We start from the raw sequence: 57,671 nt of genomic DNA on the forward strand, positions 1-57,671 counted from the left end.
GGCAACTAACTGAAGGTGAAGAAGCTTATAAAGCAGTGACTCATGCTTTAAAAGTTGGTTATACTCATATTGATACTGCTCAGATTTATGGTAATGAACATAGTGTTGGACGTGCTATAAGAGACAGTGGTTTGGCGCGAGAAAGTATCTTTTTGACAACTAAGATTTGGAATGACAAACATGACTATCATTTAGCCAAAGCTTCTATTGATGAATCTCTACAGAAATTAGGTGTTGATTATATTGATCTTCTTTTGATTCATTGGCCAAATCCAAAAGCTCTTCGTGAAAATGATGCGTGGAAGGCTGGGAATGCAGGCACTTGGAAAGCGATGGAAGAAGCTTATAAAGAAGGAAAGGTAAAAGCTATTGGTGTTTCGAATTTCATGAAACATCACTTAGAGGCTTTATTTGAAACCGCCGAAATAAAACCTATGGTTAATCAAATTATCCTAGCACCAGGTTGTGCTCAAGAAGATTTGGTTCGCTTCTGTAAAGGAAATGATATCTTATTAGAAGCTTACAGTCCATTTGGAACAGGTGCTATTTTTGAAAATGAATCTATAAAAGCTATTGCTGAAAAATATGGTAAATCAGTTGCACAAGTAGCTCTTCGCTGGTCACTTGATAATGGCTTTTTACCATTACCTAAGTCAGCGACTCCCAAAAATATTGAAGCAAACCTTGATATTTTTGATTTTCAATTAAACGAAGATGATATTACTACCTTAATACAACTAGATTCAGGTATTAAACCCAAAGATCCAGATAATGTCTCATTTTAATAAGAAAAGATGGAAATGTATTTCCATCTTTTTTATGTGGGATAGTTCCTTAAAGTTAAGAAAACCATTAAGACCTCCATTGACGAGGAGAATATATTAATGATAGTATTACTAGAAAAGTAGTAATAAAGGATGAATATGGTAAAATCCTTTACAATATATCATTATCGAAAGAGGTTATAACATCTAAATGAGACTTGATAAATTTTTAGTAGAATGCGGGCTTGGTTCACGTACTCAAGTCAAATTAATATTGAAAAAAAAGCAGATTAGTGTTAATGGTAATAGCGAGACATCTCCAAAAGTACAGGTAGATGAATATAGAGATGAGATTAAATATAATGGAACTCTAGTGTCATATGAAAAGTTTGTTTATTATATGCTTCATAAACCCAAAGGTGTTATATCAGCAACGGATGATCCTTCGCATAAAACCGTGTTAGATTTGCTAGACAAAACTGCTCGAGATAAAGCTGTTTTTCCAGTGGGGCGTTTAGATATTGATACAACAGGCCTTTTGTTAATAACTAATAATGGGGAATTAGCGCATAAAATGTTATCACCTAAAAAACACGTTGATAAATGCTATGAGGCAAAAATCTCAGGGATAATGACAGAAGACGATATTTTGGCATTTGATAAAGGGATTATTCTGAAAGATTTTACTTGTTTACCAGCATTATTAGAAATTGTGGAAGTAAATCAGGTGAAGAAGCAGAGTCTTGTTAAAATCACTATTAAGGAAGGAAAATTCCATCAAGTTAAACGTATGGTTGCTGCGTGTGGTAAGGAAGTCTTAGAGCTAAAGCGTCTAAGTATGGGGAATCTACAATTAGATAAACAGCTAGAAAGTGGACAATGGAGACGGCTAACAATAAAAGAAATAGAAAAATTAGAAAAATATATGCAATAATATAAAATAACAGTTAATATTTTAGCAATTTGATAACACTTAGATTATAATGTAAACGTATACTTTTTTAGATTGGAAGATCAAATGAAACGTAAATACTTTATTCTTAATACGGTGACGGTTTTAACGTTAGCTGCTGCAATGAATACTAGCAGTATCTATGCTAATAGTACTGAGACAAGTGCTTCAGTAGCTCCTACTACAAATACTATCGTTCAAACTAATGACAGTAATCCTACCGCAAAATTTTCATCAGAATCAGGACAATCTGTAATAGGTCAAGTAAAACCAGCTAATTCTGTGGCGCTTACAACAGTTGACACGCCTCATATTTCAGCTCCAGATGCTTTAAAAACAACTCAATCAAGTCCTGTCGTTGAGAGTCCTTCTACTAAGTTAACTGAAGAGACATACAAACAAAAAGATGGTCAAGATTTAGCCAACATGGTGAGAAGTGGTCAAGTTACTAGTGAGGAACTCGTCAATATGGCATACGATATTATTGCTAAAGAAAACCCATCTTTAAATGCAGTCATTACTACTAGACGCCAAGAAGCTATTGAAGAGGCTAGAAAACTTAAAGATACCAATCAGCCGTTTTTAGGTGTTCCCTTGTTAGTCAAGGGGTTAGGGCACAGTATTAAAGGTGGTGAAACCAATAATGGCTTGATCTATGCAGGTGGAAAAATTAGCACATTTGACAGTAGCTATGTCAAAAAATATAAAGATTTAGGATTTATTATTTTAGGACAAACGAACTTTCCAGAGTATGGATGGCGCAATATAACAGATTCTAAATTATACGGTCCAACGCATAACCCTTGGAATCTTGCTCATAATGCTGGTGGCTCTTCTGGTGGAAGTGCAGCAGTTATTGCTAGCGGGATGACGCCAATTGCTAGCGGTAGTGATGCTGGTGGTTCTATCCGTATTCCATCTTCTTGGACGGGCTTGGTAGGTTTAAAACCAACAAGAGGATTGGTGAGTAATGAAAAGCCAGATTCGTATAGTACAGCAGTTCATTTTCCATTAACTAAGTCATCTAGAGACGCAGAAACATTATTAACTTATCTAAAGAAAAGCGATCAAACGCTAGTATCAGTTAATGATTTAAAATCTTTACCAATTGCTTATACTTTGAAATCACCAATGGGAACAGAAGTTAGTCAAGATGCTAAAAATGCTATTATGGACAACGTCATATTCTTAAGAAAACAAGGATTCAAAGTGACAGAGATAGACTTACCAATTGATGGTAGAGCATTAATGCGTGATTATTCAACCTTGGCTATTGGTATGGGAGGAGCTTTTTCAACAATTGAAAAAGACTTAAAAAAACATGGTTTTACTAAAGAAGACGTTGATCCCATTACTTGGGCAGTTCATGTTATTTATCAAAATTCAGATAAGGCTGAACTTAAGAAATCTATTATGGAAGCCCAAAAACATATGGATGATTATCGTAAGGCAATGGAGAAGCTTCACAAGCAATTTCCTATTTTCTTATCGCCAACGACCGCAAGTTTAGCCCCTCTAAATACAGATCCATATGTAACAGAGGAAGATAAAAGAGCGATTTATAATATGGAAAACTTGAGCCAAGAAGAAAGAATTGCTCTCTTTAATCGCCAGTGGGAGCCTATGTTGCGTAGAACACCTTTTACACAAATTGCTAATATGACAGGACTCCCAGCTATCAGTATCCCGACTTACTTATCTGAGTCTGGTTTACCCATAGGGACGATGTTAATGGCAGGTGCAAACTATGATATGGTATTAATTAAATTTGCAACTTTCTTTGAAAAATATCATGGTTTTAATGTTAAATGGCAAAGAATAATAGATAAAGAAGTGAAACCATCTACTGGCCTAATACAGCCTACTAACTCCCTCTTTAAAGCTCATTCATCATTAGTAAATTTAGAAGAAAATTCACAAGTTACTCAAGTATCTATCTCTAAAAAATGGATGAAATCGTCTGTTAAAAATAAACCATCCGTAATGGCATATCAAAAAGCACTTCCTAAAACAGGTGATACAGAATCAAGTCTATCTCCAGTTTTAGTAGTACCCCTTTTATTAGCTTGTTTTAGCTTTGTAACAAAAAAGAATCAGAAAAGTTGATTGTAATGTAAAATAATTCCTATTTTTCACTTTTTAGTATCATATTTTCGATTTTTATGTTGTAATAAATTATAATGAAGGTGTAAGGAATTATAAAATAGGAAATAATATGAAAGTGAAAAATAAGATTTTAACGATGGTAGCACTTACTGTCTTAACATGTGCTACTTATTCATCAATCGGTTATGCTGATACAAGTGATAAGAATACTGACACGAGTGTCGTGACTACGACCTTATCTGAGGAGAAAAGATTAGATGAACTAGACCAGTCTAGTACTGGTTCTTCTTCTGAAAATGAATCGAGTTCATCAAGTGAACCAGAAACAAATCCCTCAACTAATCCACCTACAACAGAACCATCGCAACCCTCACCTAGTGAAGAGAACAAGCCTGATGGTAGCACGAAGACAGAAATTGGCAATAATAAGGATATTTCTAGTGGAACAAAAGTATTAATTTCAGAAGATAGTATTAAGAATTTTAGTAAAGCAAGTAGTGATCAAGAAGAAGTGGATCGCGATGAATCATCATCTTCAAAAGCAAATGATGAGAAAAAAGGCCACAGTAAGCCTAAAAAGGAACTTCCTAAAACAGGAGATAGCCACTCAGATACTGTAATAGCATCTACGGGAGGGATTATTCTGTTATCATTAAGTCTTTACAATAAGAAAATGAAACTTTATTAAATATAAAAAAGGAGGACTAACCTCCTTTTTATATTTAAATAGCCCATTCGCCATTTCTAAAGATTGGGACAGCAGTTCCATCTGCACGAATACCATCAATATCCATTTGTTCTGAACCAATCATAAAATCAACATGTGTTGAAGAACGATTTAAACCAGCTTCATCCAATTCTTGACTTGTCATTTCTGTTCCTCCTTCTACATTGAAGGCATATGCAGATCCAATAGCGAGGTGATTAGAGGCATTTTCATCGAATAAAGTATTAAAGAAAATTAGTCCAGACAGTGAAATTGGTGTTTTATGTGGGACAAGTGCAACTTCCCCAAGCGATCTTGCCCCATCATTTTCCTCGATTAAGCGTTGGATTGTTTCTTGCCCTTTTTCTGCAGTGACATTGATAATTTTACCGTCTTTAAAAGTAAACATCATATTTTCGATAATAACGCCAGCATAACTGAGAGGTTTTGTACTTGTCACATACCCATCTGCACGACGGTAATCAGGTGCTGAAAAGATTTCTTCAGTAGGCATATTAGCGATAAAAGTCTCTCCCTGAGCGTTGAGACTACCGGCTGCCTCCCAAATATGATTTTTAGGCATACCAAGCGTTAAATCTGTACCTGGTGCGGTATAATGAAGAGCATCAAATTGTTCTTGATTTAGTCTAGTAGCTTTTTCTAATAATTTAGCTTCATGTGCGTCCCAAGCAGCAATAGGATCATCTTCATAAATACGATTTAATTTGAAAATGGTATCCCAAAGAGCATCAACTTGTTGGTCGCTTGTTTTTAATTCTGGGAAGACAAGTGCAGCCCATTCTCTACCAGCAGCTGCAGCCACGTTCCAAGATACTTTATTAGCTTGTATTGCTCTACTTTGTTCCTCTAAGGCAATAGCGGTTGCTCTAGTTGTTTCAGATAAACGTTTAGGATCAACAGTAGCGAAAGCGTTAGGGTTAGAAGATTTCACAACTAATCGACTAGCTTTCTTATTTAATAGCGCTAAAGATTTATCAACGGTATACTGTGGAACATTCGTGAGAACTTCGTCTGAAGCATGAAGTAGTCGCTGGCGCGTGATAAAATCATCTGTATAATCAACAATAACTTCACTTGCTCCCTTTTCATAAGCGGCTTCAGTTAAAAGCCTTGCTAAGTGGACTTGTTCCACATCGATTGTTAAAGCGAGAGTATGCCCTTTTTGGACATTTAAACCTTGAGAAATAATTAATTGGGCATATTTTTTTAAAAGGTTGTCGAAATCTTGTAAAACCATACTAGCTCCTTTAAATTTACTATTTTTTATAATTTATCATAAACTCTTATAAAGCACAAGGAAATATGGAAGCGATTTAATAAAGATATATTTAAGCTAACGGTTTGTAGTTTGCGAAATAAGACGTTTCGTGTTAATATAGACTTAACTATATATTCAGTAAATGAGGTGACATGAGTGGCTTTTGGAGATAACGGACAACGAAAAAAAACTGGGTTTGAAAAACTAACTCTTTTTGTTGTTATTTTGATGGTACTAGTAACAGTTGGTGGTTTGGTATTTGGTGCTATTAGTGCAATCATGTAATGAGAAACGCTGTAAAGCGTTTTTTTATACTGAATAGAATAAAGAATAGGAATTTTAGAAATGAGTATGTTTTTAGATACTGCCAAAATTAGTGTTAAGGCAGGTCGCGGTGGTGATGGCATGGTTGCTTTTCGCCGTGAGAAATATGTCCCCAATGGAGGCCCGTGGGGCGGTGATGGCGGTAAAGGCGGATCGGTCATTTTTAAAGTAAACGAAGGTTTACGAACTTTGATGGATTTTCGATATAACCGTAATTTTAAAGCAAAAGCTGGTGAAAAAGGGATGACTAAAGGTATGCACGGTCGAGGTGCAGAAGACCTTATTGTGTCATTACCACCTGGAACAACTGTTCGTGATGCTACTACAGGTAAGGTTATTACCGACCTTGTGGAGCATGATCAGGAATTCGTTGTAGCCAGAGGTGGCCGGGGTGGTCGTGGAAATATTCGCTTTGCAACCCCACGTAATCCAGCTCCTGAAATTGCTGAAAATGGGGAGCCTGGCGAAGAGCGTGAATTACAATTAGAATTAAAAATTTTGGCTGATGTTGGTCTCGTTGGTTTCCCATCGGTTGGGAAGTCGACGCTACTTAGTGTTGTTTCAGCAGCAAAGCCTAAAATTGGTGCCTATCATTTTACGACAATTGTCCCTAATTTAGGGATGGTTCGTACAAAATCAGGTGATAGCTTTGCAATGGCTGATCTCCCTGGTTTGATTGAAGGGGCTAGTCAAGGTGTCGGATTAGGAACTCAGTTTCTTAGACATATTGAGCGTACACGTGTTATTCTACATGTTATTGATATGTCGGCAAGTGAAGGACGAGACCCTTACGATGACTATGTTTCAATTAATAATGAGTTGGAAACTTACAATCTTCGATTGATGGAACGTCCGCAAATTATTGTTGCCAATAAAATGGACATGCCTGATTCAGAAGAGAATTTGGCAGCATTCAAAGAAAAATTAGCTGCAAACTATGATGAGTTTGATGACATGCCTATGATTTTTCCAATTTCAAGTTTAGCACATCAAGGACTAGAGAACCTTATGGATGCGACGGCTGAATTATTAGCCAATACAGAAGAGTTTCTTCTTTATGACGAAACTGACATGCAAGAAGATGAAGCATACTATGGATTTAACGAAGATGAACGTCCATTTGAGATTACACGTGATGATGATGCAACGTGGGTATTGTATGGTGATAAGCTAGAAAAACTCTTTGTTATGACAAATATGGAACGCGATGAATCAATAATGAAATTTGCTCGTCAGTTACGTGGTATGGGCGTTGATGAAGCCCTTCGAGAGCGCGGAGCTAAGGATGGAGATATTGTTCGTATAGGTAACTTCGAATTTGAATTTGTAGATTAATGCAGTACTTGATTGGAGGTTTTTTATGGGAGATAAACCGATATCATTTCGTGATAAAGATGGGAACTTTGTTTCAGCGGCCGATGTCTGGAATGCTGAAAAATTAGAAGAACTCTTTAACACATTAAATCCTAATCGTAAACTTCGTTTAGAACGCGAAAAATTAGCAAAAGGAAAAAGGATAGTTAAGTAACTATCCTTTTTAGTTATTTTAGGTATGAAAAAAGACTCTAAAACATAATTGATAGAGTGTTAAGGTACAGATTACTTTATTATTTTAAACGTTTTTGAGCTTTTTGATATACTGAAGAGCATTTTTTACAATGGTTGGAGTATAAGTAATAAATTTATAAGCAAAATTAAAAGCACAAACTAAAGTTATAAAAAATAGTAAGTAAATAATAGGGTTTTGCGTTAAGAATCCTTGAAAAAGAAGTACAAGGTTAAGAATTACGGTAGAGATACTTAAGATAAAAATAACTAGATAAGCAATAATAGTTGTCCAAAACCTTAAATGGATGTTACTCACCTTTTCCCATTTAATATCTAAAAAGTCATCTATAAAGTTGACATGATAAGTCATATGTTCTTTAATAAAGTGCAATATTCTGTTAATATAGTCTTTCATACTGCTATATTATCATACTGAAAGCCCTTGTGCAACATTATTCAAACATTCTAGCTGATGTTTTGCTAATTTTAGAAGAAAACTTATCCTATTATAATTTGTTTGTGATTAGGAAATAAAAAAAGATGACACGAAGTCATCTTTTTTATTAAACGTTTAAAACTTTATTAAGGAAGTCTTGGAGACGTGGGTGTTGAGGTGTATCAAAGATTTGCTCAGGTGTCCCATCTTCGAGGAAACGACCACCATCTGTAAAGATAACACGATTGGCAACTTGACGAGCAAATCCCATTTCGTGTGTCACAATTAACATAGTCATACCTTGTTCAGCTAAATCTTTCATAACATTGAGAACATCTCCAACCATTTCTGGATCAAGTGCAGAAGTTGGTTCGTCAAAAAGTAAGATATCTGGATTCATCGCTAAGCTTCTTGCGATAGCTACACGTTGTTTTTGTCCTCCAGATAAACTATCTGGTTTGGCATTAGCTTTATCGGCTAAACCAACTTTTTCAAGTAATTCCATCCCATGCTTTTCAGCTGCTTCTTTAGATTCTTTACCAAGTTCAATAGGAGCAAAAGTGATGTTTTCAAGAACTGACATATGTGGGAAAAGATTGAAGTGTTGAAATACCATTCCGATATTTTCACGTGCTTTGTCTATGTCTGTTTTTGGATTTGATAACTCAAAGCCGTCCACAACAACTTTTCCACTTGTGATTGATTCAAGTAAGTTCAATGTGCGAAGGAAAGTTGATTTTCCTGAACCAGAAGGTCCAATAATACAGACAACATCACCTTCATAAAATTTAGCATCAATACCTTTTAAAACTTCATTTTGCCCATACGACTTGTGTAAATCTTGGACATCAATTTTTAATTCTGCCATTATTTAAGCCTCTTTTCTAAACGTTTTGCTAGACGGGTGAGAAGGGTAATGATTACAAGATACATAATTGCAAGAATAGCATACATACGGAATGATTGATAGTTACGTGCAATTATGATTTTACCAGTTTGGAAGAGTTCCACAAGTCCGATTGCTGATACAATTGTTGTATCCTTTAATGAGATGACAAATTGGTTGATAAAGTTTGGTAACATAAGGCGTACTGCTTGAGGCAAGATAACCTTTTGCATAGTTTTGCCGTAAGAAATACCTAAACTACGACTTGCTTCCATTTGACCAGAAGGAACAGCTTCAATACCACCACGTACAATTTCAGCAATGTACGCACCACCATTTAAAGAAAGAGCGATAGTAGCAGCAACGAAGTCATTAATTGGACTTTGGTGACCTGTGATGCTTTCGATTAAATTAGGAATACCCCAGAAAATAAAAGCGGCCACAATCATGAGTGGAATACCACGGACAACATCAACAAAAATCATTGAAATTGTGCGGAGAGTATTACTTGGTGATACGCTCATCATACCAAAGATAATACCAATAACCATAGCAATCGCAAATGAGATAAGAGTTAAACTTAAAGTAGTTCCAATACCAGATAGCAATTGTTTGTAGTTATTAGAAATTAACCCTAAAATAGTTGATTCATCTACAGGTTTAGCAGCTTTATCGTTTGAAGAAGTGCTGGCTGTGGAAAGGTATTTTTTAACAAGTTTATCGTACTCACCTGATTTTTTGAGTGAAGCAAGACCGTTGTTAAACATTTTAATTAATTCTGGATTTGCCCCTTTTTTCACTGCAAATCCGATATCGCCTGATTTTTCACCTTTGATAGGTGTTTCAAATTTACGACCTTGATTAATAGCGTAAGCAAGAACTGCTTCGTCATCCATTAGAGCATCAATTGAACCTGAGTTCATACTATCATACATTGTAGATGCTTCATCAAATGCTTTAACATGATAGTTGTACTTATCTGCGTGGTCTGATAACCAAGTATATGAGGCAGTACCATTTTTAGCACCAACTGTTTTTCCTTTTAAATCTTGGTATGATTTGACATTGCTTCCTTTTTTTACCGCTAAGATAACGCTAGATGTGTAATAAGGGTCAGAAAAATCAAAGATTTTTTGGCGTGCTTCTGTGATTGTGGCTCCTGCAATAACACCGTCAGCTTGTCCAGATTGGACAGCATTTAAAGCGGCATCAAAACCTGGATTTGAGATATCAAGTTTAAAACCTTGCTGTTTAGCAATTTTCTTGATTAATTCCATATCAAAACCAGTATATTTCCCTTTACCGTTTTGATATTCGAATGGTGCGAATGAAGAATCAGAAACAATTTTATAACTTGGCTTTACAGGAGTTGCTTTTTCATTGGCATTACCTGTTGCTTTGCCGCTTGTTTTTGTAGCGTCTTTCCCAAGCCATTTATCCATGATGTCATTATAAGTGCCATCTGATTTCATTTGTGCAAAAGCTGTGTTAAATTCTTTAATTAGGTTATCGTGTCCACTACCTTTTTTGACAGCAAATGCAAAGCTACCAACTGCCTCGCCTTCCATGTTAATGGCGTAAGCTTTTCCTTGATTTATCGCAAATTGCACAACTGGTTGATCGTCCATAGCGGCGTAAATAGAACCAGAATCAAGGCTGTTATTCATTAGGTCACTTGTATCAAATGTTTTAACTTTATAGCCGTATTTAGATTTATTTTCCTCTAAGAAGCTTTGAGCAGCTGTTCCATTTTTTACACCGACTACTTTTCCTTTTAGTTGTTTGTAGTTTGTGACTTTATTATTATTTTTAGTATAAAGAATAACGGAAGTATCGTAATAAGTATCTGAGAAATTAAAGACTTTTTTACGTGCTTCAGTAACAGTAGTTCCGGCCATTAGCGCGTCTGCCTGTCCAGATTGAACAGCGTTAACTGCGGCATCAAAACCTGGGTACGTCATGTTAACATTCCAGCCAGCACGCTTAGCGACTTCGTTAACGATGTCAACATCGATTCCTTTATAAGTTTGATCAGAATCTTTAAATTCGAATGGAGCGTATGCTGTATCAGAAACAATATTCACAGTCTCTGCACTGACCTTTCCACCAAACACAAAGAATATTGAGAGTAAAGCAAGCGTAAAAGCTTTTAACTTGTGCTTCATGTAAATCTCCTTTTTATAAATATGTGTTTTATTATATCAAAATAAATAAGATAGAGCAACAAAATGTCATTTCTATGTTAGAAAACGTAACATGTATGTTATGTTAATTTTATATATATCTTTAGTTAGTATTATGATATAATCGTTCTAGTGTTATCACACAAAAAGGATTTAGGATTATTATGAATAAAAGGATTTTAAATAGTCAGTTCGCTGTCTATAAAAACTGGCCGTCATGGCTATTATTGTTATTTGCTTGTTTTATGGTATACCTATTTTTTTTCGTTGGTCTAACTCTAGGTGGTGTGGGAATTGTTCTAGTGTCTTCTGTACTCTATAAGTTTTCTTCCTATACTTTTTTGAGTTTATTAATTTATTTAATAATATCTATGGAGAATTAGGAACCTTTAGTTTTTCAGCATTCCTTTTGCTTATCTGGGTAAAATTCGTAGAAAAAAGACCTTTTTCAGAATTGGGGTTTTCTACAAAGTTTAAAAGAACTCTGTGGTCACTTATAAAAGGTTGGAGTATAGGTTTTATTCTATTTTCAATTTCTGTCATCACTGCTTATATATTGGGAGGACTTGACTTTCATAGCTATGATGTTTCTAAGGCAACGATTTTCTATGTTGTAACTCTCCTTCCTTTTTGGCTTATTCAAAGCGGTACGGAAGAATTGCTAACACGAGGGTGGCTTCTTCCTCTAATTAATCATCGTTTTCATTTAGCTGTTGCCATAGGGGTCTCATCCACTTTATTTGGCATTTTGCACTTGGTAAATGCCCATGTCACTTTTCTTTCTATTGTAAGTATTATATGTTCGGGAGTTTTAATGTCCTTGTATATGATTAAAAGTGGTAATATTTGGAGTGTTGCAGCCTTACATGGAGCTTGGAATTTTAGCCAAGGTAATCTCTATGGTATTGCCGTAAGTGGTCAGAAAGCAGGAGCATCTCTTTTGCATTTTACCGTTAAAGAAAACGCACCGGACTGGATATCAGGTGGTGCATTCGGAATAGAAGGAAGTTTGATTTCTATTTTTGTTCTCTTAGCAGCAATTATATACCTTCTATGGCTAATTAAGACTGAAGAAACAGATTGAGTGTTGCAGCTCAGTCTTTTTCTTTTTTCTATGTTAAAATAAAGTAATCGAGGTAAAGAAATGATAGATAGAAAAGATACTAACCGATTTAAATTAGTTTCCAAATATAGCCCTTCGGGAGATCAACCTCAAGCTATTGAAACGTTGGTTGACAATATTGAAGGAGGAGAAAAAGCTCAGATTTTAAAAGGTGCTACTGGTACTGGTAAAACCTACACAATGAGCCAAGTTATCGCCCAAGTTAACAAGCCAACCTTGGTGATTGCACATAATAAAACCTTAGCAGGTCAACTTTATGGAGAGTTTAAAGAATTTTTTCCTGACAATGCCGTAGAGTACTTTGTTTCATATTATGATTATTATCAACCAGAAGCTTATGTGCCTTCTTCGGATACTTATATTGAAAAAGATAGTTCAGTCAATGACGAAATTGACAAATTACGTCACTCAGCGACTTCTTCGTTATTAGAAAGAAATGACGTTATTGTTGTAGCATCTGTTTCTTGTATTTACGGTTTAGGTTCTCCTAAAGAGTATGCAGACAGTGTTGTTAGCCTTAGGCCAGGTCAAGAAATTTCACGTGATCAGTTATTGAACAATCTCGTTGATATTCAATTTGAGCGTAACGATATTGATTTTCAACGTGGAAAATTTCGCGTTCGTGGCGATGTTGTAGAAGTTTTTCCTGCGAGTCGTGATGAGCATGCCTTTCGAATTGAATTTTTTGGTGATGAAATTGATCGTATAAGAGAAATAGAATCGTTAACAGGGCGTGTGCTAGGAGAAGTGGAACATTTAGCTATTTTCCCAGCAACACACTTTATGACAAATGATGAACATATGGAAGAAGCTATTTCAAAAATACAAGCTGAAATGGAAAATCAAGTAGAACTTTTTGGAAAAGAAGGGAAATTGATTGAAGCGCAACGTATTCGACAAAGGACAGAATATGATATTGAAATGCTTCGTGAAATGGGATATACAAATGGTGTTGAGAACTACTCACGTCACATGGATGGTAGAAGTGAAGGTGAGCCACCTTTTACTTTGTTAGATTTCTTCCCAGAAGATTTTTTGATTATGATTGATGAGAGTCACATGACAATGGGGCAAATCAAAGGGATGTATAATGGAGACCGTTCGCGTAAAGAAATGTTGGTTAATTACGGTTTTCGTTTACCATCTGCCTTAGATAACCGTCCACTTCGTCGTGAAGAATTCGAAAGCCATGTCCATCAAATTGTCTATGTATCTGCAACGCCAGGAGACTATGAAATGGGGCAAACAGATACGGTTGTTGAGCAAATTATCCGGCCAACAGGACTTCTTGATCCAGAAGTTGAAGTTAGACCAAGTATGGGGCAGATGGATGACTTGCTTGGTGAAATCAATTTGAGGACTGAAAAAGGTGAGCGTACCTTTATTACAACATTGACAAAGCGCATGGCAGAAGACTTAACAGATTATCTCAAAGAAATGGGAGTTAAAGTTAAGTATATGCACAGCGATATTAAAACCTTAGAACGTACAGAGATTATTCGTGATTTACGACTTGGTGTGTTTGATGTTTTAATTGGTATTAATCTCTTACGTGAAGGAATAGATGTTCCTGAGGTTTCCCTTGTTGCAATCTTAGATGCTGATAAGGAAGGTTTCCTTCGTAATGAGCGTGGTCTTATCCAAACAATCGGACGTGCAGCACGTAACAGTAATGGTCATGTTATTATGTATGCTGATAAAATAACAGATTCTATGCAAAGAGCTATGGATGAAACCGCTCGCCGTCGTCGTTTACAAATGGATTATAATGAAAAGCATGGAATTGTGCCACAAACAATTAAAAAAGAAATCCGTGATTTAATTGCTATTACTAAAAGTAATGACAGCGATAAACCTGAAAAAGTTGTCGATTACAGTAGTTTATCTAAGAAAGAAAGGCAAGCTGAAATTAAAGCTCTTCAAAAGCAAATGCAAGAAGCAGCTGAATTATTGGACTTTGAGCTAGCTGCACAAATCCGAGATGTTATCTTAAAACTAAAAGCAATCGATTAATACGATGAACAGAATTAATAAAACGACTAGAGTAGTTAATGAAGTGCTCTAGTCGTTTTATTAATAATTGAAATCAAAAGAATACAGTAGGTGGATGTTATATTTTATCAAAGATTTTTCGATATTTTTCTTCTTTAATATTAGAAATAATAGTTTGGATATTACTGATTTGAGAGGGTGTATCGTTGTAATCAATATGAGCGACTAAACTATTTGTAGCTAATTCCTTTGTGACATATGGAACTAGTTTTTGATCGGTAATGATTAAATCAGGTTTTAGAGTTGATACTTGACTAACATTATCTCTTAATAAGTAATAGGAATGAAAGTTTATTTTCTCTAAGGAAAGAGATTGTAATAGATAGTCTTTGAAGATTTGATTATTAATGAAATCAGTTGTTAACAACACAACTCTTATAGGAGGCATATTATTTTTTATCACCCTTTCCAGATGAGCACAGAATAAGAAAAAGTGCTGTTTTTTTAAAGTTGATTCCCCAATTTCAGTTAGCCAATGTGTGACTATTGGTTCGATAATGGGTATTAGTTTAGGATTTCCAGGATAGAATGTTGAAGGAAAACTAATTGTTTCAGGAATTAATTGATTCAGACCAACTATGAAGTTTCGAGAAAAGTAAATAGTGACTTTCACTAGCTCATCGTAGTAGGTGTCAGAGTATGGAAGAGCTTCTTTCAAAGGTTGTAGTAGCATTTGGAATTTAGGAAGACTTTTAAAAATAGCTAACACTTCATCGACATGTGTTTCAGTCCACTTTTGAGCAGCAAAAGAGTTAGCGCTTGTAAGATAGATAAGAAAAATATAATCCATGTCTTCTGAATTAAAAATAACATTGAAGTAAGGTTGAACGATACTTTTTACACATGTATTCAGCTCCTCATAAATAAAGATTTTTTTAAGAGAAGAGAAAAGTTTGGAGTTTGGAATTTTAACTTTATGATGGTGACGTTTCCAGGTTAAAATGAAAAGCGTATCAAAAAAATAAAGATATCAGAAAGGTGCGTAGTAGGTCTTATATTAGTACCACTCTCAAATAAAAATTGTCGAATAATCTTAATATCTAGAGCAGACAGATCGTAAATTTTAATACCAAATTTAGTAGTGAGGTATGCGATGAGATATCTAATGCGATATTCGTCACCTACAATGGTATTTTTAGATAAAGATAATCCTAAATCTTTAATTAAAGGAATTAAATTTTCTCGCAGACGATAGACAGAAGAACGAGATAAGAAGAGATCATTTCCAAAAGCTACTAGAGATTTTTTATCAGACGAGTCATCAATTAAAAATTTAAGAAGTTGTAAAGCGTTTGACTCATTATAAACTATTTTTAAGGCATCTTCCTGAGTAAGTTTATTTAGCTTACATAAAATCCGTTCTTTTTGGATATGGATAGAAAGTTTATGACCAAATAAAACATTTAATTTATGACAATAGTTTTTAAGCTCAACTGGTGATAAGTGGAGTCGGTTACAGGCGGTATCTAAGGATAGTGAGGGGGTATCATAACATAAAGTAAGTAATTTAACTTTATTAAGAATATTTTTTTCTAAAAAATTTTCTATCATATTACACAACTCCTTTCACTCATTAATACTATAATAAGGAATAATATAAAATGTTTCAAATATTTTAACCTTATAAAATAATAATTCTCAAAAAACAAATATTTTAAATACCTTTTTGGGAAAATGAGTTATAAAAGTATATTTATTTTAGTCATAATTAGTGATAACCTCGTAAAGGTTTATTAAGCACCAGTTGAGATTCTTATGAAATCATACTAAAAATCAATTGTAAGGTTTATATCTGTATAAAAATGATGTGTCTACGTGCTTAACGGTATCATTATTTTTGTGTTTAATAAGATAGATTTCTAATCACTTAATTTTACTGTTATGTTTTTAAACCAAAACAAAATATAAAAAAATACTTAAATATGGAGGAAACATGTCCAAAAAGACTTTTGGCAAGCAGTTAACAGTTGTAGGTTCTAAGAGTAGAGTCAAGATGCATAAATCAGGAAAAAACTGGGTAAGAACAATAATGTCGCATTTTAATCTATTTAAAGCGATTAAAGGGAGAGCAACTGTTGAAGCAGATGTGTGTGTTCAAAATATTGAAAAAGAAGACCGACTATCTTCAGGAAATTTGACCTATCTCAAAGGATTACTAGCTGCTGGAGCTCTGCTAGGTGGAGCGAGTTTAACCAGTCGTGTTTATGCAGATGAGACTCCAGTTGTTCAAGAACAATCGAGTTCTGTACCAACACTTGCAGAACAAACGGAAGTGACTGTTAAAACAACTGCTGTTCAAAATTATCAAGATGGGACAGTATCGAAAAACATCATCGACTCCAATAGTGTATCTATGTCAGAGTCAGCCTCAATAAGTGTTAGTGAATCTATCAGTATGTCTATGTCAGGGTCAATATCAACAAGTGTAAGTGAATCTGTAAGTACATCTACCTCAGAAAGTACTCTATCAAGTCTTTCAGAATCAGCTTCAACAAGTGCTTTAAAATCTACAAGTGTAAGTGAGGCTTCAAATATTCTTGAAACTCAGGCTTCTTTAACTGATAAAGGAAGAGAGTCGTTTTCGGCAAACCAGATAGTAACAGAAAGTAGCTTAGTTACTGATGCTGGTAAAAATGCTTCAGTATCTAGCCTAATTGAAATTACAAAACCAAAATCGGAGTTACAGACTTCCAAAATGTCAAATGAGTCGCTTATAACTCCAGAGAAACCCCAAGTAATGATTGCAAGCGATAAAACTGGGAATGAGACTCTAACTCCGACAATTAGATTAAAATCAGTTATTCAGCCAAGGAGTATGAACTTGATAGCTTTGAGCTCGGAGATGGACTTGATACCACTAGAAGAAGTGTCTGATACTGAAATGTTAGGTAAAGACGTATCAAGTGAGTTTCAGAAAGTTAATATTGCGTTAAAAGATAACACTCTTAGTGAGCCTGGAACAGTTAAATTAGATAAATCAGAAAACCTTGTTTTGAACTTTGACTTTTCAATCGCTTCTGTTAACGAGGGAGATTTCTTTACTGTAAAGCTTTCTGATAATCTTGATACACAAGGGGTTGGTACTACTCTAAAAGTTCAAGATATAATAGATACAAGTGGTCAGTTATTAGCAACGGGATCATATAGTCCTTTAACACATAATATTACATACATCTGGACAAAATATGCTTCTACATTGAATAATATTAATGCTCAAGTCAAGCTGCCAGTTTGGCCTGATCAGAGAAAAGTTTCCAAAACGACTTCAGATAAGCAGCGCTTTACTGCAACATTGAACAATCAAGTTGCTTCAATTGAGGAACGTGTTCAGTATAATAGTCCTTCAGTGACAGAACATACTAATGTTAAGACAAATGTAAGATCTCGGATCATGAAGATTGATGATGAAAAACAGACAGAAACTTATATTACTCAAATTAATCCTGAAGGTAAGGAAATGTATTTCGCATCAGGACTTGGGAATCTATATACTATTATCGGTTCAGATGGAACATCAGGTTCACCAGTTAATTTATTAAATGCGGAAGTAAAGATTCTAAAAACTAATTCAAAAAATCTTACAGATAGTATGGATCAAAATTATGATTCGACTGAGTTTGAAGATGTGACTTCCCAGTATAGTTATACTAACGATGGTTCTAAAATTACCATAGATTGGAAAACAAATTCTATTTCTTCCTCTACATCTTATGTTGTTTTAGTCAAAATACCTAAACAAAGTGGTGTATTGTATTCGACTGTTTCTGATATAAATCAAACAAATGGTTCTAAATATTTTTACGGATATACTCAAGTAGATGGAGAATCAGATGCGAATGCTGAAAAAAAATTTTTATCCGAAAGTGCTTCTACGTCAGCTAGTACCAGTGCTTCAACTTCGGCAAGCGCTAGCGCTTCCACGTCAGCAAGTATTAGCGCTTCCACAAGTGCAAGTATTAGCGCCTCAACGAGTGCCTCCACGTCAGCCAGCACAAGCGCTTCCACAAGTGCAAGTATGAGCACCTCAACGAGTGTATCCACGTCAGCAAGTACTAGCGCTTCAATGAGTGCATCGACATCAGCAAGTACCAGTGCTTCCACAAGTGCAAGTACGAGTGCCTCCACGTCAGCCAGCACAAGCGCCTCAACCAGTGCTTCAACCAGTGCATCCACGTCAGCAAGTACTAGCGCCTCAATGAGTGCGTCGATGTCAGCTAGCACCAGCGTCTCAACCAGTGCTTCAACCAGTGCTTCAACCAGTGCTTCCACATCAGCCAGCACTAGCGCCTCAATGAGTGCGTCGATGTCAGCCAGCACCAGTGCTTCAATGAGTGCGTCGACGTCAGCCAGCACAAGCGCCTCAATGAGTGCATCCACGTCAGCAAGTACTAGCGCCTCAACCAGTGCCAGTACCAGTGCTTCCACCTCAGCAAGTATGAGCGCCTCCACAAGTGCAAGTACTAGCGCCTCAATGAGTGCATCCACGTCAGCAAGTACTAGCGCCTCAACCAGTGCCAGTACCAGTGCCTCGACGTCAACAAGTACTAGCGCATCCACGTCAGCAAGTATGAGCGCATCCACGTCAGCAAGTACCAGTGCATCCACGTCAGCAAGTATGAGCGCCTCCACAAGTGCAAGTATCAGTGCCTCCACGTCAGCAAGTATGAGCGCATCCACGTCAGCAAGTACCAGTGCCTCCACGTCAGCAAGTACTAGCGCCTCAATGAGTGCATCGACGTCAGCCAGCACCAGTGCTTCCACAAGTGCAAGTACTAGCGCCTCAATGAGTGCATCGACATCAGCAAGTACCAGCGCTTCAACAAGTGCAAGTACGAGTGCCTCCACGTCAGCAAGTACTAGCGCCTCAACATCGGCAAGTACAAGTTCTTCCACAAGTGCAAGTACCAGTGCATCGACATCAGCCAGCACTAGCGCCTCAACGAGTGCGTCAATGTCAGCCAGCACAAGTTCTTCAACAAGTGCCTCGATGTCAGCCAGCACTAGCGCTTCAATGAGTGCATCGACGTCAGCTAGCACTAGCGCCTCAACGAGTGCGTCAATGTCAGCCAGCACAAGTGCTTCAACAAGTGCCTCGATGTCAGCCAGCACTAGCGCTTCAATGAGTGCGTCGACGTCAGCCAGCACCAGCGCTTCAACGAGTGCGTCAATGTCAGCCAGCACAAGTGCTTCAACAAGTGCCTCGATGTCAGCCAGCACTAGCGCTTCAACGAGTGCGTCAATGTCAGCCAGCACAAGTTCTTCAACAAGTGCCTCGATGTCAGCCAGCACTAGCGCTTCAATGAGTGCCACGACGTCAGCCAGCACCAGCGTCTCAACGAGTGCATCGACATCAGCAAGTACCAGCGCTTCCACAAGTTCTTCAAGCTCAGTGACTTCTAATTCATCAAAAGAGAAGGTGTATTCTGCCTTACCTTCTACGGGTGACCAAGATTATTCTGTAACTGCTACTGCCTTAGGTTTAGGTTTAATGACTGGTGCAACCCTTTTGGGACGAAAAAAATCTAAAAAAGATAAAGACTAAACCTACTTTGAATTCTTAAAGTACTAAATGACATGGTAAAAGGCATATCTCTTAATATTTTTAGAGAGATATGCCTTTTTGTTGTAGAAGTTTGTAAAAAGCCTTGTAAATCTATATTTATCAAGTGACAAGCAATGTTTTTCTGCTAAAATATGATAAAATTAAGAAGTGGAATTTATTTCTGAAAATAAGTTTATCAATTACGATAAACTCAAAAATAATGTAAAAAAGCTTTGGATCATTTTAGTACAATGAGTGTTAATAAAACTATTATTTAACTGGTATGATATGGTCTGGATAAGAGAGAGTTTTAAAGAGAGATTAACTAAAATGCGAGTACATATTACAAGTATATATGGGCAGTCACCGCGTAGCATTGCCCTTATATCACAAAAACTAGTTAAGGATGTCGGACGTCAACTTGGTTATGATGAAATGGGAATCTACTTTTATAATGATCATGCTGAAACGCATGGTGAAAGAAGTACTAGGATGGATGGTATCATTGCGGGATTAGGCAGAGGGGATATTGTTGTTTTTCAAGTACCTACATGGAATTCAACAGAATTTGATGAACTTTTTCTAGATAAATTACAGGCATACGGTGCTAGAATTATAACTTTTGTACATGATATTGTTCCCTTAATATTTGAGTCTAATTTTTATTTATTAGATAGAGTAATTGACATGTATAATCGTTCGGATGTTGTTATTCTACCTACAAAAGCGATGCATGATTATCTAATTGAAAAAGGGATGACTACCTCTAAAGTTCTTTATCAAGAAGTATGGGATCATCCAGTTAATATAGACCTCCCTCGTCCAGAATGTCAAAAAGTCCTTAGTTTTGCAGGCGATATTCAACGCTTTCCCTTTGTCAATGACTGGAAGGAAAATATCCCGCTCATCTATTATGGAGACGGAAGCAGACTCAATTCTGAGGCAAATGTTCATGCTCAGGGATGGAAAGATGATGTAGAATTGATGCTAAGTCTTTCTAAGCGGGGAGGATTTGGCCTGTGTTGGAGTGAAGATAGAGAGGAGTTAGTCGAGCGTCGTTATTCGAGGATGAATGCCTCGTATAAATTATCTACTTTCTTGGCTGCTGGACTTCCAATTATTGCTAACCATGATATTTCAAGTAGAGACTTTATCAAACAACACGGATTAGGATTTACAGTTGAAACGCTAGAAGAAGCTGTTGAAAAAATTAATAATATGGAAAAAGAGACTTATGACAGCTATGTGGAAAATGTTGAGAAGATAGCAACTCTCTTGCGAAATGGTTATATCACTAAAAAATTGTTGATAGATGCTGTGCATATGCTTTATAGATAGGGGTAGCGATGAAGAAAACAATTGTTTTAGGTGCAGATTTCCAATATCGTGATCAAGTTATGACAACTATAAAATCTATTGTTAGTCATAATCAACATTTAACTATTTATATCATTAACACAGATTTTCCCGTAGAATGGTTTAATATCCTTAACCATTCTTTAGAACAGTTTGACTGTAGAGTAAAAAATATTCCCATAAGTTCAGATGTCTTTGAGGGGATACCTACCCTGAGCCATATCAGTGTGGCGGGATTTTTCAGATGGTTTATTCCAATTCACCTTGAAGAAGAGATAGTTTTATATTTAGATAGTGATGTAATAGTTAGGGGTTCTTTGGATCCTCTATTTGACATAAACCTTGAAGAGAATTTATTAGGAGCTGTAGCAGATCATTTTTCAACGCTTTACTATGGAGATACAGCACCAGTTAGTTTTAATTCAGGTGTTATGCTAATCAATAATTCATTATGGAAAAAAGAAGAAATTTATAATAGCCTTATGAGGATTGCTGATAAGGGTTCTGCTGTTGGGGTAGGAGATCAAGAATACCTTAATATTTTGACTCAGAATCGTTGGATAGATATCGGTAAACAATATAATGTTCAGATTGGTCAAGATGTCAATATTAATGCATATGGGCGACCAGATTTGTATCATTTTTATGATGATTGCGAACCTGTTATTGTTCATTATAATAGTCAAGATAAACCGTGGAATAAATATAGTCAATCGCGATACCGTTCAGAATGGTGGTATTATTTTGGTTTAGAATGGTCAGTTATTTATGCTCAACAACAAAAAAATTTGAACAGGTTAACAGGTAAAACACTGAATTTATTTACATTAACAGCCTCAGATACATTAGAACATATTGAAGTACTTGCAAAAGCTCTACCAGATTATCAGTTTCATATTGCAGCACGTAGTGATATTTCAGAGAAATTAGCTAATCTAGAAACTTATAGCAATATTAAAGTTTATAAATTAGTTATCAACCCTATCTTGGAAGAGCTTATACGTAACTGTGATGTGTACTTGGATATTAATCATTCTTACGAAGTAGAAGGTATTCTAGATAAAATAAAAGAAGAGAATAAACCGATTTTAGCCTTTGATTCTACAGCACATACGACAAAAAATATAGAAGTTATCTCAGAAACAATGCCTGAATTGATGGTTAAAAGAATAAGGGAAGTAGGTCCTCTTAGATGAAAAATAGAAAAGCTATCGCGTTAGCGGCAGATTTTGGCTATCAAGAGCAAGTTAAGACTATAATTAAATCAATATGCTTTCATAATCAATTTATTGATTTTTATATCTTAAATGACGATTTTCCAGTTGAATGGTTTCAAATGATGGAATATCATTTATCTAAAATGGATTGCACAATATCTAACACTAAAATTTTTAATGAAGAAATTAAACATTTTAAATTTCAAAAACCGATGCCCTATCCTACTTACTTTCGATACTTTATACCTGAAGTTATTCATGAAGATAAGGTACTATATTTAGACTGTGATATGATTATCACCAGTGATTTAACATCGATATTTACTCTTGATATTTCAAAATATGGTGTAGCGGCTGTTCGAGATGATTTGCTCGAAGAATATGATGGTAAAGAAGATTATTTTAATTCAGGTTTGCTATTAATTAATAATATTTTTTGGCGAGAACAAGGGTTTAGTCAGCGACTGTTAGATTATACTAGAGAAAACCAAGGGGCTCTTCAATATCATGACCAGGATGTTTTGAATGATGTACTGTGCGATAATTGGCTAGAACTTGATGAAACTTATAACTATCATACAGGAGCAGATATGTTATATAACCTATTCCAACAGTCTGAACGTCAATTAAATCGCAGGAAAGATTTACCTAAAGTTATTCATTATACAGCGACAAAACCATGGAAATACCTTGAAACATCTGTTCGTTGGCGCGATATATGGTGGGAATATAATAGACTTGAATGGCGCGATATTTTTACAAGATGGCAAGTCAATGATGGTGTAGATGTTTCATTGAAGAAAGTGTTACAACCTATCCATCGAGCTTTCATTTTTACTTACTCAGATTCAATTGAAGGAATTGAGAGGTTGGCTAAGGATTTACCAAACTGGCAATTTCATATTGCTGCCTATACTCAAATTTCAGAAAAATTGAAACAATTGGAAATGCATTCAAATATAAAACTTTATCCACTTGTTTATCGTTTCAAATTAAATGAGCTAGTTGAAAATTCAGATATTTACCTTGATATTAATCATGGTGATGCAGATACTCAGGTTCTGGAGCAAGTGAAGAAATTAGGTAAAGATATTTTATCCCTTTCTACAACTTATCATGGTCAAGGCAAACAATTTGAGAGAGTTACGGATATTATTGATTATTTAAAGAATGAACGATTTAAAGAACATATTAGAAAGGAATATTGTGAAAAATAACGTTATTTGTTTGGCAGGTGATAATAAATCTTTAAATCAGATCCAAACAGTTATAAAATCGATTTTATGTCACAATGATAGAGTAAGTATTTATATTTTAAATCAAGATATAGCTTCAGAATGGTTTAGAAATATTCAAAGACGTTTATTAAATAGTCATAGTTGTATTTTTGATATAAAACTCTTTGATGATACTTTTAAGGAATTTAAAACGCCCCGTGCCCATATTACCTATATGGCTTATGCAAGGTACTACATTCCGCAACTGATTGATGCAGAGAAAGTTCTTTATTTAGATATTGATACTTTGGTTGTTGATAACTTAGATAAGTTGTTTGAGATAGAATTAGGGGACTACCCGATAGCAGCTATCTTAGATGGAGACGGTATTCATTTTAACTCAGGTGTTATGCTAATAAACTCGCTTTACTGGATGAGATATCGAGTAACAGAAAAACTTATGGAAATAACAGAACGAGAATTGGATAATGGAATTTTTGGAGACCAAGGGGTTCTCAATCTTCTTTTTGATAATAATTGGCTTAAGTTAGAAGATAAGTATAATGCTCAAGTTGGAAATGATTTAGGTGCCTTTTATGAAAATTGGCAAGGGTATTTTGATCGTAACTTTGAATCGCCTACTATTATCCATTACTGTACTCATGATAAACCATGGAATACTTTTTCTTCTTCAAGGTTTAGGGAGACATGGTGGCAATATGAGCAACTAGATTGGAATGAGGTGTTTAATTTTGAAACGTATCTGTTACCTGAGCCAACATTTGAAAAACACTTCTTTACTTTCACAACGTCCGTGGATTTGCTTTATATTGAAGAATTGGTTGAACTATTCCCCAATAGTTGCTTCCATATAGCTGCTTGGACCTCTTTTGGCCCAAGCTTACTTAAGTTAGCCACAAACTCTAACGTTCGTCTGTATCCTTCAATAACCAGCCCACTTTTTGAACAACTAATGACTAAAGCAAATTATTACCTTGATATCTCAACTTCTTGGAAGGAAATACAATTTTGTCAAAAAGCTATTGAGAAATCAATTCCGATATTGAGTTTTAATGAAGCAGTGACATTTGAATATAGGGAGTTAAGTCATTGCTTTATTAATTTGGAGGATATGCGACAGTTTTTATGTAAAAATGGAGGCAATAGTGACTGATAAATTAGTTTCTGTTATTATTCCAGTCTATAATGCAGCACCATATTTAGAGGGGTGTGTAAATACCATTTTAGGACAAACATACCAAGTTTTTGAAATTCTACTGATAGATGACGGTTCTACAGATACATCTGCTAGTATCTGCGATCAATTATCTCTAAGAGATAACCGTATTAGAGTTTTCCATATCGAAAATGGCGGTGCTTCTAAAGCTAGAAACTTTGGATTAGCACGAATTAGTTCAGAGAGCCAATTTGTTACGTTTGTTGATTCGGACGATTGGGTAAAGGAAAATTATTTGGAAGTACTGTTAGCTCAGCAAGAAAAATATAATGCTGATATTGTTATCAGTAATTACTATATCTACAGAGAAACAGAAGATATTTTTGGTTACTACATCACTGACAAAGATTTTGTTATCGAAGAAATCTCTGCTCAAACAGCTATTGATAGACAAGTGCATTGGCATTTAAATAGTTCAGTATTCATCGTTATTTGGGGGAAATTATATCGAAGAGAACTATTTGATACCATCACCTTCCCAATAGATAAAGTATTTGAAGATGAGTTGGTAAGTGTTTTACTTTTTATAAAAAGTAAAAAAACAATTTTAGTTAATGGAAGCTATTATGGCTATAGAATTCGTCCAAATAGCATTATGACATCGGCGTTTTCATCCAAAAGAGCAGAAGATCTTATTTATATTTTTGATAGTAAATTGTCGGAGATTATACTGTCAGGATTGGATTCAACTGCAACTGTAGAGAGATATTTTTGGTTAATGCGTGACTATAAACAGCGCTTAGAACAAGAAAATTTACAGAAAACAATAATATATAAAGTGATATCAAATCGGTTATCAAGGTAACAGTAAATACCATTTTATTTGTCATAATCTTGCAAAGAGAGTTGAAAAGAACTAATAGTTATGAGAGTTATTAAAGTAAAAACAATTTCGGAAACTTTAGATTATATTTCTAAACATACTGCTTCGGTAGCGCGTTTTGGTGATGGAGAAATTGATATTATTGCGGGGAATTCTATTCCTTACCAGGTTTATGATTCTGAACTTGCTAAGCGATTAAAACGTTTATTAAATCGACAAAGTAATGAGAAGCTAGTTATCTGTGTAAGTGATGTTTTTGATAATTTAGGTAGATACAACGATTTTTCACAACAATTTTGGAGGGGGCATCTATATCAGTATAATGATTTGTACCAAAAAAATTGTCAGGCTGAATGGTATGGTTCAACTTTTATTTCTAGACCCTATATGGATTTACTAGATAAGAGTTTGTCAGTAACGTACTTTGAACAGCTAAAAGCATTATGGAAAAATAAAGATATTTTAATTGTCGAGGGTGAGACTTCTCGTTCAGGCGTTGGCAATGACTTATTTAATGATGCCAATACTATTTCGCGTATCATTTGTCCTTCGAAAGATGCATTTTCATCTTTTTATGAAATCAAGGAAACTATACTTGAACATAGTAGAGGTAAGCTAATTTTACTTATGCTTGGTCCAACTGCAAAGCTATTAGCTGAAGATTTATCGCAGCTAGGACATCAAGCTATTGATTTAGGTCATATCGATTCAGAATATGAGTGGTTTAAGATGGGAGCAGTTTCTAAGGTGAAACTTTCTCATAAACATACGGCAGAACATAATTTTGACGAAGATATTACTTTAATAGAAGACAATAGTTACGAAAATCAAATTGTATCAAAAATTGGTACATCAGATAGACAGTACGCTTTGACAGTGACATTAACAGATGATATATGGGAGCTAGAACATTTATTACAAAGATGTCCTAATACTGATTTTCATATTGCTGCCCCAGTTTATTGTTCGGATAGACTTAAGCAGTTAGTAGGTTATCCAAATTATTACCTACATGAAGCTATTACTGAAGAGCAATTCGAAGTACTCCTATTAAATAGCGATATATATTTAGATATTAATCATGGTGAAGAAGTTTGGAATGTTGTTGATAGATGTATAACTGAGGGTAAAACTATATATGGAATCAGACGGGCAAGAAAAGATAATCAATATATTTCTTTTGAGCGAACCATGGATGATTTTGAATATTTGTGTGACACTATTAAACAAAATAGATAGTCAAGAAGAGTAATGGTTACTTGAATATTGAAATCAATTTTCTTGATTTTAAAATTAACGAAGTTGACGATATAAAGTTACTTATCTTGAAGAGAACAAATTGATAGAGAAAGAGAAATTCCATTGAAATTACTATATATTTTTGGAAAAAATATTATTCTTCGTAAAATATTGATAACATTTTCATTAATAATCATTTTTTTACTTGGTCGCTATGTTCCAATACCTGGTGTCTTGATTTCTGCTTATAAGGGACAAGACAATAACTTTGCGACGCTTTATTCAACAGTAACTGGTGGTAATTTGTCTCAGGTTGGGGTCTTTTCATTGGGTATTGGTCCTATGATGACCACAATGATTTTACTAAGACTATTTACGATTGGTAAATACTCTAGTGGAGTATCTCAAAAAGTTCAACAGTTTCGCCAAAATGTGGTGATGCTTGTCATAGCAATTATTCAAGGGCTAGCCATAGCCATATCTTTTCAATATCATAATGGTTTTTCTCTGACCAAATTATTACTCGCGACAATGATACTTGTGACTGGTGCATATATTATTTCCTGGATTGGTAATCTAAATGCGGAATACGGGTTTGGTGGAATGACTATTTTAGTGGTGGTAGGTATGCTTGTTGGGCAATTTAATAATATTCCTCTTATTTTTGAATTATTCCAAGATGGTTATCAACTTGCTATCATCTTATTTCTTTTGTGGACACTAGTAGCAATGTACTTAATGATAACTTTTGAACGTTCAGAATATCGTATACCAGTAATGCGTACTTCAATCCATAATCGTCTCGTTGATGATGCCTACATGCCAATAAAAGTAAATGCTTCGGGGGGGATGGCATTTATGTATGTTTATACCTTACTAATGTTCCCCCAGTATATTATTATTTTACTAAGAAGTATTTTCCCAACTAATCCAGATATCACATCATACAATGACTATTTTAGTTTATCTTCTATTCAGGGAGTGGTTATTTATATGATTTTAATGCTTGTTTTATCAGTTGCATTTACTTTTGTGAATATCGATCCGACTAAAATTTCTGAGGCAATGCGAGAAAGTGGTGATTTTATTCCTAATTATAGACCTGGTAAAGAAACACAAAGTTATTTATCGAAAATCTGTTATTTATTTGGAACTTTTAGTGGTTTTTTCATGGCTTTCTTAGGAGGGGTACCATTATTATTTGCTCTTGGAAATGATAATCTTAGGACAGTTTCATCTATGACAGGGATTTTTATGATGATCACAGGGATGTCATTTATGATATTGGATGAATTCCAAGTTATTCGTATTCGTAAACAATACACTTCTGTATTTGAAAATGAGGAGAATTAATGTTTCATTTTATTCCATCTTGGTATAATGAAAATCGTACCTGGTATGATAATAATTACTTGTGGTATTTCAAGCCGACTAATGTCGGTTTTGATGATACTATCAACCAAATGAAGATGTTTGATTATGCTGGAAAAGAGAGTAGATTAGTTGTCTTAAACTATATGCCCAATTTACGTTATTATTTACATCGCTATGACTTGTTAGAATCAGGTTATTATTCAGTTTTTGATGATATTCAAGAAATCGGGAATGTAAGACAGCAAATGATTGACTTCCGACAACTCAATTGGCCTGAAGGGGTGGACTTTACCTATACTCCGTTTATAGTTTTGGTAAAAAAGTCAGGAGATTTAATTGCTAAGGTTCAATTTGGTGAAGAAGGAAATTTAACGCATATTGATTATTTTGCAAATGAACAAATAGCTAAGAAATACCTCTTTGATGATAGAGGATTTCTATCTAGTATTCTCTATTATGATAATGGTGGTGAAGCCTATCAAGATTATTTAGCATCATCAGGGGAAAGGATTATGAGAGAATACCTAAGAGAAGGTGACCACCATGTTGAAATTAATCCTAAGAAAGCTATTCATTTTTTAAAGTTATCTTACTCCGACATTGAAGAGTTGATTAGAGAGAAATATCTGACCTATCTCCATAAAGAAGTTAGTAAATCAGATACTATCATTGCTAGCTTTAATCAAGTTCATAACGCATTTATTGTTGGGAACACTAGTAAAGGAAATTTAATATTATCTGTTTTTTCAGAGAGGAATAATGCTCACAATGTATTGGAGGATTACTCTTCCTTATCTCGAGCAGACGCTATTATTTGTGATAGACTAGATATTGCTGCACAATTGAAAGAAAAAATAGATAAACCAGTTGTTCATGTTTCTCCCTTTGATACGCGTTTAGCTTTGGGAAAAAGTAATCAAGTTAGAGATTTAGAAATATATTTTGTCATAGATAGACTTTCCCATAAAGAATTGCAAAAGTCTTTAACGTCCTTATATAAGGTTATGCTCAAAAATAATGATATAAAAGTAACATTTGTCAGCTACGAACGAGAATTTGAAAGTCGGCAATTGACGTATGACTACCTTAAAGAAGCAACAAAAGTTTTTGATCAGAAATTCTTTAGTTTATCAGACGATGATGCCAATCAAGTTCTTATGCAATCTGATGAAGTAGAAAAGGAAAAAACACGCCTTTCTTTTACCCATCCTTTGTCAGAAACAGATATCATAAACCGGTTAGAGTATGTCCGTTTGATTATTGATATCTCGAAAATACCAGACTTATACACACAAATTGCAGGGATAAGTTCAGGTATCCCTCAGATAAATACAATATTAACAGAATTTGTTGAACACAGGAAAAACGGTTACGTTATTGAAGAGATCCAAGAATTGGAAAAGGCAATTCCTTATTATTGTGAACAATTAACTAATTGGAACCGTTCTTTAATTTATTCTGTTGATAAAATCAATGACTATACAGGTGGTCAATTGGTAGAAAGAATTATAAATAGTTATTAAATAAATATGTCAAAAATAAAACTTACAATTCTTCAAGTTGGTGAAGAGAACTGGGCAACTAAAGAGAATATCCCTAATGATATGGAATGGCTCTTTATTAAACCAGATCAAATTTCTGACTTTGTAACTACAGAAAATAATTATCTTACATCGTCAAAGTTATTACAAAAACTACCTCGAAAAATATCTGCTCTTTTGTTGACAGAGCAAACTTATGGACCAGAGTTATCTAGTTTATCGTCATTCTTTGAGGTTTATGAAGTATTTTATCCTAAAGATAAACATGCTACGGGGATAACAGAAGAGTTTTTACGCTCGAAAATGGCCCAACGATATGATAGTAGCTCTCCAGCTCAGCTAATTCGTCAATTTTATAAAGGGCTTTTTATAGGACAATACGGAGAGAAACTTCAAGTTTCACAAATACAAATTAGAAATGATTTTGAAGGTGTAGTAAACTATCAGGGAAATAACTATCTTGAATTAGAAGGGCAATTTGGTGAGGACTATAGTTTTTTACTTAATTTTGCTTACAATATTCCATTTTCATCGGATTTTTATAATGAGTTATTTTTAGAACACATTATAGAGGGTGATATAGATATTCGATTGGTTATCTCGTTGATTGTTGATGGTTCTGTTGATGATATTGCTAAAGAGTGGTACTTTGAGAAGGAAGACCTAAATCAACTTATTTCTTTAGAGTCCGATATTAGTGGTAGCCTTGCAGTTAAACTTTTTGCTAAGGGAAAGGGTATCATTAAGTTAGGTCCATTGCACCGTCGTAATGGTAGAGGAGGATTGGGCACATTTCTACTAGGAGGAGAACGTCACATAGATGCTATAGGTCATGAATTTATGACTTATTTTGATCCAGTAGATTTCAAACCACCTCTAACTGTTTATTTTTCGGGATTTCGTTCAGCTGAAGGCTTTGAGGGATTCTGGATGATGAAGAGTATGAAGACTCCATTCATGTTAATTTGTGATCCACGATTACAAGGTGGTGCCTTTTATATAGGAAGCAAAGAATATGAACAAAAAATAGTTGATGCTATTCAAGAAAAACTGGCCTTTTTAAATTTTAGTTCTGATCAGTTAATTTTATCCGGACTTTCAATGGGGACTTATGGTGCTACTTACCATGGTGCTAAGCTAAATCCTCATGCTATTATTATTGGTAAACCAATATTTAATTTAGGAACAGTTGCTCAACGTGAAAGATTAGAGAGACCAGATGGATTTGCTACTTCATTAGATATTCAACTACTCAATCAAGGTGACTTGACCAGTTCCTCTTCTGAGAAGTTAAATAACCTTTTTTGGAAATCTATAGAAGAAGGAGATTTTTCAAATACGACTTTTGCCTTAGCCTATATGAAAAACGATGACTATGATGCGACTGCCTTTTCTGATTTATTGCAATATTTTAGAGGAAAGAAGCATAAGATATTAGGCAGAGGTTGGGATGGCCGACATGGTGATTGTTCTGCAGAAGTTGGTGCATGGTTTACAAGTCAGTATAGGCGAATGCTATCTAATGATTTTGGAAGGAAAGAAGAATGAGTACGATAAGCTATATTTATTGGGATGATTTTTCAAGGTTTTCTTATAATTTTGGAACAAAATTACAATTTTTGGGGAAATCAGTATGCTTTGAAAATCCATTAGCTCCTTCTAGCACAAACTTGTATACATGGAGCTCCCAGACTAATTATCAGTCAAAAAGAATTTCTCCTAACTTACCTTTATTAAGAAAGGGAACTCGTTATAGCTTGTCATTAAATGCAGAACTCGATTTAGTTGGCTCTCTTTTTGTTCGCATTGAATTTTACAATCGCTTTAATGAGTCTATTGGTTTTGAACTGTTAAAAAAAGATAGTATTATTTTTATCTATCCTAAAGAGGCTTATACCTATACCATTAGCTTGATTAATGCAGGTTGTAGCGATTTTACTTTTCATTATTTGAAACTTGAGGAAGTTACAGATAGCGTTATTCAGGAGAAAAATCTATCGACAGAGTTTACTATTGAAGAACATCAAGACGTTTTTAATCTTCTTTTGGTCGAGAAAAAAGATAGTGTGTATATTAATAAAATAGAAAGCATTTCTCAATTGCAACAGAAAGTCGAGCTGGTCAGCAATCCCTCATTAAATTCTGATAGTTTGATATTACCTGAGTTGGAAAAGGGGTTAGAAGATGCATTAAAAGTTTTTCCTAACATTAAGATTAATGTCATTGCATATGGAACACAAGGTAATTTTGCTGCTTTATATTATGCTAAAAAATTTCCCAGAATAACTGCCTATATTAATGATTGTTTTGCTCCTTTCGGAATTTTACTTAAATCCTTACCACACTTGACTGCCAAACAACAAATATTTCTTAGAGAAGTCTGGGATACGAGAGAGACGTCTCCAAATGTAAAGCACTATGGATTGGTTTCAGAAAATTCCTCTTTAAATTTAGTATCAATGATCTTATCTGGTAATGAACATCTACCTTACCTCACACTTTTAAAAAAGCAGGACGACAATTATGACAGCCTTTAATAGTTTATTTTCGTTAGATAAGAAACGTTTAAAAAAACTTCAGCGTACTTTAAATACTATCAATAGTTTAAAGGACCAAATGGCAACACTATCAAATGAGGAGTTGCAAGCTAAGACAACTGAATTTAGAAAACGTTTAGTTAATGGGGAAACACTAGATGATATTTGCGCTGAAGCTTTTGCTGTTGTTAGGGAAGCTGATAAGCGCGTATTAGGTCTATTTCCGTATGATGTACAGGTAATCGGTGGTCTTGTTCTGCACCAAGGAAATACTGCTGAGATGAAAACTGGTGAAGGAAAAACATTAACTGCCACTATGCCTTTGTATCTCAATGCTTTAGAAGGGAAGGGGGCAATGTTGCTGACTAATAATTCCTACCTTGCTATTCGAGATGCGGAAGAAATGGGAAAAGTATATCGTTTTTTAGGATTGAGTGTCGGTGTGGGAGTTTCTGATAATGAGGAAGAGGATAGAGATGCTGCGACTAAGCGAGCTGTTTATAGTTCGGATATTGTCTATAGTACAAGTAGTGCACTAGGCTTTGATTATTTAATTGATAACCTAGCTTCATCTAAATCTCAAAAATATATGCCCAAGTTACATTATGCTATTGTAGATGAAGCTGACGCAGTTCTTTTAGATATGGCCCAGACTCCTTTGGTTATTTCAGGTTCACCCCGAGTACAATCTAATCTCTATAAAATAGCAGATGAATTAATTCTTAGTTTTGAAGAACAAGTTGATTATTATTTTGACAAAGAGCGTCAGGAAGTGTGGATAAAAAACCAGGGTGTTCGTGAAGCTGAGAGATATTTTAGAATCCCTCATTTTTATAAACAGTCTAATCGAGAACTTGTGCGACATTTGAACTTATCTTTAAAAGCACATAAATTATTTGAACGAGGAAAAGATTATGTGGTTGACGATGGTGAAATCAAGTTGTTAGATGCGACTAATGGCCGTGTTTTAGAAGGTACTAAACTTCAAGGAGGTGTTCATCAAGCTATTGAGCAAAAAGAGCATCTTAATGTCACACCAGAGTCTCGAGCAATGGCTTCCATTACCTATCAAAATCTTTTTAGAATGTTTACTAAGTTAGCTGGAATGACAGGAACTGGAAAAACTGCTGAAAAAGAGTTTATTGAGGTCTATGATATGGAAGTGGTTAGAATTCCAACTAATTCTCCTGTTAGACGAATTGACTATCCTGATAAGATTTATACAACCTTACCAGAGAAAATCTATGCAACGATTGAATTTGTTAAACAGGTTCATGATACAGGACAACCAATCCTACTAGTTGCCGGTTCTGTGAGAATGTCAGAGCTATTCTCAGAATTATTATTACTAAGTGGTATCCCTCATAGCCTGTTAAATGCTCAAAGTGCGGTTAAGGAAGCGCAGATGATTGCAGAAGCAGGGCAAAAAGGAGCGGTCACTGTTGCAACGAATATGGCTGGTCGTGGTACAGATATTAAGTTAGGTAAGGGAGTATCAGAATTAGGTGGTCTTGCGGTTATTGGAACGGAGAGAATGAAGAGTCAAAGAATGGACTTACAATTAAGGGGACGTTCGGGTCGACAAGGGGATATTGGTTTTAGTCAATTTTTTGTATCATTTGAAGATGATCTAATGATAGAATCAGGTCCTAAATGGGCGCAAGCTTACTTTAGGAAAAATCGTGACAAAGTTAATCCAGAAAAACCTAAAGCCTTAGGTCAGAGAAGATTCCAGAAGTTATTCCAGCAAACTCAGGAAGCTAGTGACGGTAAGGGAGAGTCTGCACGTAGTCAAACGATAGAGTTTGATTCGAGTGTACAGCTTCAGCGAGAGTATGTTTATCGTGAGAGAAATGCTTTGATCAATGGAGAAAGTGGACATTTTAGTCCAAGACAGATTATTGATACAGTGATTTCTTCCTTCATTGCTTATTTAGATGGTGAAGTAGAAAAAGAAGAACTCATTTTTGAAGTAAATCGTTTTATATTTGATAATATGTCTTACAATCTTCAAGGGATTTCTAAAGAGATGTCACTTGAAGAAATTAAAAACTATTTATTCAAAATAGCCGATGAGATTCTTCGAGAAAAGCATAATTTGCTTGGTGATAGTTTTGGTGACTTTGAACGTACTGCTGCTTTAAAAGCGATTGATGAAGCTTGGATTGAAGAAGTAGATTATCTACAACAATTACGTACTGTGGCAACAGCTCGTCAAACGGCACAGCGTAACCCGGTTTTCGAATATCATAAAGAAGCATATAAATCCTACAATATCATGAAAAAAGAAATTCGTGAACAAACTTTTAGAAATCTACTTTTGAGTGAAGTATCCTTCAATGAGAATGGAGATCTTCAAATTTATTTTATATAAGAGATGAAAGATAATGACAGTTTATAATATAAACCATGGAATTGGTTGGGCAAGTAGCGGTGTTGAGTACGCTCAAGCATACCGAGGTTCTGTTTTGAGAAAACTTGGAATTGATGCTAAGTTTATTTTTACAGATTTTTTTTCAGCTGATAATATTATTAGCCTCACGCGAAATATAGGTTTTCAGGATAAAGAAATTATTTGGTTATATAATTTCTTTTCAGATATTGAGCTTGCACCGACAACTTTTAGTATAGAAGATTTGCAAAAACAATATCTTGGAAAACTTGTTCGAAAAGAAGATAGAGGTCGGGTAATCAAGTTTTTCTACGAAGATGAAAATATCTATTTAACAGTTTACCTTGATAACTTTAACAAGGATAAAGTGCATCGTGTAGAAATCGTTTCAAATAACAACCTTATCAGAAAAGATTATTATAGTTATACACGTACTTTCTCAGAGTATTACTATCCTAAAGATGGTGTAGCTCACCTTTATCAACGTAGATTCTACAATGAAGATGAAAGTACAGCCTTTTTGGAGATGGTAGAAAATAGCTCAAGTCGTTTTATTATCAATGGCAGACTTTTACCATCCAAAGTAGCTTTTTTTGATTATTTTTTGGAATCAATGACTTTCACTTCAAAAGATATTATTCTTTTGGATAGAGGAACTGATACCGCTCAGAGTCTTTTGCGCCATGGTAAACCCGCTAAGCTAGGGACTGTTGTTCATGCGGAACATTTTAGTGAGAATGCTGTGACTGCTGACACTATTTTATGGAATAACTATTACGATTATCAGTTTACTAACGCTAATAGATTTGATTTTTTTATTACCTCCACTGATAAACAAACAGAACTTTTGGAACAACAATTTAAACAATTTACAAATCATAATCCTAGAATTATAACTATCCCGGTAGGCTCAATTGACAATCTTAAAATGCCAATGGATAATCGCCGTCCGTACTCTATTTTGACAGCTTCACGTCTAGCTAGTGAAAAACATGTAGATTGGTTAGTACGTGCAGTTATTAGGATAAGAGAAATTCTTCCTGAAGTGACATTTGATATCTATGGATCAGGTGGAGAAGAAGAAAAAATTAGAAATATTATAAATGCAGCCAATACAACGGAATACATTCGATTGATGGGACATAGAAATCTCTCGAATGTTTATCAAAATTATGAGTTATATTTGACAGCTTCTAAAAGTGAGGGGTTTGGCTTAACTTTACTTGAAGCTATTGGCGCAGGACTTCCTTTGATTGGGTTTGATGTTCGTTATGGTAATCAAACTTTTATCAAAGACGGAGAAAATGGTTATCTAATTCCTCGATTTGATATGGATGATGAGGAAGCTATTGTAGAAGCTTTTAAAGAGAAAGTGTTACAATTATTCCAACAGGATCAAAAGGCTTTACGAGAAGCTTCTTACGCCATTGCCGAAGGATTCTTAACAAGTGAAGTAGAAGGAAAATGGTATAACTTAGTTAAGGAGTTGGTACAAGATGATTAACTTATTTGATAGTTACACTCAATCAAGTTGGGATTTACATTTTTCCTTGATAAAATCAGGTTATATTAACCCTACTATAGCTTTGAATGATGATGGTTTTTTACCAGACGACGTAACATCACCCTATTTATATTACACTGGTTTTGCAAAGATAGGTGCTGGCCGCCCACTTTACTACAATGAACTTAGAGTTCCTGATACATGGGAAATTATTGGTTTTAGTAGTGGTGCTGATATTGTTGACTTAGGTGTCAAAAAGGGCAGAATTATTTATGCAAACCCAAATCATAGGCGTCTAATAAAAGAGGTAGACTGGTTTGATGAGCAAGGTAGAGTCATTTTAAAAGATCGCTTTAATAAGTTTGGGTTCTGTTTTGCACAAACCTTTTATAACGTGGATGGTCAAGCGATTCAGACGTCATATTATAATAAGGATGGGCAAGAGGTTATATCAGAGAACCATATGACAGGGGATTATATTTTAAATGATAATAATCAGTTTAAGGTTTTTAAATCTAAAGTTGAATTTGTCATAAATTATCTTCAAGAAGCAAAATTTAACTTAGATAGGATCTTCTATAATTCTCTGTCAACACCATTTTTAGTAAGCTTTTACCTTAATCGTCTAGAGAGTAAAGATGTTCTCTTTTGGCAGGAGCCTCTCGTAGATGATATTCCAGGAAATATGCGCTTATTATTGAACAATCCTTCCCCAAACACTAAAATTGTAATTCAAAGTTATGAAGCTTATGCTAATGCTATGAGGTTATTAACTGACGAAGAACAAAAACAAGTTAGCTTTTTAGGATTTATGTATCCTCTTAAAGAGACAGAAAAATTACATAACCAAGCTCTTATTTTGACGAATTCTGATCAAATCGAAGCATTAGAAAGTTTAGTGACTTCTCTTCCTAATTTGACTTTTAACATAGGTGCTTTGACCGAGATGTCTAGTGAACTCATGAATTTTGGCAAATATGATAATGTTGTACTCTACCCAAATATCACAACAAATCAAATACAATATTTATCAAATATTTGTGCTTTTTATCTTGATATTAATCATCATAATGAGATATTATCAGCAGTTCGCTCTGCTTTTGAACATCAACAGTTAATTTTTGCTTTCGAAGAGACTAGTCATCAAATTCGTTTTGTATCACCTAAAAATATTTTTCCCAAAAAAGATATTTTTACATTTATTTCGCACTTGCAGCCACTAATTGGCAATAAATGTAATATAGAAAAAGCATTAAAACAGCAGCTTGAAGATTGTCATGTTTCAAGCTCTACTCAGTATCAATCTGTAATTAATTAAGGGGAAAATTTTGGAAAAAAAGAATTTACTTCAGGAGAGTATTAATAAACGTCTATCTGAAGAGCGATATCAAATTCCTAAAGAAAAAAGAGAGAAAAAACGATTTGACATGCAGCTTATTCTGATTATTTCTATTTTAATAGGGTTAATCATGTCTATTATCGGAATTATTCGATTTTTCTTAACTTACAGTAGTTAAGTTACTATCCTTTATTTTGTAGAAAAATTGATAAATAAATGGTATCGTAACTCTATCACTAAATTTATATACTAGAGGAAATAATGTCACGCAGTCAAAAAGTTATTTTAACTAATATGTGTCTTATTGAAGATAATAAAGGACGTATTGTGATGCAAATCCGTGATCCTAAACGTTATTCTTGGTCAGGAGCTGCTTTACCAGGCGGCCATATTGAAGAAGGAGAAAGCTTGTATGATGCTCTCGTTCGAGAAGTTCGCGAGGAGACAGGTTTAACAATAAGTAATCCCAAATTAGTTGGTATGAAGCATTGGTACACAGATGAAGGCATCCGTTATTTGGTATTCCTTTATAAAACATATGATTTTTCAGGTGAATTACAATCGTCAGATGAAGGTGATGTTATATGGATTGAACGTTCACAACTTGATAAGATTGAACTAGCATATGATATGCTTAACCTTTTGAGAGTATTTGATGAAGATGACATCTCAGAGATGTTTTATAGTAAGCGACTTGAAGATGGTTTTATAAGAAAATTTTATTAAACAAAAAAGAACTAGGTTACATTCCTAGTTCTTTTTAGATGTCTTTATTTAACTCCAGACATTAGTTTTTCAATGCGTGGAACATAAAATAAGAGGATAAATCCAAATACAACTGTTATACCACCAACAACACCATAATAAAGAATTTGAGTATCAGGTGTGTACAATTTAACGATTTGAGCGTTAATAGCTTGTGCTGCAGCATTACTTAAGAACCAGATGCTCATCATTTGAGCTTGGAATGCTTTAGGTGCGAGCTTACTAGTTGCTGATAATCCAACTGGTGAGATTAGCATTTCCCCAACGATGACAATAGCCCAACTCATTGTTAACCAAAGAGGGCTTACTTTAGCGTTAACTCCAAAGAGTAAACCTGGTAGCATCATCCATAAGAATGAAGCTCCAGCAAAGAAAAGTCCATACGCAAATTTTTTAGGTGATGAAGGTTGCTTACTTCCCCATTTAGCCCATAACCAAGCAAAGAATGGTACATAGAGCATAATGAAGAGAGGGTTCATGCTTTGGAAATAACTTGATGGGAAATTAATATGATGCCCAAAGAAGTTAAGGTAAAGTTTTGTTTGTTCATCTGCGAATAAGGCTAAGACAACTGAACCTTGTTCTTCAATTGACCAAAATAGAATTGAGGCGATAAAGAGAGGGATATATGCCCATACTCGAGAACGCTCAACAGAAGAAATCTTTTTACTACTTAAAATCTTGATAAAATAAATAATTGGAATGGCGATTGCAATAATACTAAAAATATCGATAATTACTTCAATTGTTAGCATATGCATCAAGTGAAGAAGAATAAGTACAATAACAATACCAATAAGGATAAGCCCAACTTTTTTATATAGAGAGGACTTTTCTTCAGGACTTAAAGGATCGTTTGGTCTGAGACTCTCTTCAGTCAAATATTTTTTTCCATCTAAGGTATATTGGAGGAGACCAAAGAACATACCAATAGCAGCAAGTGAGAAACCAAGATGGAAATTTACTTCTTGTCCGAGGTACCCCACTACAATGGGTGAAATAAAAGCACCAAGGTTAATACCAAAAACAAAGATACTAAAACCAGCATCACGACGAGAATCATTTTCTCCGTATAAATTACCAACCATCTCTGATACATTTGGTTTTAATAGTCCAGTACCAAGGATAATTAGAGCAATCGAAATGAATAGAGCTGTTTGACCAAATGGCGTAGCTAGAGCAATATGACCTAGCATGATTAGAATACCACCATACAGAACAGTTTTACGACTACCTAGAATACGGTCGCTGACAAAACCACCAATTACTGATGAGAGATAAACCAGTGAACCATAGACAGCCATGATTGATGCAGCGACAGTCTTGTCCATACCAAGGCCACCTTGAGAAACACTATAGTACATATAGTACAGCAAAATAGCACGCATACCATAGTATGAGAACCTTTCCCACATTTCAGTAAAGAAAAGAGTGGACAATCCACGAGGATGTCCAAAGAATGATTTTGTTTTTTCCATGAAAAACGCTCCTTTTGTAGATAACACTATTAATAATATAGTAAATAGAAGCAACTGTCAAATTACTTAGCACTATCAAGTTATTTTTTTGTAGAGGTTAACACCCTTGGTAAACCAAGTTTTTTAACTATCTAGCCTAGAAAAAGGCTTGAATTCAATAGAACTCAAGCCTTTTTTAGAAAAGAAACCACAGTGAAATAAAAATATCGTGTCTTTAAATTATCTGAAGATTATTTTACAGACCCACCTGTAATACCTTCAACATAGTATTTTTGCATGAACATGAAAAGTATTGTGATTGGAATTGCAATAATAACAGATCCTGCTGTGAATGACATGAACCACTGGTTGATGGTATCTTGTTGCAACATTGAAAAGAGACCAATAGCGACTGTGTACTTGCTCGTAGCATCACCTAAAATAACTTTTGCAAAGATGAAGTCCATCCAAGGCCCCATAAAAGCGATTAATGCAGTATAAACGATAATGGGTTTTGACAATGGTAGGGTGATTTTAAGGAAAATATCCAAACGGGTCGCCCCATCAATCATAGCAGACTCATCCAAAGAGTATGGAATAGTATCAAAGAAACCTTTTGCGATGTAGAAGGTTAATGCTGCTCCTGCAGAATAGACAAATATTAAAGCGGTTAATGTTTGGTCTAGATTTAGAGCTTTTAGGATGTAGTAAACTGCAATCATTGACATGAACCCAGGAAACATATTCAAGACTAAAGCTAGTTTTAGGAAACCATTACGGTGTTTGAATTTGATTCTGCTGAGAGAATAAGCCATTGCTACAGTGATTAAAGTTGATAGTATACAAGTACATGTAGCAACAAATAATGTATTTAAGAACCATTGACCAAATGGGAATGTGTTTTGGGTGAAGAGTTTAGCGTAGTTGTCTAATGTCCAAGTTTTAGGAATAAAGTAGTTGACAAAGGCACTTCCTTCACCACGGAAGCTTGTGAGAACGACCCAAACAATGGGAAAGAGCCACATAATTGATAGTACTATCAATAAAATATAAACAAAAGTAAGGTTAAGACGTTTTTTCTTATTCATTATTTAGCTGCCCCTTCCTTGTAAGAATTTGTTCTTGTGTAAGCTAGTAAACTAAATACTGCTGAAAGAATAAAGATTAAGATACCAACAACAGATGCTAAGTTATAATCTGCAGCAGTTACTGTCAAATTGTATAGCCAAGTGACAAGTAAATCGGTGCTACCTGCTTGGTAGTATGTTGAGTTTGTTGGTCCACCTTGAGTGAGTAGGTAGATAACGTTGAAGTTGTTAATATTTCCGATAAATTGTTGAATTAAAGTAGGAGTCATAATCAACAAAATTTGTGGGAAAGTAATTGATTGAAAGACTTGGAACTTATTCGCCCCATCAATTTCAGCAGCTTCAATTTGTTCTGCAGGTAAATTCATGATGATACCAGTAGCAACAAGCATTGTTACAGGAATACCAACCCACATATTAACAAAGATGATTGAGAATTTCGCCCAGACCGGATCAGAAAGGAATGGAAGGGGATGTGCTGAAGAAATAAGTCCCCATTTTATTAACAAGGCGTTAACCGGTCCAGCGTCACTTAAGAGGTTTCTCATGATTAAGAGAGAGATAAATTGAGGGACAGCCATGGTAATAACAAAAATAGTACGCCACATCTTTTTGAATTTCAAACCTTTTGTATTAATTAGTAAGGCAAGAATAATACCAAAGAAGAAATTCGTTACAGTAGCGAAAACAGCCCAAATTAATGTCCAAGATAGAACAGGGAAGAAAGTACTGGCCATACGCCCGCTAAAGATATTACCGAAGTTAGCAAAACCAACCCAGTCAAATAAACTTTTTGGTGGTAAGTGGTTATGATCATAGTTAGTAAATGCCAAACAAATCATATAAACTAACGGAAGGATTGTAAATAGAAGCACCCCTATTAAAGGAATAGACATTAAAGTCATATGGAAGCGTCCATCTGTCAAGCTTTTAATATCTTTTTTGAAGGATGGAATTTCTCTTCCTTCTTCTTTCAAGGTCAATAAATGTGCTGCGCTTTTAATGTTTGACCAGTAAATATAGGCAAATACGCAACAGAAGATAAGTGAAGCTAATCCAAAAATTAGCATTAACATAGAGTTATCACCTTGTGTCGCAACTTGGATTTTAATACCATCCACAGTTTTAGTTGTCATACCTTGTTCTTGGGTCCCTAAGGAAATAAGACCTTTTACAGCTGGGATAACTTGGTAAACAAAGGTAATTAAAAACAGAATTTCACTGATTAAAAATAAAAGTCCCTTGACAATTTGTTTATTTTTGAGGTTAGCAAGTCCCATAATTAAGAATGATAGTTTAGTTGCTAAATCACCTTTTTGAAAGACCTCTTTTAGGGACATACCATCAAGTGAGATCAGTTTTTTATTCATAATGGTCTCCTTTAATTGTTATTTTACAAAATAAGAGATGGGAAGCACTCTCAATTGAAAGGAAGAGTACTCACCTCATCTCATTACTCTAGACGTACTATTTTGTTTTAGCGATGTCTTTATCGAATTGTTTTAGACGTTTAAGGTAATCGCTAGATTTGATTTTACCACTGTAAGTATCGCTAAGAATAGCAGCACTTTCTGTCCAGAATGTTGACATTTGACTCAACTTAGGCATAACCGTTGTATATTTATCTGAGCTACCCATTTCGATAACTGCTTTTGCAAGTTCATCTTTTTGGACGCTATCAGAAGATTGAATTGATGAGTTAGCAGGAACGATATGACGTTTTTCGAATTGAATTTTTTGACTTTCAGCATTAGTTAGATATGCAGCGAGTTTGTAGCTAGCTGAGATTCGTTTAGTGTTTGAACCAGCAGGTGCTTGGTTAACGGCATAAAGTTTAACACCCAAGAATGCTTTTTGTTGAACTTCTTTGTCACCGATTTTCATTGTTGGGTAAACAGCAACACCGATTTTATCTTCACCGACAGCTTTTTTAGCAGCGTCGTAATCCCATGGTCCACTTTCAAAAGCATGAACAGAACCATCGCCAAATTTAGACATTGTATTTTCAGCTGTCAAGTTGACAAAACCATCATTTTTCTTTTGATCTGCAATCCATTTAAGGACAGAAACACCTGCTTCATTACCCCAGTTAGTGCCTTTAGCATCTTCACCAGATTTACCAAATAAAGTGTCGCCTACAGAAAGGAAAAGAGGGCCTGTTACATATGAGTTAGCTGCTTTAAGCTGTTGACCGAATTTCCCTTTGCTTGTAATTGTTTCGTATGATTTAACGTCGTCAGCAGTTAACTTTGTTTTATTATAATAAAGAACTTGAGATTCAATACCAAATGGGAATGCATAAGTTTTCCCTTTATATTGTGCACCAGTAAGTGATTGTTTAGTGTCGTTTTTAGCAATTTCTTTTGAGTATTGCTCTGGAATTTCTTGGATAACACCAGATTCTACTAATTGACCAAGTTGGTCATGTGGAAGTGAGAATACATCGGCTGCCTTGCTTGGGTCTTTTTTAACGTTTTCTTGAGCTTTAGAGTCATTAGACTCAATCATTTTTACAGTAACGCCTTTGTTTTCCTTCTCGAATTTTTTAACAATTGCTTTATAAGACGCTTTTGAATCTGTTGGGACCCAAAGTTTGATAGTTGTTTTTGAAGCAGCATCAACTGAGTTAGAGTGAGTAGCAGCAATTGCTCCTCCTGCAACTACTGAAAGAGCAGCAGTACTAACAAGTAATTTTTTCCAAGTATTTTTTTCCATTTTGGTTCTCCTCCTAGAGAATATTTTAATTACACCTATATTATGCAACCGTTTGCAAAAAAAGTCAAGTCTTTTTTTAAAAAAAATAAGAAAAATTAAAAAATAATATCAATTAATACTAAATGAGAAGATTATTTTAGTGAGAGTATTACATTGGCAGAGAAGGCAAACGTTTGTTTTTTTCTTAGATTAGAGTATAATAGACAAAGGACTATACCAAAAGGTATAAAATGATTAGAATGAAGAGGTCGTAGGATGGTAACTATAAAAGATGTTGCTGCCAAAGCTGGTGTTAATCCATCGACAGTAAGTCGTGTACTAAAAGATAATGCATCTATTTCAAGTAAGACGAAAGAGCGCGTGAAAAAAGCTATGGAAGAGCTGGGCTATGTTCCTAATGTTGCAGCACAAATGTTGGCTAGTGGTTTAACGCAAAATATTGGAGTTATTTTTCCTCCACTGGTTTTACCAGACCGCTTAAGTGAACCCTTTTTCATGGAGATTCTTTCTACATTAACTAATGAAGCAAAAGAGCATGGGTTTACAGTTTCTATTGCAACAAGTATGTCTTCTGAGGAGTTGTTAGAACAAGTAAAATTAATGCATCTACAAAAACGAGTGGATGGTTTTATTGTTCTCTATTCGGATCAAAAAGATCCTATCAGAGAGTATTTATTAAAATATAAACTGCCCTTTGTGGTTGTTGGTGCTGCTAATGGCTATGAAAATGAGATTACTTATATTGATAATGATAATCAACTGATGGGGAAATCTGCCATTGATTATCTCTATAAAAAAGGACATAAAAGCATCCAGTTTGTTACAGATGATTTAAATTCAGAAGTATCAGAAGAGCGCTATTTAGGGTATTTTAAAGGTGCTAGAAAGTTAGGTTTAAACCAAAAGCCAGCTCTTTTATTTGACAGAGGCAATCCGCAGGTTTTAGAGGAATTTATAAATAGAGTCAAAGAAGAAGAAACAACTGCTTTAATTGTTATTGGTGATACTGTCTCTGTTAGAGTAATACAATTTCTTTCTTTCTATAAATTAAAAGTTCCAGATGACATTTCTATCATGACCTTTAATAATTCTCTCTTCTCACATCTGATTCATCCTTACCTAAGCACATTTGATATTAATGTTAATAATCTAGGAAGGACAAGCGTTCGTCGTCTGATTGACATCATTAAATCTCCAGACAAAGTCTTTAGTGAGACTATTATTGTGCCTTTTACTTTAGAAGAGCGTGAAAGTGTCCGAGATATTTCTAAAAATAATAATTAAGCTATGATATAAAGACTTCTATCAATTTTCGATAGAAGTTTTTTTAAATTATGCTTGACTTATGCAATCGCTTGCGTTAAGATGGAGGAGTAAAGTAAGTAATCGAAAAGGAGAATCAATATGAAAAAACGTGCAAGTGGTGTCTTAATGCACATCACTTCTCTACCAGGTGATTTAGGTATTGGAACATTTGGACGAGAAGCCTACGCTTTTGTTGATTTTTTGGTCGAAACTGATCAAAAATTTTGGCAAATTCTTCCCTTAACAACAACAAGCTTCGGGGACTCTCCTTACCAGTCTTTTTCTGCAGTAGCTGGTAATACACATTTAATTGATTTTGATTTGCTAACGCTTGAAGGTTTTATTTCGAAAGATGACTACCAAAATATTAGTTTTGGACAGGATCCAGAAGTTGTTGATTATGCTGGTCTGTTTGAAAAACGTCGTCCAGTTTTAGAAAAAGCAGTTAAAAACTTCTTGAAAGAAGAGAGAGCTACGAGAATGCTATCTGATTTTTTGCAAGAAGAAAAATGGGTAACTGATTTTGCTGAATTTATGGCTATCAAAGAACATTTTGGTAATAAGGCGCTTCAAGAATGGGATGACAAGGCTATTATACGCCGTGAAGAAGAAGCCTTAGCAGGATATCGTCAAAAGCTTAGTGAAGTGATAAAATATCATGAAGTAACGCAATATTTCTTTTACAAACAATGGTTTGAGTTAAAAGAATATGCTAATGATAAAGGGATTCAAATTATCGGTGATATGCCAATCTACGTTTCTGCCGATAGTGTAGAAGTTTGGACAATGCCTGAACTGTTTAAATTAGATCGCGACAAACAACCACTTGCTATTGCTGGTGTACCAGCGGATGATTTTTCTGACGATGGTCAGCTTTGGGGCAATCCTATTTACAATTGGGATTACCACAAAGAGTCAGATTTTGACTGGTGGATTTATCGTATTCAATCTGGTGTTAAGATGTATGACTATTTGCGTATTGATCATTTTAAAGGTTTTTCAGATTATTGGGAAATTCGAGGAGATTATCAAACAGCTAATGATGGCTCATGGCAACCAGCTCCCGGTCCAGAATTATTTGCAACTATCAAAGGAAAATTAGGTGATTTACCTATTATTGCTGAGAATTTAGGCTATATTGATGAGAGAGCAGAGAGATTACTGGCTGGAACAGGGTTCCCAGGTATGAAAATCATGGAATTCGGTTTTTATGATACAACAGGAAATAGTATTGATATTCCTCATAACTACACAGAAAATACAATTGCATATGCTGGAACTCATGATAACGAAGTTATTAATGGCTGGTTTGAAAATCTTACAGTCGAACAGAAAGCTTATGCAGAAAATTACATGCGTCGTTTGCCAAATGAGCCCATTACTGAGACTGTACTACGTACCTTGTATGCAACCGTTAGTCAAACAACGATTACATGTATGCAAGATCTACTAGATAAACCTGCAGATAGCCGTATGAACATGCCAAATACCGTTGGAGGTAACTGGCAATGGCGTATGAGAAAAGAAGACTTAACAGAAAATCGCAAAGCATTCTTAAAAGAGATTACAACTATTTATAATAGAGGGAATAAATAAGGAATATTATCATGACAAGAAATTTTACAACTTACGTTGGACAACAAGGAAAAGTATTATCAGAATTAACAAATGAAGAGATTTACGTTGAATTGTTAAATTTTGTAAAAGAAGAAGCTGCCGCTAAATCAAAAAATAGCTCTCAACGTAAGGTATACTATATTTCAGCTGAGTTTCTAATTGGTAAATTACTTTCAAATAATTTGATTAACTTAGGGATTTATAAAGATGTCAAAAAAGAGTTAGAACTTGTAGGTAAATCAATTGCTGAAATAGAAGATGTAGAGCCAGAACCATCACTTGGTAATGGTGGTTTAGGGCGTTTAGCATCATGTTTTATTGACTCGATTTCTTCTTTAGGTATTAATGGAGAAGGTGTTGGTTTAAACTATCACTGTGGGCTTTTCAAACAAGTATTTCGCAACAATCAACAAGAAGCAGAAGCTAACTACTGGATTGAGAATAATTCTTGGTTAGTACCAACAGATATTTCTTATGATGTTCCTTTCCGTGACTTTACTTTAAAATCACGCCTAGATAGAATTGATGTATTAGGTTATAAGAAAGATACTAAAAATTATTTGAACCTTTTTGATATTGATGGACTTGATTATAACCTTATTGAAAAAGGTATCACTTTTGATAAGACAGAAATCAAGAAGAATTTAACCTTGTTCTTGTATCCAGATGATTCAGATAAAAATGGAGAATTATTACGTATCTATCAGCAATATTTCATGGTCTCAAATGCTGCTCAATTATTAATTGATGAAGCGATCGAGCGTGGTTCAAACCTTCATGATTTAGCTGAATATGCTTATGTTCAAATTAATGACACTCACCCATCTATGGTCATCCCTGAGTTAATTCGTTTATTGACAGAAAAGCATGGTTTTGAATTTGACGAAGCTGTGTCAGTTGTTCGCAATATGGTTGGCTATACAAACCATACCATTCTTGCAGAAGCTCTTGAAAAATGGCCTTTAGAGTATCTTAATGAAGTAGTACCGCACCTAGTAACAATCATTAAAAAATTAGATCAAATGATTCGTGAAGAGCAAACAAATCCAGAGGTTCAAATTATTGATGAAGCTGGACGTGTTCACATGGCGCATATGGATATCCACTTCTCAACAAGCGTTAATGGTGTAGCAGCATTGCATACAGAAATCCTTAAAAATAGTGAATTAAAGGTTTTCTATGATATTTACCCAGATAAGTTTAACAATAAGACAAACGGTATTACATTCCGTCGCTGGTTGGAGTTTGCTAACCAAGATTTAGCAGATTACTTGAAAGAACTAATTGGGGATAGCTATCTTACTGATGCGACTCAGCTCGAAAAATTGTTAACTTATGCTGATAGCAATGAAGTTCATGATAAATTAGCTGCTATTAAATTTAAAAACAAACTGGCTCTTAAACGTTACCTTAAGGAAAATAAAGGTATTGAATTGGATGAATACTCAATTATTGATACACAAATCAAACGATTCCATGAATATAAGCGCCAACAAATGAATGCTTTATATGTTATTCATAAATACTTAGAAATTAAACGTGGGCATTTCCCATCACGTAAATTAACAGTTATTTTTGGTGGTAAAGCTGCTCCAGCCTATACTATTGCACAGGATATCATTCACTTAATTCTCTGCTTATCAGAATTAATTAATAATGATCCAGAAGTTAATAAATACCTTAATGTCCATTTAGTAGAAAATTACAATGTGACAGTAGCGGAAAAGTTAATCCCTGCAACAGATATTTCGGAACAAATTTCATTGGCTTCCAAAGAAGCATCTGGTACAGGTAACATGAAATTTATGTTGAATGGTGCTCTTACTCTTGGTACTATGGATGGGGCAAATGTTGAGATAGCTGAATTAGCCGGCAAAGAGAACATCTACACATTTGGTAAAGACTCTGACACTATCATTAATCTTTATGAAACATCTGGTTATCGTTCAAAAGATTACTATGATAAAGACAAAGTAATTCGTGAAGCTGTTGATTTTATCATTAGTGATGATATAGTGTCACTCGGTAATGCAGAACGACTAAAGAGATTGCATGATGAATTAGTAGGTAAAGATTGGTTCATGACATTGATTGATTTGAAAGAATACATTGCTGTTAAAGAACAAGTGCTTGCTGATTATGAAGATTATGAATCATGGAATAAGAAAGTTATACACAATATTGCTAAAGCAGGGTTCTTCTCATCAGATCGTACAATCGAACAATATAATCAAGATATTTGGCATTCAAATTAAAAAGTCTCTAAAAGTAAGGTTTTCAACCTTACTTTTTTGTTGTCTAATAAAACTATAAGTATTTATTTTTGTCCGTAGACTTTAAAAATAGAACTGAGCAGAACTTATTCTAAATATTTAATTGCATGTGTATTTATATTCTTTATAATATAAAAATATGCACCTCGTGATACTTGGTGATAGGGTGTTTTAATTTTTGAAATATAAACTAAAATTTAAAAATATAATTTGATTTCAAAATACAGAAAAATCAGATAAAAGCTTTATAATATAGTATTATACACACTTTAAAGAGTATTATCCACATTTAAAAAAATAAGATAAAATGATAAAAAATTAATTATTAATTAATTGACAGTGTGAATTCATAGTTGTATAATTAAACACATCTAAAAATCGGAAAGGTAATTTGCTATGTTGAAAAAACTATTTGCACCCCCTCAGAAAAGAGAACGTTTATCAGCTGAGGAAATTAAGCATAAATATCCTCGTTATCGTGTACAAGTCCTTATTTCTATTTTTGTAGGTTATATGGGATACTATTTTGTTCGTAATACGACTTCAATTCTATCTGGTATCCTTAATATGTCTGCTACTGAGATTGGTATTATTACCTGTGCTAGCTACATTGCTTATGGTCTCTCTAAATTTATTTCTGGTTTGATTTCAGATGAATCGAATTCTAAAATTTTCCTTCCAGTTGGTTTGTTTCTTACAGGACTAGTTAATGTGTTAATCGGTGTTATTCCCTCTGTAATTACTAGTATTTGGCTCTTTACTATCATGTATCTTATTAATGGTTGGTTACAAGGGATGGGATACCCTCCTGGAGCGCGTACATTAGTCTATTGGTATGATAATAAAGAAAGAATTAAATATGCCACCATTTGGAATTTATCTCACAATTTTGGTGGAGCAATAGCGCCGATTTTAACTGGTGTAGGTCTAGCTCTTGCTGGTAATGATTCTCTTAATCAAGCGCGTGCTGCTTATTGGTTTCCAGGGGTGGTGGCTTGTCTTTTGGCTATTCTTGTTTACTTTTTACAAGAAGATACTCCAGAATCTATCGGACTTCCGCCTATAGAAGAGTATCATAAAGAGCAATATACTAATGTTGTGGATTCAAGTAACATTTTAGAAGAGCCTGAAGTTTTGGGTATGGGCGAAATTATAAAAAAATATATTCTACCAAATACTAAACTGATGTGGGCATCCTTGTATTCAATATTTGTATATATTTTACGTTACGGTATTGTCTCATGGACTCCTAAGTTTTTAGCGACGAGTGTGCAAGATGGTGGAAAAGGTATTACTGCAACAGCTGGTATGGGTGGTTTTTCACTTTTTGAAATAGGTGGTATTATTGGGATGCTAACAGCAGGATATCTATCTGCCAAAATGTTTAAAAACTCTAAACCTTTAACCAATGTAGCCTTCTTAGTTGTAGCAATCTTATTACTAGCTGCCTATTGGTTTATTCCAGCAGGACCTCAATATATGGCATTAGACTTCATTATTTTACTAGGTTTGGGGGCATCAATCTACGGCCCTGTTATGATGGTTGGCCTGTATGCTATGGAGTTGGTTCCAAAAGCAGCAGCTGGAGCAGCTTCAGGATTGACTGGCACATTTAGTTATGTCGGAGGAGCAACAATCGCTACTCTAGCTATCGGTATTATTATTGACCACTTTGGTTGGGGAGTAGCATTTATAATATTTGGTATTTCTGGATTTGCGGCTATTGTCTGTACCTTGCTTTCAAGAGATAAGAGTCTAGAGTATTGGTGATATTATTTGATAAAAGTATCATTTAATATTTAATAGTAGTTATGAAAAAAGGCCTCTTGAAAGAGACCTTTTTTGTTTTAGATAATCTATTTGTTGAAGTATTTAGTGATATCGATTGCTTTTAATAGATAGTTTCTACCTAGTTAAAATAAAACTATCCCATTAATAATGATTCAATTTTAATGTCATATTCAGGGTAGTGTATGCTTAAATGTTCGATAATCACATGATAAATTTGTGTGATTTTTGCTCTTTTTTCTGGGAAGTCATGACCAATATAGTGGAAGGAACATTCTATCGTTAAAAAGAGCTCATGGAATAAGGTATTGACTTCTTCTAAAAGTTCTAAAAGTTTTTTATCTTCAGTAATAAACGCAGGTGCAGTATTGATTTCATCAGCCCAAGCATCTACAGGTCTAAGTGGATAAGTACCGTATTCTAGACATAATTCATAAGTCATAAAAGTCCTCCTAGTCTTTTACTATTTTAACATATGTGTGTTCTTAAGAAGAATAATTTGTCTTTAAAGCAAAGAATATGTCCTAAGCGTATTTTTTGCTATGTTGTAAGGAGTCGTTATATAATGAAGTATACTAACTTATTTTGCAGATGAGGAGAAAAAATGTCAGAAAAAATCAGAGTTTTACTCTATTATAAATATGTTTCAATTGAAAATGCGGAAGAGTACGCTGCGAAACATCTAGAATTTTGTAAATCTATTGGACTTAAAGGTCGTATTTTGATTGCGGATGAGGGGATTAATGGAACTGTTTCTGGAGATTATGAAACAACTCAGAAGTATATGGATTGGGTCCACAGCGATGAGCGTTTTGCTGATCTTTGGTTCAAGATTGACGAGGAAAATCAACAAGCTTTCCGTAAAATGTTTGTTCGTTATAAGAAAGAGATTGTGCACCTTGGGTTAGAAGATAATAACTTTGATAGCGATATTAATCCTTTGGAAACAACAGGTGAGTATTTAAATCCTAAACAATTTAAAGAAGCCTTGCTTGATGAAGATACTGTTGTTTTAGATACGCGTAATGATTATGAGTATGACTTAGGTCACTTCCGTGGAGCAATTCGTCCTGATATTCGCAATTTCCGTGAGTTACCACAATGGGTACGTGACAACAAAGATAAGTTTATGGAAAAACGTGTTGTTGTGTACTGTACCGGTGGTGTTCGTTGTGAGAAATTCTCGGGTTGGATGGTTCGAGAAGGTTTTAAAGATGTTGGACAATTACACGGTGGTATTGCAACATATGGAAAAGATCCGGAAGTTCAAGGTGAACTTTGGGATGGTGCGATGTATGTTTTTGATGATCGTATCTCGGTGCCAATTAATCATGTTAATCCAACTGTCATTAGTAAAGATTATTTTGATGGAACACCTTGTGAACGTTATGTCAATTGTGCAAATCCGTTTTGTAACAAACAAATTTTTGCTTCAGAAGAAAACGAAGCGAAGTATGTTCGAGGGTGCTCGCCTGAATGTCGTGCACATGAACGTAATCGCTATGTGCAAGAAAATGGTTTATCACGTCAAGAATGGGCAGAACGTTTAGAAGCTATTGGAGAATCCTTACCTCAAGTAGCAAATGTTTAATATTAAAAAATCGCTAGCAATAAAGCTAGCGATTTTTTAGCAATCACAATTGACATCGCAACAAGCTAGGTTATCAAGGTACATTTGATTTTCTTTAAAGAATTCAAGGGTATCTTCGTCTAATATAATCCCTTCTCGTTGTGCGATATGGTTAATAATAGGGACAAAGCGTTGTCTGAATTTATAAATATAGCAGAAAATAGTATCTCTTTGTCGTAAGCTTGGACCAATTAAGAAACAGTTATTAACGATAGTAGATTCGTCATCTTCAGTAACTATTGGCAACTGATTTTTATCGTATTCAAATAAAGCGATTCCGTCAATGAGATGACAGGTATTTAGAAAACCTGTGGAAAGAATAGGTTTATGGAAAGACTCCGCAGTACTACCGTCATCAAAAGTAACTTGATATTGTTTTCCAATTTGTTTAATCTCAATGGCTTTCTTGCCTTCAGAGATACTATAATATTCTTTTTTGTGGTCTTGTATATGTTTTAAACGTTCTTTAGTTATGGGGGATAAAGAGATGCTTGGATCGGGATTGCTCTCTTTACGACCAAACGTATCTGTATATAATTCGACTTGATTTCCCAAATATACTAGATGTGTTAGTGCATCACAAGCACTTTCGTTTCCACCAATGATGATAAATGGATTGTCAGATTTGATATGGAAATTATCAACTTGACCATAGTGCATTCCTAGATCTGCACCTTTAATATCAATGGTATTTGGATTTTGAAATTCTCCTGTTGCCATAATAAGATAATCAGCAGAAAAATCTCCCTTTGAAGTTTTAATAACAAAAAGGCTATCTCGTTTATCAATAGATAGAACAGATGTTTCGTTTTGGATAGGGAGATTATAATGAGCAGCAACTAATTGTAAGTAGCGTGCATATTCCACTCCAGAAAGATGTTCTTTTTCAAATGAGAAAGCAGGAGAAGTATCTGGAATAACAGCGTTTAGATCTGGAAAACCAAAGCCGTTGGTAGTGAAGGAAGGTGTGATAAATTGTGTTGTTCTGGGCCATCTTAAAAAAGATTCTCCAATGTGCCCTTTTTCAATGATAAGAAAATTTGTAAGTCCTAATCGTTGCATGGCAGAACCAAAACCGATTCCTGCAGCGCCTGCACCGATAATTATGGTTTGATAATGTTTCATGTCTTCTCCTTGACAAAAATAAATGTGTAAGATAAAATACTTAACCAGTTAATAATAATACAGTTTAACAAATAAAAGAGTGTTTGTAAAGAAAGGACTATTTGTGTTTTTACTATTATGTATTTTATCGATGTGGCTCATGATTTTTGGGGTTGCATTCTATTACTTTGGGTCGCTACATCAATCATTGACTTCAAGGATTATTTATCAGTTTGTACTTACTGTTTTGATAACGACAATAGCTTGGTTCATGGGTGCCTATTTTTTAGGATTTGAAGGTCATTTTAAAACTGTCTTTCAATTCCAAGAAGCAGATGGTAAACAAATTGTAAATTGTTTATTTCAACTTTGTTTCGCCCTTTACGCAGTAGTAATGCTTATTGGGTCAATTATTGATAGAGTTCAGACGAAGCGACTTTTATTAGCTGTTGTTTCTTGGCTTTTCTTGGTGTATACGCCCTTAGCTTATTTAATTTGGAATTCAGAGGGTGTTTTTGCAAAGATGGGAGTACTTGATTTTTCAGGCGGAATGGTCGTTCATTTATCTGCAGGACTTTCTTCGTATATTTTAGCTCATGTTATTGGCAAGAGTGAACATCAGCACAATAAGATTAAAAATGATAATCTCTTTTTAGGAATGATACTTATTACATTTGGTTGGTTTGGATTTAATATGGGTCCAGTTGGTGAGTGGAATTCACAAGCTATTATGATACTTTTAAATACTATATTTGCTATTATAGGTGGTGGTTTGGCGTGGACATTGGCTGCTAAGTGGAATGGTGAGGAAGAGAAAACAGGAAGCTTATTGAATGGCATTATTGTTGGTCTTGTGACGAGTACAGCAGGAGTTGGGTATCTCTTAACTTGGCAATTATTAGCTGTAACATTCTTTGCATCCCTCTTCACCTACTTTGTAACGGATTACGTTGCGAAAGCTTTTGCCATTGATGATGTCGTTTCCTCCTTTGGAATGAATGGTATTGGGGGATTGTTGGGAAGTTTAGGAGTTGGTCTCTTTAAATTATCACATATGCCAGTTCAACTGTTAGCATTAGCTACCACAATTCTTTTGTCAATTATAATGACCTATATCATATCTAAAGCGATTTTTAGAAAATAATAAATAAGGTTGAGATGTACATCTCAACCTTATTTATTATTTTAGCAAGGAGAGTGACTAAATAGAATTATTATCATTTTCTTACTAGACAGCAACTGTACAAGGTTCTGAAAGTTAGTTGATTATTAATGGTAGTTAGCATTTTTTAAGAATTGGAGTACTTTTAAAAGGTGATTGTTTTAATTAGTTATAGTTGTTATTAAAAATCGTCTAACAGTAAGCATAGTTATCAATGTAATTTACTGAATTTTTATTCAAAAAAGCTTGACTTATGTATAAAGATGATTTATACTTGTTCCTATCATAATAAAAGGAAGATAGTTTATGTCAAAAAAAATAATATTAGGAATTTTATCTCTTTTATCTGTCGTTACTTTGGTGGCGTGTGGTTCATCAGACAAACAGCTACAAGATAAAGTTGAGAAAAAAGGGAAGTTAGTTTTAGCGGTGAGTCCAGATTATGCTCCCTTTGAGTTTAAAGCGCTTGTTAATGGGAAAGATAAAGTTGTCGGTGCAGATATTGAGTTAGCTCAAGCTATTGCTGATGAGCTTCATGTCAAACTAGAGGTATCTCCTATGAGTTTTGACAATGTTTTATCAAGTTTACAAACAGGTAAGGCTGATATGGCTATTTCTGGATTATCATATACTAAAGAGCGTGCTAAAGTCTATGATTTTTCCAAACCTTATTACACTACAGAAAATGCGGTTCTTGTTAGGAAGTCTGATTTAGGAAAATATACTTCAATCGAAAGCCTTAAAGGTAAAAAAATAGCAGTACAAAAAGGAAGTATTGAAGAGGGAGTTTCTAAGAAATCGTTCAAAAATTCTCACGTCGTGTCACTGACAGCGATGGGAGAAGCGATTAGTGAGTTAAAATCAGGCAAGGTAGAAGCCGTTGATTTAGAAAAACCCGTAGCTGAAGGTTACTTGGCCCAGAATCCAGACCTTGTTCTTGCTAAGTTTGCCCTTAAAACAGGAGAAGGGGATGCTAAGGCTGTAGCTCTACCTAAAGACAGTGGAAAAATGTTGAAGACTGTTAACAAAGTGATAAAGAGACTTGAAAAAGAAGATAAATATAAAGTTTATATTTCAGATGCGGCTAAATTAACTGGCAATCAAGTTGAATAATATTAAAAAGCCTAGTCATAGGCTTTTTTGGATGTTATAATATGGCTTGACTAAGAATAATAGCATAAAGGCAGAGGAATATATGGTTCAGGGTTCAATTAATATTGAAAAATATAAAGATTTGGCGCTCCAAAAACAAAGCGAGCATCGTAAATTTTTAGCAAGTTTAAAAAAGAAAGCTCCTAAAAACTTAGATAGAATAGTCCAACAAATACATCAAGAGGTTTTTCAAGAAATTGATTGTACAGCATGTGCTAATTGTTGTAAAACTTTGGGTCCTCTATTTACAGAAGCTGATATTTCTAGGATTTCTAAACATTTCCGGATGAAGTTATCGGCTTTTGAAGATTTATTTTTAGGAGTAGATGAAGATGGAGATAAAGTATTTAAAGCAATGCCTTGTCCGTTTTTAGGCGAGGATAACTTATGTAGTATATACGATGTCAGACCTAAAGCTTGTCGTGAATTTCCACATACTGATCGTAAGAAAATCTATCAAATTAATAACTTAACGATAAAAAATACTCTTACTTGTCCAGCGGCATACCTTTTTGTGGAAAAATTGAAATCACGTATAGGGAAATAATAACCCAGAGAAAGTATCATAAAAATATTGACAATCTGCTTTTATTTGGGTATCCTAGTAAGTGAACGTGAAAATGTTACAATATCTTGAGGAGGTGAAACATATGTCAAAAACAGTAGTACGTAAAAACGAATCACTTGACGATGCACTTCGTCGTTTCAAACGTTCTGTGACTAAAGCTGGTACTCTTCAAGAATCACGTAAACGTGAATTCTACGAAAAACCTTCTGTAAAACGTAAACGTAAATCAGAAGCAGCTCGCAAACGTAAAAAATTCTAATTAGATAGAATATGAAAAAACAGTTCAGAATTGAGCTGTTTTTTCATATATTATAACTATGAGTTAATAAAAAAACTCGGTAATCCGAGTCTTTTATTATTTGTTAGCGAGTAAGTCGCGGATTTCAGCAAGTAATTGCTCTTGTGTTGGTTCAACAACTTCAATAATTTCTTCTTCAGCAGGTTTCTTAGCCATAACCTTGTTAGCAGCTTTAACGATGAAGAATAAAGTAGTACCAACGATTAAGAAATTAATAACTGCACTTAAGAAATTACCGTAAGCAACACCGTTCCATGAAAGCTGCGCAATATTTGAAACGCCAGCAGCTTTTAATACTGGATTAAGGATAAGCGGTGTAATAACGTCTTTAACAAGTGAAGTGATAATAGCATTAAAAGCTGCACCTAAAATAACAGCAACAGCAAGGTCTAAAACATTACCCTTAAATAAAAATTCTTTTAGTTCTTTAATCATGTGAACAAGCTCCTTAATATTATTTAATTCACGTTCATTATAGCAGATTTCTTTTGAGAAATCCAAATAATAGGTTTCAAATTATCTGTAAATTTTTATATTAAATTAGTGAAGAAGAAATCCTTGAAAAAGCTTTTGGAAAAATTTACACAGAAAAGAAAAAATGATATAATCAAATGTAAAACTATAATGGGTTATTTCTGTGGAGGTCATGACTTGGCAATTGATAAAGAAAAAATTTCTGAAATCAAGAACAGTGTTAACATTGTTGATGTCATCGGTGAAGTTGTCGGTTTGACAAAAACAGGACGCAATCATCTTGGTTTATGCCCATTTCATAAAGAAAAAACGCCATCTTTTAATGTTATCGAAGATAGGCAGTTTTTTCATTGTTTTGGTTGTGGTCGCTCTGGTGATGTCTTTAAATTTGTGGAAGATTACCAACATATTAGTTTTTTAGATAGTGTACAAGTTCTAGCTGAACGTTCAGGAATACCTCTAGATACTAATTTTAAGGGGCAGGTTCCTAAAAAACCTAAAGCTAATCAGTCGCTTTTAGATATTCATAGAGTTGCTTCGGGATTTTACCATGCCTATTTAATGACAACTAATGATGGTGAACGCGCTAGACAATACC

45 protein-coding genes and 2 pseudogenes (2 of these 47 cut by a window edge) are annotated in these 57,671 nt (G+C 34.6%); 35 read left to right on the forward strand and 12 right to left on the reverse strand.

Features of this window, described 5'->3' with window-relative positions; genetic code table 11:
- From EGX70_RS00360 to EGX70_RS00375, 4 genes are all read left to right on the forward strand, one after another.
- On the forward strand, positions 1-785 hold the 3' portion of the coding sequence (locus tag EGX70_RS00360) for an aldo/keto reductase (RefSeq protein WP_000451356.1). Its footprint begins 58 nt before the window's first position; only the last 785 of its 843 coding nucleotides appear in the window; its start codon lies off the left edge, out of view; the stop codon is at positions 783-785.
- A 190-nt stretch (positions 786-975) separates the two neighbouring features.
- Complete coding sequence (locus tag EGX70_RS00365) at positions 976-1,698, forward strand: pseudouridine synthase (protein ID WP_001234923.1); 723 nt, start codon at positions 976-978, stop codon at positions 1,696-1,698.
- Between the two features lie 84 nt (positions 1,699-1,782).
- Positions 1,783-3,822: an amidase family protein gene (locus EGX70_RS00370; protein WP_000824603.1), complete on the forward strand. Its 2,040-nt coding sequence runs from the start codon at positions 1,783-1,785 to the stop codon at positions 3,820-3,822.
- 109 nt (positions 3,823-3,931) lie between these two features.
- Positions 3,932-4,510: an LPXTG cell wall anchor domain-containing protein gene (locus EGX70_RS00375; RefSeq protein WP_000865325.1), complete on the forward strand. Its 579-nt coding sequence runs from the start codon at positions 3,932-3,934 to the stop codon at positions 4,508-4,510.
- Between the two features lie 34 nt (positions 4,511-4,544).
- On the opposite strand, the gene EGX70_RS00380 is transcribed toward EGX70_RS00375, so the two are convergent.
- Entirely contained in the window at positions 4,545-5,786 is a 1,242-nt protein-coding gene (locus EGX70_RS00380) for an aminopeptidase (RefSeq protein WP_000244053.1), read from the reverse strand.
- Positions 5,787-5,963: 177 nt separating this feature from the next.
- Here EGX70_RS00380 and EGX70_RS00385 point away from each other — a divergent pair, with 177 nt between their 5' ends.
- From EGX70_RS00385 to EGX70_RS00395, 3 genes are read left to right on the forward strand one after another with little or no spacing between them, the layout of a single operon-like run.
- Complete coding sequence (locus EGX70_RS00385; RefSeq protein ID WP_000863865.1) at positions 5,964-6,092, forward strand: DUF4044 domain-containing protein; 129 nt, start codon at positions 5,964-5,966, stop codon at positions 6,090-6,092.
- 60 nt (positions 6,093-6,152) lie between these two features.
- Positions 6,153-7,466 (forward strand): GTPase ObgE, encoded by a 1,314-nt coding sequence (gene obgE / locus EGX70_RS00390; protein ID WP_000061665.1) that lies wholly within the window; start codon positions 6,153-6,155, stop codon positions 7,464-7,466.
- Positions 7,467-7,491: 25 nt separating this feature from the next.
- Positions 7,492-7,659 (forward strand): hypothetical protein, encoded by a 168-nt coding sequence (locus EGX70_RS00395; protein WP_123947809.1) that lies wholly within the window; start codon positions 7,492-7,494, stop codon positions 7,657-7,659.
- 84 nt (positions 7,660-7,743) lie between these two features.
- Here the strand turns inward: EGX70_RS00395 and EGX70_RS00400 are convergent, their stop codons facing one another.
- From EGX70_RS00400 to EGX70_RS00410, 3 genes are all read right to left on the reverse strand, one after another.
- Complete coding sequence (locus tag EGX70_RS00400; RefSeq protein WP_123947811.1) at positions 7,744-8,094, reverse strand: hypothetical protein; 351 nt, start codon at positions 8,092-8,094, stop codon at positions 7,744-7,746.
- A gap of 148 nt (positions 8,095-8,242) precedes the next feature.
- Positions 8,243-8,983 carry an amino acid ABC transporter ATP-binding protein gene (locus EGX70_RS00405; RefSeq protein WP_000818887.1) on the reverse strand — a complete coding sequence of 247 codons (741 nt, stop codon included), beginning with the start codon at positions 8,981-8,983 and terminating at the stop codon, positions 8,243-8,245.
- Positions 8,983-11,166, reverse strand: a complete 2,184-nt coding sequence (locus tag EGX70_RS00410) for an ABC transporter substrate-binding protein/permease (protein WP_000681006.1) — start codon at positions 11,164-11,166, stop codon at positions 8,983-8,985. The genes EGX70_RS00405 and EGX70_RS00410 overlap by 1 nt, the downstream gene beginning before the upstream one ends.
- 182 nt (positions 11,167-11,348) lie before the next feature.
- Between EGX70_RS00410 and EGX70_RS00420 the strand changes: the two are divergent.
- Both EGX70_RS00420 and uvrB read left to right on the forward strand, forming a co-directional pair.
- Positions 11,349-12,268, forward strand: a pseudogene (locus EGX70_RS00420) (CPBP family intramembrane glutamic endopeptidase).
- A 60-nt stretch (positions 12,269-12,328) separates the two neighbouring features.
- Positions 12,329-14,320: an excinuclease ABC subunit UvrB gene (uvrB, locus tag EGX70_RS00425; RefSeq protein WP_123947813.1), complete on the forward strand. Its 1,992-nt coding sequence runs from the start codon at positions 12,329-12,331 to the stop codon at positions 14,318-14,320.
- Between the two features lie 97 nt (positions 14,321-14,417).
- On the opposite strand, the pseudogene EGX70_RS00430 reads toward uvrB, so the two are convergent.
- Positions 14,418-15,910: pseudogene (locus EGX70_RS00430) on the reverse strand (helix-turn-helix domain-containing protein).
- Between the two features lie 382 nt (positions 15,911-16,292).
- Here EGX70_RS00430 and EGX70_RS00435 point away from each other — a divergent pair.
- The 16 genes from EGX70_RS00435 to EGX70_RS00510 all read left to right on the forward strand — a co-directional run bounded on the left by EGX70_RS00435 (position 16,293) and on the right by EGX70_RS00510 (position 38,403).
- On the forward strand, positions 16,293-19,901 hold the full coding sequence (locus EGX70_RS00435) for an accessory Sec-dependent serine-rich glycoprotein adhesin (RefSeq protein WP_123947815.1): 3,609 nt from the start codon (positions 16,293-16,295) through the stop codon (positions 19,899-19,901).
- Between the two features lie 330 nt (positions 19,902-20,231).
- Positions 20,232-21,239 (forward strand): sugar transferase, encoded by a 1,008-nt coding sequence (locus EGX70_RS00440; protein ID WP_123947817.1) that lies wholly within the window; start codon positions 20,232-20,234, stop codon positions 21,237-21,239.
- Between the two features lie 8 nt (positions 21,240-21,247).
- Entirely contained in the window at positions 21,248-22,453 is a 1,206-nt protein-coding gene (locus tag EGX70_RS00445) for a glycosyltransferase family 8 protein (protein ID WP_000751408.1), read from the forward strand.
- Positions 22,450-23,691 (forward strand): glycosyltransferase family 8 protein, encoded by a 1,242-nt coding sequence (locus EGX70_RS00450; protein WP_001868155.1) that lies wholly within the window; start codon positions 22,450-22,452, stop codon positions 23,689-23,691. The genes EGX70_RS00445 and EGX70_RS00450 overlap by 4 nt, the downstream gene beginning before the upstream one ends.
- On the forward strand, positions 23,681-24,865 hold the full coding sequence (locus tag EGX70_RS00455; protein WP_000795054.1) for a glycosyltransferase: 1,185 nt from the start codon (positions 23,681-23,683) through the stop codon (positions 24,863-24,865). Before EGX70_RS00450 ends, EGX70_RS00455 begins: the two co-directional genes overlap by 11 nt.
- Positions 24,858-25,733 carry a glycosyltransferase family 2 protein gene (locus EGX70_RS00460; RefSeq protein ID WP_000130208.1) on the forward strand — a complete coding sequence of 292 codons (876 nt, stop codon included), beginning with the start codon at positions 24,858-24,860 and terminating at the stop codon, positions 25,731-25,733. The genes EGX70_RS00455 and EGX70_RS00460 overlap by 8 nt, the downstream gene beginning before the upstream one ends.
- A 60-nt stretch (positions 25,734-25,793) precedes the next feature.
- Positions 25,794-26,990, forward strand: coding sequence for an SP_1767 family glycosyltransferase (locus EGX70_RS00465; RefSeq protein WP_001263855.1), 1,197 nt, complete (start codon positions 25,794-25,796; stop codon positions 26,988-26,990).
- A 123-nt stretch (positions 26,991-27,113) separates the two neighbouring features.
- On the forward strand, positions 27,114-28,343 hold the full coding sequence (secY2, locus tag EGX70_RS00470; RefSeq protein WP_123947819.1) for an accessory Sec system protein translocase subunit SecY2: 1,230 nt from the start codon (positions 27,114-27,116) through the stop codon (positions 28,341-28,343).
- Positions 28,343-29,887: an accessory Sec system protein Asp1 gene (gene asp1, locus EGX70_RS00475; protein ID WP_000468353.1), complete on the forward strand. Its 1,545-nt coding sequence runs from the start codon at positions 28,343-28,345 to the stop codon at positions 29,885-29,887. The genes secY2 and asp1 overlap by 1 nt, the downstream gene beginning before the upstream one ends.
- A gap of 6 nt (positions 29,888-29,893) precedes the next feature.
- Positions 29,894-31,453 (forward strand): accessory Sec system protein Asp2, encoded by a 1,560-nt coding sequence (gene asp2, locus EGX70_RS00480; protein ID WP_000034858.1) that lies wholly within the window; start codon positions 29,894-29,896, stop codon positions 31,451-31,453.
- Complete coding sequence (asp3, locus tag EGX70_RS00485) at positions 31,450-32,442, forward strand: accessory Sec system protein Asp3 (RefSeq protein WP_000104398.1); 993 nt, start codon at positions 31,450-31,452, stop codon at positions 32,440-32,442. Before asp2 ends, asp3 begins: the two co-directional genes overlap by 4 nt.
- On the forward strand, positions 32,429-34,816 hold the full coding sequence (gene secA2 / locus EGX70_RS00490) for an accessory Sec system translocase SecA2 (RefSeq protein ID WP_000123600.1): 2,388 nt from the start codon (positions 32,429-32,431) through the stop codon (positions 34,814-34,816). Before asp3 ends, secA2 begins: the two co-directional genes overlap by 14 nt.
- A 13-nt stretch (positions 34,817-34,829) precedes the next feature.
- Positions 34,830-36,338, forward strand: coding sequence for an accessory Sec system glycosyltransferase GtfA (gene gtfA, locus EGX70_RS00495; protein WP_000219538.1), 1,509 nt, complete (start codon positions 34,830-34,832; stop codon positions 36,336-36,338).
- On the forward strand, positions 36,331-37,656 hold the full coding sequence (gtfB, locus tag EGX70_RS00500; protein ID WP_000609039.1) for an accessory Sec system glycosylation chaperone GtfB: 1,326 nt from the start codon (positions 36,331-36,333) through the stop codon (positions 37,654-37,656). The genes gtfA and gtfB overlap by 8 nt, the downstream gene beginning before the upstream one ends.
- A 10-nt stretch (positions 37,657-37,666) precedes the next feature.
- Positions 37,667-37,855 carry a hypothetical protein gene (locus tag EGX70_RS00505; protein ID WP_123947821.1) on the forward strand — a complete coding sequence of 63 codons (189 nt, stop codon included), beginning with the start codon at positions 37,667-37,669 and terminating at the stop codon, positions 37,853-37,855.
- An 83-nt stretch (positions 37,856-37,938) separates the two neighbouring features.
- The gene (locus tag EGX70_RS00510; RefSeq protein ID WP_000091521.1) at positions 37,939-38,403 is read left to right on the forward strand and encodes an 8-oxo-dGTP diphosphatase; all 465 of its coding nucleotides are present in this window, start codon (positions 37,939-37,941) and stop codon (positions 38,401-38,403) included.
- Positions 38,404-38,447: 44 nt separating this feature from the next.
- Here the strand turns inward: EGX70_RS00510 and EGX70_RS00515 are convergent, their stop codons facing one another.
- The 4 genes from EGX70_RS00515 to EGX70_RS00530 form a co-directional block, all read right to left on the reverse strand.
- Complete coding sequence (locus EGX70_RS00515) at positions 38,448-39,920, reverse strand: peptide MFS transporter (protein ID WP_000416073.1); 1,473 nt, start codon at positions 39,918-39,920, stop codon at positions 38,448-38,450.
- Between the two features lie 230 nt (positions 39,921-40,150).
- Positions 40,151-40,987 carry a sugar ABC transporter permease gene (locus tag EGX70_RS00520; protein WP_001035401.1) on the reverse strand — a complete coding sequence of 279 codons (837 nt, stop codon included), beginning with the start codon at positions 40,985-40,987 and terminating at the stop codon, positions 40,151-40,153.
- Positions 40,987-42,357 carry a carbohydrate ABC transporter permease gene (locus EGX70_RS00525; protein WP_001035541.1) on the reverse strand — a complete coding sequence of 457 codons (1,371 nt, stop codon included), beginning with the start codon at positions 42,355-42,357 and terminating at the stop codon, positions 40,987-40,989. The genes EGX70_RS00520 and EGX70_RS00525 overlap by 1 nt, the downstream gene beginning before the upstream one ends.
- A 97-nt stretch (positions 42,358-42,454) precedes the next feature.
- The gene (locus tag EGX70_RS00530; protein WP_000414616.1) at positions 42,455-43,702 is read right to left on the reverse strand and encodes an extracellular solute-binding protein; all 1,248 of its coding nucleotides are present in this window, start codon (positions 43,700-43,702) and stop codon (positions 42,455-42,457) included.
- Positions 43,703-43,957: 255 nt separating this feature from the next.
- On the opposite strand from EGX70_RS00530, the gene EGX70_RS00535 reads away from it, so the two are divergent.
- The 4 genes from EGX70_RS00535 to EGX70_RS00555 all read left to right on the forward strand — a co-directional run bounded on the left by EGX70_RS00535 (position 43,958) and on the right by EGX70_RS00555 (position 50,667).
- Positions 43,958-44,986 carry a LacI family DNA-binding transcriptional regulator gene (locus EGX70_RS00535; protein ID WP_000256307.1) on the forward strand — a complete coding sequence of 343 codons (1,029 nt, stop codon included), beginning with the start codon at positions 43,958-43,960 and terminating at the stop codon, positions 44,984-44,986.
- Between the two features lie 120 nt (positions 44,987-45,106).
- Entirely contained in the window at positions 45,107-46,603 is a 1,497-nt protein-coding gene (gene malQ / locus EGX70_RS00540; protein ID WP_123947823.1) for a 4-alpha-glucanotransferase, read from the forward strand.
- 11 nt (positions 46,604-46,614) lie between these two features.
- On the forward strand, positions 46,615-48,879 hold the full coding sequence (gene glgP / locus EGX70_RS00545) for a glycogen/starch/alpha-glucan family phosphorylase (protein WP_000197731.1): 2,265 nt from the start codon (positions 46,615-46,617) through the stop codon (positions 48,877-48,879).
- A gap of 414 nt (positions 48,880-49,293) precedes the next feature.
- Positions 49,294-50,667 (forward strand): MFS transporter, encoded by a 1,374-nt coding sequence (locus tag EGX70_RS00555; protein ID WP_123947825.1) that lies wholly within the window; start codon positions 49,294-49,296, stop codon positions 50,665-50,667.
- 154 nt (positions 50,668-50,821) lie between these two features.
- Here the strand turns inward: EGX70_RS00555 and EGX70_RS00560 are convergent, their stop codons facing one another.
- Positions 50,822-51,127: a hypothetical protein gene (locus EGX70_RS00560; RefSeq protein ID WP_000220571.1), complete on the reverse strand. Its 306-nt coding sequence runs from the start codon at positions 51,125-51,127 to the stop codon at positions 50,822-50,824.
- A 162-nt stretch (positions 51,128-51,289) separates the two neighbouring features.
- On the opposite strand from EGX70_RS00560, the gene EGX70_RS00565 reads away from it, so the two are divergent.
- Positions 51,290-52,276, forward strand: coding sequence for a rhodanese-related sulfurtransferase (locus tag EGX70_RS00565; RefSeq protein ID WP_001290916.1), 987 nt, complete (start codon positions 51,290-51,292; stop codon positions 52,274-52,276).
- A gap of 36 nt (positions 52,277-52,312) precedes the next feature.
- On the opposite strand, the gene EGX70_RS00570 is transcribed toward EGX70_RS00565, so the two are convergent.
- On the reverse strand, positions 52,313-53,440 hold the full coding sequence (locus EGX70_RS00570; protein ID WP_000683738.1) for an NAD(P)/FAD-dependent oxidoreductase: 1,128 nt from the start codon (positions 53,438-53,440) through the stop codon (positions 52,313-52,315).
- Positions 53,441-53,570: 130 nt separating this feature from the next.
- Here EGX70_RS00570 and EGX70_RS00575 point away from each other — a divergent pair, with 130 nt between their 5' ends.
- The 4 genes from EGX70_RS00575 (at position 53,571) to rpsU (ending at position 56,560) form a co-directional block, all read left to right on the forward strand.
- Complete coding sequence (locus EGX70_RS00575; protein WP_000266612.1) at positions 53,571-54,563, forward strand: ammonium transporter; 993 nt, start codon at positions 53,571-53,573, stop codon at positions 54,561-54,563.
- A 324-nt stretch (positions 54,564-54,887) separates the two neighbouring features.
- A complete protein-coding gene (locus tag EGX70_RS00580) occupies positions 54,888-55,694 on the forward strand; it encodes a transporter substrate-binding domain-containing protein (RefSeq protein WP_000037656.1) in 807 nt (268 codons plus the stop codon).
- Positions 55,695-55,776: 82 nt separating this feature from the next.
- Positions 55,777-56,280, forward strand: a complete 504-nt coding sequence (locus EGX70_RS00585; protein WP_000249818.1) for a YkgJ family cysteine cluster protein — start codon at positions 55,777-55,779, stop codon at positions 56,278-56,280.
- 103 nt (positions 56,281-56,383) lie between these two features.
- Positions 56,384-56,560 (forward strand): 30S ribosomal protein S21, encoded by a 177-nt coding sequence (gene rpsU, locus EGX70_RS00590; RefSeq protein WP_000048058.1) that lies wholly within the window; start codon positions 56,384-56,386, stop codon positions 56,558-56,560.
- 96 nt (positions 56,561-56,656) lie between these two features.
- On the opposite strand, the gene mscL is transcribed toward rpsU, so the two are convergent.
- Positions 56,657-57,034, reverse strand: coding sequence for a large conductance mechanosensitive channel protein MscL (mscL, locus tag EGX70_RS00595; protein WP_000588846.1), 378 nt, complete (start codon positions 57,032-57,034; stop codon positions 56,657-56,659).
- 189 nt (positions 57,035-57,223) lie between these two features.
- Here mscL and dnaG point away from each other — a divergent pair, with 189 nt between their 5' ends.
- On the forward strand, positions 57,224-57,671 hold the 5' portion of the coding sequence (gene dnaG, locus EGX70_RS00600; protein ID WP_000540257.1) for a DNA primase. 1,361 nt of this gene lie beyond the right edge of the window; the window shows 448 of its 1,809 coding nt (coding positions 1-448); it begins with the start codon at positions 57,224-57,226; its stop codon lies off the right edge, out of view.

It is taken from the genome of Streptococcus sp. FDAARGOS_522, assembly GCF_003812445.1.
Lineage (GTDB): Bacteria > Bacillota > Bacilli > Lactobacillales > Streptococcaceae > Streptococcus > Streptococcus agalactiae.

What these genes read in the sequence shown, in the direction of transcription:
- EGX70_RS00365 (WP_001234923.1), top strand. Translation starts at nt 976, where the DNA reads ATGAGACTTGATAAATTTTTAGTAGAATGCGGGCTTGGTTCACGTACT.
- EGX70_RS00370 (WP_000824603.1), top strand. Translation starts at nt 1,783, where the DNA reads ATGAAACGTAAATACTTTATTCTTAATACGGTGACGGTTTTAACGTTA.
- EGX70_RS00375 (WP_000865325.1), top strand. Translation starts at nt 3,932, where the DNA reads ATGAAAGTGAAAAATAAGATTTTAACGATGGTAGCACTTACTGTCTTA.
- EGX70_RS00380 (WP_000244053.1), bottom strand. Translation starts at nt 5,786, where the DNA reads ATGGTTTTACAAGATTTCGACAACCTTTTAAAAAAATATGCCCAATTA.
- obgE (WP_000061665.1), top strand. Translation starts at nt 6,153, where the DNA reads ATGAGTATGTTTTTAGATACTGCCAAAATTAGTGTTAAGGCAGGTCGC.
- EGX70_RS00395 (WP_123947809.1), top strand. Translation starts at nt 7,492, where the DNA reads ATGGGAGATAAACCGATATCATTTCGTGATAAAGATGGGAACTTTGTT.
- EGX70_RS00400 (WP_123947811.1), bottom strand. Translation starts at nt 8,094, where the DNA reads ATGAAAGACTATATTAACAGAATATTGCACTTTATTAAAGAACATATG.
- EGX70_RS00405 (WP_000818887.1), bottom strand. Translation starts at nt 8,983, where the DNA reads ATGGCAGAATTAAAAATTGATGTCCAAGATTTACACAAGTCGTATGGG.
- EGX70_RS00410 (WP_000681006.1), bottom strand. Translation starts at nt 11,166, where the DNA reads ATGAAGCACAAGTTAAAAGCTTTTACGCTTGCTTTACTCTCAATATTC.
- uvrB (WP_123947813.1), top strand. Translation starts at nt 12,329, where the DNA reads ATGATAGATAGAAAAGATACTAACCGATTTAAATTAGTTTCCAAATAT.
- EGX70_RS00435 (WP_123947815.1), top strand. Translation starts at nt 16,293, where the DNA reads ATGTCCAAAAAGACTTTTGGCAAGCAGTTAACAGTTGTAGGTTCTAAG.
- EGX70_RS00440 (WP_123947817.1), top strand. Translation starts at nt 20,232, where the DNA reads ATGCGAGTACATATTACAAGTATATATGGGCAGTCACCGCGTAGCATT.
- EGX70_RS00445 (WP_000751408.1), top strand. Translation starts at nt 21,248, where the DNA reads ATGAAGAAAACAATTGTTTTAGGTGCAGATTTCCAATATCGTGATCAA.
- EGX70_RS00450 (WP_001868155.1), top strand. Translation starts at nt 22,450, where the DNA reads ATGAAAAATAGAAAAGCTATCGCGTTAGCGGCAGATTTTGGCTATCAA.
- EGX70_RS00465 (WP_001263855.1), top strand. Translation starts at nt 25,794, where the DNA reads ATGAGAGTTATTAAAGTAAAAACAATTTCGGAAACTTTAGATTATATT.
- asp1 (WP_000468353.1), top strand. Translation starts at nt 28,343, where the DNA reads ATGTTTCATTTTATTCCATCTTGGTATAATGAAAATCGTACCTGGTAT.
- asp2 (WP_000034858.1), top strand. Translation starts at nt 29,894, where the DNA reads ATGTCAAAAATAAAACTTACAATTCTTCAAGTTGGTGAAGAGAACTGG.
- asp3 (WP_000104398.1), top strand. Translation starts at nt 31,450, where the DNA reads ATGAGTACGATAAGCTATATTTATTGGGATGATTTTTCAAGGTTTTCT.
- secA2 (WP_000123600.1), top strand. Translation starts at nt 32,429, where the DNA reads ATGACAGCCTTTAATAGTTTATTTTCGTTAGATAAGAAACGTTTAAAA.
- gtfA (WP_000219538.1), top strand. Translation starts at nt 34,830, where the DNA reads ATGACAGTTTATAATATAAACCATGGAATTGGTTGGGCAAGTAGCGGT.
- gtfB (WP_000609039.1), top strand. Translation starts at nt 36,331, where the DNA reads ATGATTAACTTATTTGATAGTTACACTCAATCAAGTTGGGATTTACAT.
- EGX70_RS00510 (WP_000091521.1), top strand. Translation starts at nt 37,939, where the DNA reads ATGTCACGCAGTCAAAAAGTTATTTTAACTAATATGTGTCTTATTGAA.
- EGX70_RS00515 (WP_000416073.1), bottom strand. Translation starts at nt 39,920, where the DNA reads ATGGAAAAAACAAAATCATTCTTTGGACATCCTCGTGGATTGTCCACT.
- EGX70_RS00520 (WP_001035401.1), bottom strand. Translation starts at nt 40,987, where the DNA reads ATGAATAAGAAAAAACGTCTTAACCTTACTTTTGTTTATATTTTATTG.
- EGX70_RS00525 (WP_001035541.1), bottom strand. Translation starts at nt 42,357, where the DNA reads ATGAATAAAAAACTGATCTCACTTGATGGTATGTCCCTAAAAGAGGTC.
- EGX70_RS00530 (WP_000414616.1), bottom strand. Translation starts at nt 43,702, where the DNA reads ATGGAAAAAAATACTTGGAAAAAATTACTTGTTAGTACTGCTGCTCTT.
- EGX70_RS00535 (WP_000256307.1), top strand. Translation starts at nt 43,958, where the DNA reads ATGGTAACTATAAAAGATGTTGCTGCCAAAGCTGGTGTTAATCCATCG.
- malQ (WP_123947823.1), top strand. Translation starts at nt 45,107, where the DNA reads ATGAAAAAACGTGCAAGTGGTGTCTTAATGCACATCACTTCTCTACCA.
- glgP (WP_000197731.1), top strand. Translation starts at nt 46,615, where the DNA reads ATGACAAGAAATTTTACAACTTACGTTGGACAACAAGGAAAAGTATTA.
- EGX70_RS00555 (WP_123947825.1), top strand. Translation starts at nt 49,294, where the DNA reads ATGTTGAAAAAACTATTTGCACCCCCTCAGAAAAGAGAACGTTTATCA.
- EGX70_RS00560 (WP_000220571.1), bottom strand. Translation starts at nt 51,127, where the DNA reads ATGACTTATGAATTATGTCTAGAATACGGTACTTATCCACTTAGACCT.
- EGX70_RS00565 (WP_001290916.1), top strand. Translation starts at nt 51,290, where the DNA reads ATGTCAGAAAAAATCAGAGTTTTACTCTATTATAAATATGTTTCAATT.
- EGX70_RS00570 (WP_000683738.1), bottom strand. Translation starts at nt 53,440, where the DNA reads ATGAAACATTATCAAACCATAATTATCGGTGCAGGCGCTGCAGGAATC.
- EGX70_RS00575 (WP_000266612.1), top strand. Translation starts at nt 53,571, where the DNA reads ATGTGGCTCATGATTTTTGGGGTTGCATTCTATTACTTTGGGTCGCTA.
- EGX70_RS00580 (WP_000037656.1), top strand. Translation starts at nt 54,888, where the DNA reads ATGTCAAAAAAAATAATATTAGGAATTTTATCTCTTTTATCTGTCGTT.
- EGX70_RS00585 (WP_000249818.1), top strand. Translation starts at nt 55,777, where the DNA reads ATGGTTCAGGGTTCAATTAATATTGAAAAATATAAAGATTTGGCGCTC.
- rpsU (WP_000048058.1), top strand. Translation starts at nt 56,384, where the DNA reads ATGTCAAAAACAGTAGTACGTAAAAACGAATCACTTGACGATGCACTT.
- mscL (WP_000588846.1), bottom strand. Translation starts at nt 57,034, where the DNA reads ATGATTAAAGAACTAAAAGAATTTTTATTTAAGGGTAATGTTTTAGAC.